This window comes from Ruegeria sp. B11 (assembly GCF_056539785.1).
Genome location: NZ_JBQFVO010000001.1, coordinates 1232766 through 1287240, shown reverse-complemented (window position 1 = coordinate 1287240; position 54475 = coordinate 1232766). Strand labels below are relative to the sequence as shown.

Annotated in this window: 59 protein-coding genes and 1 tRNA gene (2 of these 60 only partly in view); 32 read left to right on the top strand and 28 right to left on the bottom strand. The window is 58.3% G+C overall.

Annotated elements, in window-relative coordinates; all coding sequences use genetic code 11:
* Positions 1 to 304 carry the start of an HdeD family acid-resistance protein gene (locus tag ACR0I1_RS06530; protein ID WP_170397206.1) on the bottom strand. Its footprint begins 305 nt before the window's first position, so 304 of the gene's 609 nt are visible here — the first part of the coding sequence; the start codon lies at positions 302 to 304; the stop codon falls past the left edge of the window.
* Between the two features lie 61 nt (positions 305 to 365).
* Positions 366 to 1064 carry an NAD-dependent deacylase gene (locus ACR0I1_RS06525; RefSeq protein ID WP_480705514.1) on the bottom strand — a complete coding sequence of 233 codons (699 nt, stop codon included), beginning with the start codon at positions 1062 to 1064 and terminating at the stop codon, positions 366 to 368.
* A 27-nt stretch (positions 1065 to 1091) separates the two neighbouring features.
* Here ACR0I1_RS06525 and ACR0I1_RS06520 point away from each other — a divergent pair, with 27 nt between their 5' ends.
* Together ACR0I1_RS06520 and ACR0I1_RS06515 are read left to right on the top strand one after the other, a co-directional pair.
* A complete protein-coding gene (locus ACR0I1_RS06520) occupies positions 1092 to 1541 on the top strand; it encodes a low molecular weight protein-tyrosine-phosphatase (protein WP_480705512.1) in 450 nt (149 codons plus the stop codon).
* Between the two features lie 420 nt (positions 1542 to 1961).
* Positions 1962 to 2765 (top strand): FkbM family methyltransferase, encoded by an 804-nt coding sequence (locus tag ACR0I1_RS06515; protein ID WP_480705510.1) that lies wholly within the window; start codon positions 1962 to 1964, stop codon positions 2763 to 2765.
* A gap of 106 nt (positions 2766 to 2871) precedes the next feature.
* Here ACR0I1_RS06515 and ACR0I1_RS06510 read toward each other — a convergent pair whose 3' ends face one another.
* Together ACR0I1_RS06510 and ACR0I1_RS06505 are read right to left on the bottom strand one after the other, a co-directional pair.
* Positions 2872 to 3813 carry a LysR family transcriptional regulator gene (locus ACR0I1_RS06510; protein WP_170397757.1) on the bottom strand — a complete coding sequence of 314 codons (942 nt, stop codon included), beginning with the start codon at positions 3811 to 3813 and terminating at the stop codon, positions 2872 to 2874.
* A 65-nt stretch (positions 3814 to 3878) separates the two neighbouring features.
* A complete protein-coding gene (locus tag ACR0I1_RS06505) occupies positions 3879 to 4187 on the bottom strand; it encodes a hypothetical protein (protein ID WP_170404173.1) in 309 nt (102 codons plus the stop codon).
* A gap of 125 nt (positions 4188 to 4312) precedes the next feature.
* Here ACR0I1_RS06505 and ACR0I1_RS06500 point away from each other — a divergent pair, with 125 nt between their 5' ends.
* Both ACR0I1_RS06500 and lepA read left to right on the top strand, forming a co-directional pair.
* Entirely contained in the window at positions 4313 to 4987 is a 675-nt protein-coding gene (locus ACR0I1_RS06500) for an RNA ligase family protein (protein WP_480705508.1), read from the top strand.
* An 87-nt stretch (positions 4988 to 5074) separates the two neighbouring features.
* Complete coding sequence (gene lepA, locus ACR0I1_RS06495; protein WP_480705506.1) at positions 5075 to 6874, top strand: translation elongation factor 4; 1800 nt, start codon at positions 5075 to 5077, stop codon at positions 6872 to 6874.
* Positions 6875 to 6902: 28 nt separating this feature from the next.
* Here lepA and ACR0I1_RS06490 read toward each other — a convergent pair whose 3' ends face one another.
* Complete coding sequence (locus tag ACR0I1_RS06490) at positions 6903 to 7850, bottom strand: aldo/keto reductase (protein WP_170397197.1); 948 nt, start codon at positions 7848 to 7850, stop codon at positions 6903 to 6905.
* Positions 7851 to 8037: 187 nt separating this feature from the next.
* Here ACR0I1_RS06490 and ACR0I1_RS06485 point away from each other — a divergent pair, with 187 nt between their 5' ends.
* Together ACR0I1_RS06485 and ACR0I1_RS06480 are read left to right on the top strand one after the other, a co-directional pair.
* Positions 8038 to 8358: a hypothetical protein gene (locus ACR0I1_RS06485; protein WP_170397195.1), complete on the top strand. Its 321-nt coding sequence runs from the start codon at positions 8038 to 8040 to the stop codon at positions 8356 to 8358.
* Between the two features lie 130 nt (positions 8359 to 8488).
* Positions 8489 to 8938: a hypothetical protein gene (locus ACR0I1_RS06480; protein ID WP_170397193.1), complete on the top strand. Its 450-nt coding sequence runs from the start codon at positions 8489 to 8491 to the stop codon at positions 8936 to 8938.
* A gap of 82 nt (positions 8939 to 9020) precedes the next feature.
* Here ACR0I1_RS06480 and ACR0I1_RS06475 read toward each other — a convergent pair whose 3' ends face one another.
* From ACR0I1_RS06475 to ACR0I1_RS06465, 3 genes are all read right to left on the bottom strand, one after another.
* Complete coding sequence (locus tag ACR0I1_RS06475; RefSeq protein WP_480705504.1) at positions 9021 to 9398, bottom strand: hypothetical protein; 378 nt, start codon at positions 9396 to 9398, stop codon at positions 9021 to 9023.
* Positions 9399 to 10277: 879 nt separating this feature from the next.
* Positions 10278 to 10415, bottom strand: a complete 138-nt coding sequence (locus tag ACR0I1_RS06470) for an entericidin A/B family lipoprotein (RefSeq protein ID WP_010443271.1) — start codon at positions 10413 to 10415, stop codon at positions 10278 to 10280.
* Between the two features lie 99 nt (positions 10416 to 10514).
* A complete protein-coding gene (locus tag ACR0I1_RS06465; protein ID WP_480705502.1) occupies positions 10515 to 10856 on the bottom strand; it encodes an ArsR/SmtB family transcription factor in 342 nt (113 codons plus the stop codon).
* Between the two features lie 309 nt (positions 10857 to 11165).
* Between ACR0I1_RS06465 and ACR0I1_RS06460 the strand changes: the two genes are divergently transcribed.
* From ACR0I1_RS06460 to ACR0I1_RS06435, 6 genes are all read left to right on the top strand, one after another.
* Complete coding sequence (locus ACR0I1_RS06460) at positions 11166 to 11798, top strand: ATP-dependent Clp protease proteolytic subunit (protein WP_039970058.1); 633 nt, start codon at positions 11166 to 11168, stop codon at positions 11796 to 11798.
* A 136-nt stretch (positions 11799 to 11934) separates the two neighbouring features.
* Positions 11935 to 13200 carry an ATP-dependent Clp protease ATP-binding subunit ClpX gene (gene clpX / locus ACR0I1_RS06455; protein ID WP_170397188.1) on the top strand — a complete coding sequence of 422 codons (1266 nt, stop codon included), beginning with the start codon at positions 11935 to 11937 and terminating at the stop codon, positions 13198 to 13200.
* Positions 13201 to 13262: 62 nt separating this feature from the next.
* Positions 13263 to 13625 carry a RidA family protein gene (locus ACR0I1_RS06450; protein ID WP_480705501.1) on the top strand — a complete coding sequence of 121 codons (363 nt, stop codon included), beginning with the start codon at positions 13263 to 13265 and terminating at the stop codon, positions 13623 to 13625.
* Between the two features lie 79 nt (positions 13626 to 13704).
* Entirely contained in the window at positions 13705 to 14088 is a 384-nt protein-coding gene (locus tag ACR0I1_RS06445; protein ID WP_480537206.1) for an NADH:ubiquinone oxidoreductase subunit NDUFA12, read from the top strand.
* A gap of 10 nt (positions 14089 to 14098) precedes the next feature.
* A complete protein-coding gene (gene mlaD, locus ACR0I1_RS06440; RefSeq protein ID WP_170466091.1) occupies positions 14099 to 14551 on the top strand; it encodes an outer membrane lipid asymmetry maintenance protein MlaD in 453 nt (150 codons plus the stop codon).
* Positions 14548 to 14907, top strand: a complete 360-nt coding sequence (locus ACR0I1_RS06435) for a DUF2155 domain-containing protein (RefSeq protein ID WP_170799915.1) — start codon at positions 14548 to 14550, stop codon at positions 14905 to 14907. Before mlaD ends, ACR0I1_RS06435 begins: the two co-directional genes overlap by 4 nt.
* Here the strand turns inward: ACR0I1_RS06435 and aat are convergent.
* From aat to ACR0I1_RS06415, 4 genes are all read right to left on the bottom strand, one after another.
* Positions 14871 to 15503, bottom strand: coding sequence for a leucyl/phenylalanyl-tRNA--protein transferase (aat, locus tag ACR0I1_RS06430; protein ID WP_170663837.1), 633 nt, complete (start codon positions 15501 to 15503; stop codon positions 14871 to 14873). The two genes, ACR0I1_RS06435 and aat, sit on opposite strands and share 37 nt — an antisense overlap.
* 51 nt (positions 15504 to 15554) lie before the next feature.
* The gene (accC, locus tag ACR0I1_RS06425) at positions 15555 to 16901 is read right to left on the bottom strand and encodes an acetyl-CoA carboxylase biotin carboxylase subunit (RefSeq protein WP_170397180.1); all 1347 of its coding nucleotides are present in this window, start codon (positions 16899 to 16901) and stop codon (positions 15555 to 15557) included.
* A 9-nt stretch (positions 16902 to 16910) separates the two neighbouring features.
* Entirely contained in the window at positions 16911 to 17405 is a 495-nt protein-coding gene (gene accB / locus ACR0I1_RS06420; protein WP_170397178.1) for an acetyl-CoA carboxylase biotin carboxyl carrier protein, read from the bottom strand.
* A 149-nt stretch (positions 17406 to 17554) separates the two neighbouring features.
* The gene (locus ACR0I1_RS06415) at positions 17555 to 18091 is read right to left on the bottom strand and encodes a helix-turn-helix transcriptional regulator (protein ID WP_480705498.1); all 537 of its coding nucleotides are present in this window, start codon (positions 18089 to 18091) and stop codon (positions 17555 to 17557) included.
* Between the two features lie 176 nt (positions 18092 to 18267).
* Between ACR0I1_RS06415 and ACR0I1_RS06410 the strand changes: the two genes are divergently transcribed.
* The 5 genes from ACR0I1_RS06410 (at position 18268) to ACR0I1_RS06390 (ending at position 24180) form a co-directional block, all read left to right on the top strand.
* On the top strand, positions 18268 to 19563 hold the full coding sequence (locus ACR0I1_RS06410; RefSeq protein ID WP_480705496.1) for a short-chain fatty acyl-CoA regulator family protein: 1296 nt from the start codon (positions 18268 to 18270) through the stop codon (positions 19561 to 19563).
* Positions 19564 to 19641: 78 nt separating this feature from the next.
* Entirely contained in the window at positions 19642 to 20022 is a 381-nt protein-coding gene (locus tag ACR0I1_RS06405; protein ID WP_170397172.1) for a response regulator transcription factor, read from the top strand.
* Positions 20019 to 20339 (top strand): hypothetical protein, encoded by a 321-nt coding sequence (locus tag ACR0I1_RS06400; protein ID WP_170397170.1) that lies wholly within the window; start codon positions 20019 to 20021, stop codon positions 20337 to 20339. The genes ACR0I1_RS06405 and ACR0I1_RS06400 overlap by 4 nt, the downstream gene beginning before the upstream one ends.
* Positions 20327 to 23008: an ATP-binding protein gene (locus ACR0I1_RS06395; RefSeq protein WP_170397168.1), complete on the top strand. Its 2682-nt coding sequence runs from the start codon at positions 20327 to 20329 to the stop codon at positions 23006 to 23008. Before ACR0I1_RS06400 ends, ACR0I1_RS06395 begins: the two co-directional genes overlap by 13 nt.
* 77 nt (positions 23009 to 23085) lie before the next feature.
* Positions 23086 to 24180 (top strand): FliM/FliN family flagellar motor C-terminal domain-containing protein, encoded by a 1095-nt coding sequence (locus ACR0I1_RS06390; RefSeq protein ID WP_480705493.1) that lies wholly within the window; start codon positions 23086 to 23088, stop codon positions 24178 to 24180.
* Positions 24181 to 24185: 5 nt separating this feature from the next.
* Here ACR0I1_RS06390 and ACR0I1_RS06385 read toward each other — a convergent pair whose 3' ends face one another.
* The 4 genes from ACR0I1_RS06385 to ACR0I1_RS06370 are packed head-to-tail and all read right to left on the bottom strand — an operon-like array spanning position 24186 to position 26366.
* Positions 24186 to 24614 (bottom strand): protein tyrosine phosphatase family protein, encoded by a 429-nt coding sequence (locus tag ACR0I1_RS06385; RefSeq protein WP_170397163.1) that lies wholly within the window; start codon positions 24612 to 24614, stop codon positions 24186 to 24188.
* Between the two features lie 9 nt (positions 24615 to 24623).
* Positions 24624 to 25055, bottom strand: coding sequence for a DUF6691 family protein (locus ACR0I1_RS06380; protein WP_480437537.1), 432 nt, complete (start codon positions 25053 to 25055; stop codon positions 24624 to 24626).
* Positions 25055 to 25483, bottom strand: coding sequence for a YeeE/YedE family protein (locus ACR0I1_RS06375; RefSeq protein WP_223117717.1), 429 nt, complete (start codon positions 25481 to 25483; stop codon positions 25055 to 25057). The genes ACR0I1_RS06380 and ACR0I1_RS06375 overlap by 1 nt, the downstream gene beginning before the upstream one ends.
* A 19-nt stretch (positions 25484 to 25502) precedes the next feature.
* Positions 25503 to 26366, bottom strand: a complete 864-nt coding sequence (locus ACR0I1_RS06370) for an MBL fold metallo-hydrolase (RefSeq protein WP_170397158.1) — start codon at positions 26364 to 26366, stop codon at positions 25503 to 25505.
* Between the two features lie 242 nt (positions 26367 to 26608).
* Here ACR0I1_RS06370 and ACR0I1_RS06365 point away from each other — a divergent pair, with 242 nt between their 5' ends.
* Positions 26609 to 26824 carry a hypothetical protein gene (locus ACR0I1_RS06365; protein ID WP_480705490.1) on the top strand — a complete coding sequence of 72 codons (216 nt, stop codon included), beginning with the start codon at positions 26609 to 26611 and terminating at the stop codon, positions 26822 to 26824.
* A gap of 9 nt (positions 26825 to 26833) precedes the next feature.
* On the opposite strand, the gene ACR0I1_RS06360 is transcribed toward ACR0I1_RS06365, so the two are convergent.
* The gene (locus ACR0I1_RS06360) at positions 26834 to 27052 is read right to left on the bottom strand and encodes a hypothetical protein (RefSeq protein ID WP_170397154.1); all 219 of its coding nucleotides are present in this window, start codon (positions 27050 to 27052) and stop codon (positions 26834 to 26836) included.
* Positions 27053 to 27199: 147 nt separating this feature from the next.
* On the opposite strand from ACR0I1_RS06360, the gene ACR0I1_RS06355 reads away from it, so the two are divergent.
* Complete coding sequence (locus tag ACR0I1_RS06355) at positions 27200 to 27466, top strand: DUF2312 domain-containing protein (protein ID WP_170397751.1); 267 nt, start codon at positions 27200 to 27202, stop codon at positions 27464 to 27466.
* A gap of 10 nt (positions 27467 to 27476) precedes the next feature.
* On the opposite strand, the gene ACR0I1_RS06350 is transcribed toward ACR0I1_RS06355, so the two are convergent.
* The gene (locus ACR0I1_RS06350; protein ID WP_170424180.1) at positions 27477 to 28352 is read right to left on the bottom strand and encodes a hypothetical protein; all 876 of its coding nucleotides are present in this window, start codon (positions 28350 to 28352) and stop codon (positions 27477 to 27479) included.
* 179 nt (positions 28353 to 28531) lie between these two features.
* Here ACR0I1_RS06350 and ACR0I1_RS06345 point away from each other — a divergent pair.
* A tRNA-Thr gene (locus tag ACR0I1_RS06345) sits at positions 28532 to 28607 on the top strand.
* A 364-nt stretch (positions 28608 to 28971) separates the two neighbouring features.
* On the top strand, positions 28972 to 29214 hold the full coding sequence (locus ACR0I1_RS06340) for a glycine zipper 2TM domain-containing protein (protein ID WP_170397150.1): 243 nt from the start codon (positions 28972 to 28974) through the stop codon (positions 29212 to 29214).
* Between the two features lie 272 nt (positions 29215 to 29486).
* On the opposite strand, the gene ACR0I1_RS06335 is transcribed toward ACR0I1_RS06340, so the two are convergent.
* The 6 genes from ACR0I1_RS06335 to pepN form a co-directional block, all read right to left on the bottom strand.
* The gene (locus tag ACR0I1_RS06335) at positions 29487 to 29933 is read right to left on the bottom strand and encodes a DUF4177 domain-containing protein (protein WP_480705488.1); all 447 of its coding nucleotides are present in this window, start codon (positions 29931 to 29933) and stop codon (positions 29487 to 29489) included.
* A 98-nt stretch (positions 29934 to 30031) separates the two neighbouring features.
* Entirely contained in the window at positions 30032 to 31270 is a 1239-nt protein-coding gene (gene pepT, locus ACR0I1_RS06330; protein ID WP_480705486.1) for a peptidase T, read from the bottom strand.
* 153 nt (positions 31271 to 31423) lie between these two features.
* Positions 31424 to 32935 (bottom strand): Asp-tRNA(Asn)/Glu-tRNA(Gln) amidotransferase subunit GatB, encoded by a 1512-nt coding sequence (gene gatB, locus ACR0I1_RS06325; RefSeq protein WP_480705484.1) that lies wholly within the window; start codon positions 32933 to 32935, stop codon positions 31424 to 31426.
* A gap of 77 nt (positions 32936 to 33012) precedes the next feature.
* Positions 33013 to 34272 carry a hypothetical protein gene (locus ACR0I1_RS06320; RefSeq protein WP_480570777.1) on the bottom strand — a complete coding sequence of 420 codons (1260 nt, stop codon included), beginning with the start codon at positions 34270 to 34272 and terminating at the stop codon, positions 33013 to 33015.
* 126 nt (positions 34273 to 34398) lie between these two features.
* Positions 34399 to 34827 carry a hypothetical protein gene (locus ACR0I1_RS06315; protein WP_170397141.1) on the bottom strand — a complete coding sequence of 143 codons (429 nt, stop codon included), beginning with the start codon at positions 34825 to 34827 and terminating at the stop codon, positions 34399 to 34401.
* A complete protein-coding gene (gene pepN / locus ACR0I1_RS06310) occupies positions 34824 to 37379 on the bottom strand; it encodes an aminopeptidase N (RefSeq protein ID WP_480705482.1) in 2556 nt (851 codons plus the stop codon). Before pepN ends, ACR0I1_RS06315 begins: the two co-directional genes overlap by 4 nt.
* 204 nt (positions 37380 to 37583) lie before the next feature.
* Between pepN and ACR0I1_RS06305 the strand changes: the two genes are divergently transcribed.
* From ACR0I1_RS06305 to ACR0I1_RS06290, 4 genes are all read left to right on the top strand, one after another.
* On the top strand, positions 37584 to 39719 hold the full coding sequence (locus ACR0I1_RS06305; RefSeq protein ID WP_480705480.1) for a malate synthase G: 2136 nt from the start codon (positions 37584 to 37586) through the stop codon (positions 39717 to 39719).
* Between the two features lie 81 nt (positions 39720 to 39800).
* Positions 39801 to 40226, top strand: coding sequence for a heme-binding protein (locus ACR0I1_RS06300; RefSeq protein WP_170424166.1), 426 nt, complete (start codon positions 39801 to 39803; stop codon positions 40224 to 40226).
* A 134-nt stretch (positions 40227 to 40360) separates the two neighbouring features.
* Positions 40361 to 41140 (top strand): gamma-glutamyl-gamma-aminobutyrate hydrolase family protein, encoded by a 780-nt coding sequence (locus ACR0I1_RS06295; protein WP_170397133.1) that lies wholly within the window; start codon positions 40361 to 40363, stop codon positions 41138 to 41140.
* A 403-nt stretch (positions 41141 to 41543) separates the two neighbouring features.
* Positions 41544 to 42896, top strand: a complete 1353-nt coding sequence (locus tag ACR0I1_RS06290) for an autotransporter outer membrane beta-barrel domain-containing protein (protein ID WP_480705478.1) — start codon at positions 41544 to 41546, stop codon at positions 42894 to 42896.
* A 51-nt stretch (positions 42897 to 42947) separates the two neighbouring features.
* Here ACR0I1_RS06290 and ACR0I1_RS06285 read toward each other — a convergent pair whose 3' ends face one another.
* Entirely contained in the window at positions 42948 to 45188 is a 2241-nt protein-coding gene (locus ACR0I1_RS06285; RefSeq protein WP_480705476.1) for a xanthine dehydrogenase family protein molybdopterin-binding subunit, read from the bottom strand.
* A 3-nt stretch (positions 45189 to 45191) separates the two neighbouring features.
* Positions 45192 to 45656: a (2Fe-2S)-binding protein gene (locus ACR0I1_RS06280; protein WP_170397127.1), complete on the bottom strand. Its 465-nt coding sequence runs from the start codon at positions 45654 to 45656 to the stop codon at positions 45192 to 45194.
* A gap of 99 nt (positions 45657 to 45755) precedes the next feature.
* Here ACR0I1_RS06280 and ACR0I1_RS06275 point away from each other — a divergent pair, with 99 nt between their 5' ends.
* Entirely contained in the window at positions 45756 to 46334 is a 579-nt protein-coding gene (locus tag ACR0I1_RS06275) for a TetR/AcrR family transcriptional regulator (RefSeq protein ID WP_170397125.1), read from the top strand.
* On the opposite strand, the gene kynU is transcribed toward ACR0I1_RS06275, so the two are convergent.
* Positions 46327 to 47520: a kynureninase gene (gene kynU, locus ACR0I1_RS06270; RefSeq protein ID WP_480705474.1), complete on the bottom strand. Its 1194-nt coding sequence runs from the start codon at positions 47518 to 47520 to the stop codon at positions 46327 to 46329. The two genes, ACR0I1_RS06275 and kynU, sit on opposite strands and share 8 nt — an antisense overlap.
* 196 nt (positions 47521 to 47716) lie before the next feature.
* Here kynU and ACR0I1_RS06265 point away from each other — a divergent pair, with 196 nt between their 5' ends.
* The 6 genes from ACR0I1_RS06265 to ACR0I1_RS06240 all read left to right on the top strand — a co-directional run bounded on the left by ACR0I1_RS06265 (position 47717) and on the right by ACR0I1_RS06240 (position 54445).
* Positions 47717 to 48166 (top strand): methyltransferase family protein, encoded by a 450-nt coding sequence (locus ACR0I1_RS06265; protein WP_480705472.1) that lies wholly within the window; start codon positions 47717 to 47719, stop codon positions 48164 to 48166.
* Positions 48167 to 48298: 132 nt separating this feature from the next.
* Positions 48299 to 49870, top strand: a complete 1572-nt coding sequence (locus ACR0I1_RS06260) for a Re/Si-specific NAD(P)(+) transhydrogenase subunit alpha (protein WP_170424155.1) — start codon at positions 48299 to 48301, stop codon at positions 49868 to 49870.
* A gap of 13 nt (positions 49871 to 49883) precedes the next feature.
* Complete coding sequence (locus ACR0I1_RS06255; protein WP_170397117.1) at positions 49884 to 51338, top strand: NAD(P)(+) transhydrogenase (Re/Si-specific) subunit beta; 1455 nt, start codon at positions 49884 to 49886, stop codon at positions 51336 to 51338.
* Between the two features lie 159 nt (positions 51339 to 51497).
* A complete protein-coding gene (locus ACR0I1_RS06250; RefSeq protein ID WP_480705469.1) occupies positions 51498 to 51854 on the top strand; it encodes a VOC family protein in 357 nt (118 codons plus the stop codon).
* 107 nt (positions 51855 to 51961) lie between these two features.
* Positions 51962 to 53239 carry a DUF3422 family protein gene (locus ACR0I1_RS06245; RefSeq protein WP_480705467.1) on the top strand — a complete coding sequence of 426 codons (1278 nt, stop codon included), beginning with the start codon at positions 51962 to 51964 and terminating at the stop codon, positions 53237 to 53239.
* 69 nt (positions 53240 to 53308) lie between these two features.
* Complete coding sequence (locus ACR0I1_RS06240) at positions 53309 to 54445, top strand: MFS transporter (protein WP_170397111.1); 1137 nt, start codon at positions 53309 to 53311, stop codon at positions 54443 to 54445.
* 6 nt (positions 54446 to 54451) lie between these two features.
* Here the strand turns inward: ACR0I1_RS06240 and ACR0I1_RS06235 are convergent, their stop codons facing one another.
* Positions 54452 to 54475, bottom strand: the 3' portion of a protein-coding gene (locus ACR0I1_RS06235; protein WP_170397109.1) for an ABC transporter permease. 957 nt of this gene lie beyond the right edge of the window; only the last 24 of its 981 coding nucleotides appear in the window; the start codon falls outside the window, past its right edge; it ends in the stop codon at positions 54452 to 54454.

Here is a 54475-nt window from a genome sequence, read left to right as displayed (position 1 = left end):
GCCAGATCAGCAACACCAAACCGATCAGCGCGGCACCGATCCCGACGCCTCCGATCAGCCCGCGCCGCCCAAAACCCAGCCAGGTCAGCGCGCCATCCAGAATCAGCAGCGCCCCTACCAATCGCAGCAATAATGAGATGCTGCTGGTCGGCCAGAACAGCGCTGCAATCCCGATCAGACCTGCGAGAATTCCACGCAGCAGAAAGGTCCACCACAGGCTGGCCAGATTGGTACTTAACGTATCGCGCGCGTCGATACTGCTGTCGTCAAGGATTTCTCCGTCTTTGGGCGGTAGATCGGTCATGTCACTCACTCGGGTTTGCGTTTTCTGCACCATAGACGGGAAGACGCGCCGCTGTCTGCCCCTATCGCGTGCTGCCTCGCGCCAACAGCTCATCGACCCAGCGCGGTACTGCCTCTGAGGCTGGCCCCAGCCGGGTTTCATCAAAAATTCCGGCGGATGGCTCAAGGTTCAATTCGATCGTCCGCGCGCCCACGGCCCGCGCCTCTTGTACAAACCCTGCCGCCGGATAAACCTGCCCCGAGGTGCCGATCGAGGCGAACAGCGATGCTTCCATCAGATGGTCGTAGATCTCATCCATGAAATATGGCATCTCGCCGAACCATACCACGTCGGGCCGGGCCGAGGGCTGGTGACAGGACGGGCAGGGCTCACCCACATCCATTTCGGGTGGCGAAGCCCAACGATATCCGCACGCCGCACACAAAGCCCCAGCCAACGTGCCATGCATATGGATCACATGCGCGGCCCCTCCTGCCTCGTGCAGGCTGTCGACATTCTGGGTGACAAGGATCACCTCTCCAGGCCAGCCCTGCTGCAACCGGGCCAGCGCCTGATGCGCCGCGTTGGGTTGCGCCTTGGCGGCCTGTACTCGGCGGGCATTGTAAAACTGATGCACCAGCGACGGATTGCGGGCAAAGCCCTCGGGCGTGGCCACATCCTCGATCCGGTGCTGCGCCCACAGGCCCCCTTCATCGCGGAACGTGCCCAACCCGCTTTCGGCGGAAATCCCGGCCCCGGTCAGAATGACGATCTTTTCCATACCTGCCCCACGCGCTAAACCTCTCTTATGTCACACCGTATCCTTTTCGTCTGCCTGGGCAATATCTGCCGGTCCCCCGCCGCCGAAGGTGCTTTTCGCGCCCGCGCCCCGCAGCACCAGACCGACAGCGCCGGAACCTCGGGCTGGCATATCGGAGACCCGCCCTACGGCCCAATGCAAAAGGCAGCCCGCGCGCGTGATATCGACCTCAGCGACCTACGCGCGCGCCAGTTCGTGGCCGAGGATTTCAACCACTTCGACCTGATCATCGGAATGGACGCAGAAAACATCGCGAACATCGAAGATTTGCGCCCGGACGGCAACGACACCCCGGTCCGCCTGTTGACCGATTTCGCCCCCCATATCGGTGCCGACCATGTGCCTGACCCGTACTACACCCGGGATTTCGACGGCGTTCTGGACCTGATCGAAGAGGCCGTGGCGGGGCTGGATGCGCATGTACGGGCTCAGTGGTAGTTTTGCCTTGCGTATTCAATCAATCCAGAGCGACAGCATGTTTGAGCCCAAAACCAACGTTTATTCGGCCTCCGCAGGCTGCATCGCAATCAGCGACAGGGGTCAAATCATCCGCCCTCTTAGCGCAAACCCTTGTGCCTATGCAGATAGTCGCATTAAGTGGATGGAATACTAGTCCGATCCCCAATGGTCATTTGATGGAATGATACAAATTCCTGATACACGCACGAGGCTGTCATCAGCACACATAAATCTCCAAGCTCCAAGTGAGACTGCAGCCAGTTAATCCAAATGAGTTAGACATATGATCACAGGCACGTTTAACCAGCTGAATACCCCGAAGGGTAGTCACAAAAAATGAACGACGAGCGCGCGCTGTTCCTGCACGAAGTTCTGTCACCGGAAAGACTGACGCGGGTGGTGGATGTGGGTGCCAATCCTCTTGGCGCTACCCCATATTCAACCCTCCTGAAGAACCGCATATGCGATGTCTGGGGTTTCGAACCACAGCAAGATGCATTTGCACGGCTCTCTGAAGAGGGAGGAGAAAATGAAACCTATCTTCCTTATGCGATCGGCAGAGGAGGAAGTGAGCGCCTTCATGTTTGCAAGGGAAGTGGCTTCACTTCGCTATTCGAGCCCAACCCCGACTTCATCAGAGTTATGGGAAGGTGGCCCAGGCAAATGCGGGTCGAAGAAGTTGTACCAATAACCACCCATCGGCTGGACGACCTGAAAGAGCTGCCAGAGTTCGATCTGCTGAAGATTGACGTGCAGGGCGGAGAATTGGACGTATTCAGGAATGCGCGCGAAAAACTCAAGAATGCGGTTGCTCTGATATCCGAAATCGCAATGGTGCCGCTTTACAAAGGTCAGCCACTGCTTGACTCACAAATGAGCGAGTTGTCTGCGCAGGGATTTCATTTCCACAAGTTTCTTTTTCTAAAATCGATGGCGGTCAAGACCCGTGCCTCGTCCCGCCTGAAGATGCGCGCTATGCGCAATCAGGCCATTGATGGCGACGCCGTGTTCCTGAAAAGGTTCTTCGCACTGGAGGACTCACCGACAGAAAGCTTGAAACATCTTGCGATCCTGGCGGACGCAGTGTTTCAAAGCCCCGATGTCGCACTTATGGCTCTGGAAGTGTTGGCTGATCGCGACGTCGTCAAAGAGGCTGAACTGGACGCCTACGAGGCGTTAGTAGAAGCTGAATTCAGCAGGTGAGAACAGCCTTTATTCCGGACATACTAACGCTCAGTAAACGTCTTTTGGTTTGCAGGACGGATGACGCATGGCTCAAACAAAAGAGCCTGGATGCTCACTTTCCGGTTCACCCCACCACCTTCAACTGACCACCTAACCACGGCAATTGCGCAATCGCTGGATCAACGATCTGGCTGCGCATCAGGCGTCGGATCATGTCGGCCACCTCCTGCGGCACCTGATCGGACCAGTCGGTCCGTGTAAACAAGGAAATGGTGCGTGCGAATTCACCGAACGGGGCAGGGTGCGCCTCCATCCCGTCGTGGAAGCGGGCGGCGCGCATATAGCCCAGCGGCGTGGTAATCGCCCAGCCGAGGCCGCGCGCGACCATCGCCATCAGCGCGAGGTGTGAGCCGATTTCGAACCGTTCCTCGAATTCCAGCTGCTGTCGGGCCAGATGGCTTTCGATCTGACGGCTGATCAACTGCTCGCGGGCATAGCGCAGAAAGGGCAGATCCTGCACTGGTTGCGCAACGCCCTTAGGCGCGACCAGAATGAACGGATCCTGCACCAGCGGATATTCGACCACGCCCTCCAGCACCTCGCCAGAATGGGCCGAGACCGCCATGTGCAGGCGCTGCGCTTCCAGCTCGGCAAACAGGTCCAGACTGGGCAGCGTGATCAGCTTGAATTTCGACCGGGTCAGACTGTCGGCCAGCAACGTCGCCAATCGAGGCGTCAGGTCGTTGTCGAAATCGTCGATCAAGCCGATGGACAGGGTGGTCAGATGCCCCAGATCCATCACCGCCAGTTCGCCTTGCGCCATCTGCAACTCGGCCAGCACTGCCTCGGCCCGCGCCAGGAAACTGCGGCCGGCCTGCGTCAGTCGCATCGGTCGCCGCCCGTGATCCACCAGATCGGTGCCCAAAGCCTTTTCCAGATTGCGCAATTGCTGGGAAACCGAGGGCTGGCTGAGCCCCGTGATCTCGGCCGCCTGCGCCACCGATCCCGTCCGTGCCAGCGCCTCGAACACCTCAAGGCCCCGCAGGGTCAGCCCTTTCATCACCATCGCACATACCTTTCGCTGCGCCATTTCTGAGGCGCAGCGGGCATCAGGTCAAGGATTGACAGGGCTCAGTTGCAGATCGCTTGCGCCATCTGGCCAAAGTTCTGATACCGATCCCACAGCGCATCATCGCGCGCGGTCTGCGACATCTTCAACTCCTGCGCCTGATGCGGGTTGGTGAACCACTTGGCGACGGTCTTCTGATCACTACGCGTCAGCGCCTGATCCGCCACGCGCTGAATACACCGGCACCGCGCCCGCGTCGCCGCTTCACGGTCTGATGCTAGACACGCCCGCTTGATCTGCGCCGCGTCCACTGTGTGGGCCACCGACGTCAGCGATGCCGCACAAAATGCGATTAAGAGGAACTGTTTCATACTCGAGCCTCGTTTTTTGCCTGCCCGGACGGGTCTTATGCCCCTCTCGGTCTGCGGCGGAGTATGAATCAAAGTGGATTCGGGATCAATTGGGTGGTTCGAAAAAGTGATTGCACGCGGCTGGGATGTCGCGTTTTCTGGCCAGACATTGTTTAAATCTCTTTCATGAGACCACTATGCTTAAGAAATACGGGCGCACGTTCCATCTGCCGGAGTCTCCCGGGGCCACCAGCGATGATAAGATCATGTCCAGCGTTGATGAACTGGCTTCGGCTGAGGAGGCCGTCTTCACCGAAGAACTGGACGGTGAGAATACAACGATTCATAGTCAGGGCTGCCATCCTCGCAGCATTGACGCGCGACACCACCCGTCCCGAGATTGGATGAAGGCCTTCGCTGCCGGAATTTCGCCACAGCTTGACGAAGATGAGCGCACAGTCGGTGAATATCTGTTTGCTCGCCACTCGATAGCGTACTCGGCGTTGCCGACTTATTTCCTGGGCTTCGCCTGGATCAAGGCAAAGCGCGTGCAATCGTGGGACGCGACGCTTTCACGCTTTCTCGAGCTGGGGATTACTGCCGTTCCCGAACTCTATCGCGGACGGTTCTCTGTTAAGGTTGTGGCAGATGTGATCGCGGGCCTGGAACTGGATACTCAGGAGGGTTTTGTCGTTCGCACAACTGCAGCGTTTAACGATGAAGACATGCCCACTCACCTCGCAAAATACGTGCGCGAGGGTCACGTGCAAAGTGATACGCATTGGATGAACGCGGAGTTGGTCAAAAACAGGTTGCTCTGAACGGTCAGAGGCCTCGCAATCAAAGGGTTTCGCTGGGGCTTCGTCCCACCTTGACCACAGCCCATTTCCGACGCATATCCCCAACCCATGACAGACCTCGCTCATATCCGCAATTTCTCCATCGTCGCGCATATCGACCATGGCAAATCCACCCTTGCTGACCGGCTCATCCAAGAGACCGGAACGGTCAAGGATCGCGACATGAAGGAACAGCTGCTCGACAGCATGGATATCGAGCGTGAACGCGGCATCACCATCAAGGCCAACACGGTTCGCATCGACTATACCGCCGACAATGGCGAGCAATATGTGCTGAACCTGATCGACACCCCCGGCCACGTGGACTTTGCCTATGAGGTCAGCCGCTCCATGCGTGCGGTCGAGGGGTCGCTGTTGGTTGTCGACTCGACCCAGGGGGTTGAGGCGCAGACGCTGGCGAATGTGTATCAGGCCATCGACGCCGACCACGAAATCGTGCCGGTGCTGAACAAGATCGACCTGCCCGCGTCCGATTGTGACCGCGTGGCCGAACAGATCGAGGATGTGATCGGCATCGACGCGACCGACGCCATTCAGGTCAGTGCCAAGACGGGGCAGGGCATCCACGAAACACTTGAGGCCATTGTGCAGCAGCTGCCCGCGCCGCAAGGCAACTTGGACGCGCCGCTCAAGGCGATGCTGGTGGATTCCTGGTACGACGCCTATCTCGGCGTCATCGTTCTGGTCCGCATCATGGACGGCACGCTGAAAAAGGGGATGCGGGTGAAGTTCATGTCGAACAACACCCTGCACCATGTCGACCGCGTCGGCGTCTTCCGGCCTGAGATGGAGATGGTGGATTCGCTGGGCCCCGGTGAGATCGGCTTCCTGACCGCCTCGATCAAACAGGTCCGCGACACCCGCGTCGGCGACACCATCACCAATGACCGCAACGGCACCGAAGCGGCCCTGACGGGATTCAAACCCGCGCAGCCGGTGGTGTTCTGCGGCCTCTTCCCCGTCGACAGTTCCGAATTCGAAGACCTGCGCGATGCGATCGACAAACTGGCCCTGAACGACGCCAGCTTCAGCTTTGAAATGGAAACCTCGGCGGCATTGGGCTTTGGCTTCCGCTGCGGTTTCCTCGGCCTGCTGCACCTAGAGGTCATCCGCGACCGGATCGAACGCGAATACGATATCGAGCTCATCACGACGGCTCCCTCGGTGATCTATCACGTCTACATGAAAGACGGCGAGATGATCGAGCTGCACAACCCCGCCGACATGCCCGATCCGTCCAAGGTCGACCATATCGAGGAGCCGCGCATCAAGGCGACCATTCTGGTGCCGGATGAATACCTCGGCGACGTGCTGAAACTCTGCCAAGACCGCCGTGGCATCCAGCTGGACCTGACATATGCGGGCACCCGCGCCATGGTCGTCTATGACCTGCCGCTGAACGAGGTTGTCTTTGACTTCTACGACCGCCTGAAATCGGTGACCAAGGGCTATGCCTCGTTCGACTACCAGATGACCGGCTACACCGAGGACAATCTGGTCAAGATGTCGGTGCTGGTGAATGACGAACCGGTCGACGCGCTGTCGACCATGGTTCACCGCGACCGGGCCGAGATGCGGGGCCGTGCAATGTGCGAAAAGCTCAAGGACCTGATCCCGCGCCACATGTTCAAAATCCCGATCCAGGCCGCCATCGGAGGCAAGGTCATCGCCCGCGAGACCCTCTCGGCCTTGCGCAAGGACGTGACCGCCAAATGCTACGGAGGCGACGCCACGCGGAAACGCAAACTGCTGGACAAGCAGAAGGCGGGTAAGAAAAAGATGCGTCAGTTCGGGAAGGTGGATATCCCGCAGGAGGCGTTTATTTCAGCGTTGAAGATGGACAGCTAAGGCTGTCCTTCCTCTCCGTTGATCGGTTCTATACGGCCTCAGGATCAGCGTCACTCTGACCAAGTTCCGCGAGTTCACTCCAAACCGCTCTTGGGATATCCCAATCCGCCCATTCGAGTGTTTGTCTCACATGCTGTGGCCAAGTCACTCCACACACCGTTGACGCAATTTTTGCGTCCCGCATCGAGAATTGCAGCGCTAAGGCGCCTAAGGGCACGTCATAGCGGGCACAGATTTCCTCAACCGCGCGCACAGGTGCGAGCGTTTCTTCTGTTGCTGGCCGATAGACGTAGAAATGATGGATTGCGCTGCCTCTGGCCAAGATTCCGCCGGCGTAAGGCGCTGCGTTCAATACCGTAACGTCCTTCGAGTTGGCCAGTTCGATCAGCGGCGCCGCATTCATGTTTACAAGCGTGTGCCGGTTGTGAGTCATCACCACGTCGAAATCCCGTTCGCGCAGCATTGGCATCAACACATCCAACTGCCCGCCCGCCAGACCAACTGCAGTTGCCAATCCTTCCTCTTTAATTTTGAATAATTCGTCCAGCGCACCTCCGCTGCGGGTAATCTCAGTTACGTCACCAGCGTATTCCGGGTCGTGCAGATGAAGGATGTCCACGCGATCTACCTCAAGAGCCTTGAGGCTTTGTTCAAAGGACCGCCGCGCTTGGGCGGCGTCGAAAACATTCGTTTCCATGTCACGGTCTACTTTTGTGGACAGAACGCGGCCTTTCGGCCAGCCACCGAGTTCACGGATGACACTCCCGATGCGCTCCTCGCTACGCCCCAACGCATAGCCTCGGGCGGTGTCGATAAAACCGTCGGGCCGGGCAAGTATGGCACGTATGGTCTCGCGCGCCCTATTCTCATCAACTTCGTAACCGTAAATCTGTGGAATGTTGCCTATACCGGTTGATCCAAAGCCAATTCGTGGGATTCGCACTCCGGTTTGACCTATTTCGCAAAGTGTTGTCATTGCACCCCTCCCCAGTCGCATATGAATAATTGAATTTTGAACAGGTCGACCCATCACTGCAAGTTCGGGGGCAAAAAAACACTAGAAGAAAAGCGAGAATGGAACCTGAAACTGTGACCCACCTCACAGCCCTAAATCAGCCCATCTGCTACAGTTGACCCAACGGCAACCTTTGCAGGAGGCCCTTATGTCTACATCGCTTGTTCCCCTTATCGCTTTTGGATCAGCAGGCCTTTATTCCGTTGCCATGATCGCGATGAAGTTCTGGTGGAAACTCCCCGGCGTGGGTCTTGGTCTACTGATCGTCGCGACCCTGCTGGCCGGGGCCACGCTCGAACTCGCCGCTCTGCGCGAGGAACGGCTGGGCATCATCTATACCGGCATTCTTGGGGCCGAAGTGGTTCTGATCGCCATCGCCTCATTCTTTCTGTTCGGCGAGAACTTCTCGTATCGCGAGGCGGCAGGTATCGGTCTGGTCATCCTCGGCACTGCGCTGGCCTGGGCCTGACGCAAACATTACCGGTTCATGAAGTTTCCCTTAGGTAAGTTGTAACCGGCGCACCTCCGCCCAATCTGTATGCCACAGCAAGGATGTTCGCTTTTGAACTTCAAAGGGTCGCTTTCAGGAGGAGATCCCCATGACCAGATACATGACTGCCGGAGCCGCCGCTCTGGCCACGTCCCTCGCCCTCGGAACCGCAGCACTGGCCGATACCACACCGGATCTGCGCGGCACGTGGGTCGGGTCTTACACGACCGTGCAGCCCAGCCATTATTACAAGGGGGATCAGCCCCGCTTTAATCAGGCCGAATGGATGCTCGACGTCCAGATGCAGGAAGACAATGTCTTCTGGGGCCCCAGCAAGTGGCGCCGCGAGGGTGATACTGAATGGAACGAATACGAAGCCACCGGAACCATCAGCCTCGATGGGTCTGGCGCGATCGGCATCGTTGAAACATCCCCGCTGGTGATTGGCGCCAATGCGTTGATCGATGCGCGGTACGAGGACGGCAAGATCTTTGCCGATTTCCGTAGCCTGCGGAACGGAACGACCTACAGCACAGTTCTGGAACGTCAGGTGAACTGAAGCGTTTCCGGCCCGATCGGATGTTAAAGGGGGTTAATGCCGCTGAGATTTGTGACTGCGGCAGGAGTAGTAGGTACCCCGTTCAGGTCGGAGCGCTTCTCATAAACAACTGTCTCCACAGGGAGGCGACGGGCCGGGCGGCGATCTCGCCGCCCGCGACAGGGTCCAGACCCCCGCGCTTGAGAATGCGGCGTTCCTCGGCACGGGTCATCTGGATCTCGCGGACCTTCAGCGCGGCGTCGCGCGCGGTGAGGTAAGAACCGTCCGGCCCAGGTTCCATCCCCGGAATACCACGCCCCTTCGACCACCACCCGCGCAGCCCGCTGAGCGGGTGTTTGCGTCCGATGGTGTCATCATCCAGTAACTCCCAGATCCGCTGCGCCTCGTTCATCGACACCAGTGCGGCGATCGGTTTGCCATAACGGGTCAGCACGATCACTTGCCGGGGGTCTTGCGACAAGGTGGCCAGTTCGCCCAAACGGGCGCGGGCTTGAGAAATGGTCAGGCGCATAGGCGAATCTCCGGTTGTACGATTCGAAAGATTGGGGGCTTGAGTGTTGTACAACTCGGACAATACCCCCCTAATTCAGCGCGCGGGACCTTCGCAGGTGCAGAAACCAAGCGAATTCTGGCCGGCGATCCATATTTGACTTTTTCCATCCCCAAGCCTGCGCGATGACGCGAATTCTCGGGTTATCCACATGGCTCTCCCGGCGGATATCAACAGCTTATCCCCGTCTAATTTTTATGCTGCAGTGCTATTTTCTTGCCGGATCATGACGCTGATGTAACAGTCTGGTTACTGCTTCTGATCTTCGGAACAGGGGCGGGATGCAAGGGCCAAGGGGGCCACAGCAGCGAAGGCGGATTTTAGGATTTGTTTGTAGTTGCAATGGCTTACCGGTGGTGGAGCAGGTGGTCTGGGCTTCGGTTCGGGTTAAATGCTCAGCCTCTCAGAAGGTCCGCGCGGACTGCGACGCGACATAGCGCGTGTGGCAGTGGCCAATGTCCCTTCGGGGGCCGAGGCAACTGGACCGGGAAGCCCCTCGGGCGGAACGGACCGGCAAGGCGTCAGGAGTGTCCGCAAGGATGCATGCAAAGACCGCGTCTGAGCACCTGACGCCTTTTCCTTTTTGAGAACCCAAGGTTCATACAGGCTACCACGCACCACCCTCCGGACCAGAACGGGGTTCTTTCGCTTGCGCAAAAGAACCCCGTCAAAGTGTCAGAAATGCAATGCCGCGTCTATGCACCTGTACCGGCACACTACTCGGGTTGAGTCGGTGTGGCAACTACATATTGCGGGTAAGCGTTGCCTGAACGCAACATCCCGTCACGATCAGATGTTTTCCTGCACGTCCTCGGCCGCGTTCTGGATGGCATCTCCGGCGTTTTCGATATCTTTGCCAGCGCCCTTTGCGGTTTCGCATGCGGTCAAGGTGAACAGGGCCAGGCCAATCAGAATTGCGCGGATCATCGGTTGCTCCATAAGTGCTTGTTTCGAATTGACTAGCAGCTTTCCCGGGCCATAGCTACAGGTTTTGCATGGCCGATTTCGAAGGGCTAAATACTAGGCTCAGGTCGCATCCTGAGCGCAAAACAGTTCGTACACCACTTCCAGTATTCGGGCTGGTCGATCATCTGCCAGCCGGTAATATATCGCCTTGCCTTCGCGACGAGGAACAACCAGCCCCTCAAGTCTGAGCCGCGACAGTTGCTGAGAAACGGCGGCTTGGCGGGCCGATAGCAATTGTTCCAGTTCAGTAACGGATTTCTCGCCCGAGACGAGGTGACACAGGATCATCAAACGCCCTTCGTGGCTTATGGCTTTCAGAAAGTTCGATGCGCGCGTTGCGTTTTCAACCATCCGGTCAAGCTCGCCGGGTGACATATCCTCGGTCATTTGCGGAAAAGCCATGATCGTATTCCCTCGTTAGTGCCGCCGAATCCCGACGCCTGACCGGCGCCGCATCCGCAGCGAGAACTCTTGGTACAATTTCCAGGCATGTATTTCCATATGCATGGATCAAAATAGCGTGATGTAACCAGCACGTTTCCGCGCAATCCGTCTACCGACCTGTAGCGGCGTGTGCATTCGGGTCGTGCAGGTAGACGGAATTCGTGGGAACGTTCGGCCCCCCTTGCAGCCCCCCTGTGGCGGCACTAAGACTCGGGTAACCCTTCTTCGGGTAAGGTCCCGATCCATATCAAAGCAGGCAGGTTCCCTATGTTCGATCCAGTTGACACATATATGAACACACTCGTCCCCATGGTCGTCGAGCAGACCAGCCGGGGCGAGCGCGCATACGACATCTTCTCGCGCCTTCTGAAAGAGCGGATCATTTTCATCAACGGCCCCATCCATGACGGTATGAGCCATTTGGTGGTCGCTCAGCTGCTGCACCTTGAGGCGGAAAATCCGAACAAGGAAATCTCGATCTACATCAACTCTCCCGGTGGCGTGGTCACAAGTGGTTTGTCGATTTACGACACAATGCAGTATATCAAGCCGAAATGTTCCACATTGGTGATCGGTCAGGCGGCGTCCATGGGTTCGGTTCTGTTAGCCGGGGGCGAGAAGGGAATGCGCTTTTCGCTGCCTAACAGCCGGATCATGGTGCACCAGCCCAGCGGCGGTTATCAGGGCCAGGCGAGCGACATCATGATCCACGCGGCCGAGACGCAAAAGCTGAAAGATCGCCTGTATGACATCTATGTGCGCCATACCGGGCAGACCAAAAAGGCGGTTGAAAAGGCGCTGGATCGTGACAATTTCATGAGCCCGGAAGAGGCCAAGGATTGGGGCCATATCGACGAGATCGTCGAGAACCGCGCCAAGATGGATGGTGACGAGGCCTAGGTTCAAATCCGCGCGCGTCCGGCGTGAGGGATGATTTTGAGATTGTAGCTGCCAGAACGCTGGCCTAAGCTGCAGGCATATACGGCAAGCGCGGCCCTTGAGAGGGGCCGCTGAGACGGAGCCCGAGGGGTAAAGCATGGCGACGAATTCAGGCGGTGACGGCAAGAACACGCTCTATTGCAGCTTTTGCGGCAAAAGCCAGCATGAGGTGCGTAAGCTGATCGCAGGCCCGACCGTGTTCATCTGCGATGAGTGTGTCGAGCTGTGCATGGATATCATTCGCGAGGAAACCAAGGCCAGCGGTCTGAAATCCTCGGACGGTGTGCCAACACCCAAGGATATCTGCGAAGTGCTGGATGACTATGTGATCGGTCAGGCCACCGCCAAGCGGGTGCTGTCGGTTGCGGTACACAACCACTACAAGCGTCTCAATCATGCCCAGAAAGCGGGCAGCGATATAGAACTGGCAAAATCCAACATCTTGCTGATTGGCCCCACCGGCTGCGGCAAAACCCTGCTGGCGCAAACGCTGGCGCGGATTCTTGACGTGCCGTTTACGATGGCGGACGCAACCACGCTTACCGAAGCCGGTTATGTGGGTGAAGATGTTGAAAACATCATCCTCAAACTGCTGCAGGCCAGCGAGTACAATGTCGAACGCGCACAGCGCGGCATCGTCTATATTGACGAGGTCGATAAGATCACCCGCAAGTCTGAAAACCCTTCGATCACCCGCGATGTATCGGGCGAGGGCGTTCAGCAGGCCCTGCTGAAACTGATGGAAGGCACCGTGGCCAGCGTTCCTCCGCAGGGTGGGCGCAAACATCCGCAGCAGGAATTCCTGCAGGTGGATACCACGAACATCCTGTTCATCTGTGGCGGTGCATTCGCTGGACTAGACAAGATCATTGCACAGCGTGGCAAAGGCTCGGCCATGGGCTTTGGTGCCGACGTGCGTGACAATGACGAGCGCGGCGTGGGCGAGATCTTCAAGGATCTGGAACCCGAAGACCTGCTGAAATTTGGCCTGATCCCCGAATTCGTCGGCCGACTGCCGGTTCTGGCGACGCTGGAAGATCTGGACGAAGACGCTTTGGTCACCATCCTGACCAGCCCGAAGAACGCTCTGGTCAAGCAATACCAGCGGTTGTTTGAGTTGGAAGATGCGGAACTGGCCTTTACCGATGATGCGCTGAAGGCGATCGCCAAGAAAGCGATCGAGCGTAAAACCGGTGCGCGCGGTCTGCGTTCTATCCTGGAAGACATCCTGCTGGATACAATGTTCGAACTGCCGGGCATGAAGAACGTGACCGAAGTTGTGGTCAACGAAGAGGCTGTGACGTCGGACTCTCAGCCTTTGATCATCTACGCAGACGCGGCGGAATCGGCTTCGGCGGGTTGAACCGCATAGATTAATGCACACACGGCGCGGCAATGTCCGCGCCGTTTTCGTTTGAGGACACGATGACAGTAAGACGTATCTCTTCGGGTGGTGAGTTTGAAGCTAAGGTTGGCTATTGCCGCGCGGTTGTCGCGGGTGGTTGGGTTCATGTTGCGGGAACTGTTGGGCAAGGTGAAACGGTAGTGGAGCAATGCCGCTCGGCGCTGTCTATCATCGAAAACGCGCTGGCCGAGGCGGGTGCTTCATTCTCTGATATCGTGCGCATCACTTATATGCTGCCGGATCGAACCGAATTTGAACCTTGCTGGCCCATTCTGGCCGAAACCTTTGGTGCGAACCCTCCTGCAGCGACGATGATCGAATGCGGATTGATCGATCCGAAATACCGGATTGAAATTGAAGTCACCGCTATCCTGCCGGAATGACGCAGGTAGCGCTGGCAGTACTGGACCTTAGCGTGCCTTTGGTCCATATCTTCTGGGACAGAAATGCCGGAGGCAGCCGATGGGAATCCTGAACAGTCTTTTGCGGGCCGTGACCTGGTGGAACGGGGCCACCCTGAACACGCAGTTCTACACTGCGCGCAAGGGGATCAAGATCGGTGAGGACGACGAGGGCAACGTGTTCTATCGCAATGCCGACGACAGCAAGCGCTGGGTGATTTTCAATGGCGAAGCCGAGGCCAGCCGGATCGATCCCGATTGGCATGGCTGGCTACACCGCACATGGGATGAACCGCCAACCGATAAACCTCTGGCGCACAAGTCCTGGGAAAAACCGCATCAGGAGAATCTGACTGGCACCGCGCTGGCCTATGCACCTGCCGGTTCTCTGCGTCGTGCCGATCCGGTTGAACGTAGCGATTACGAGGCGTGGAGCCCGGAATAAGCGAGGCCAGATGTCTAATCATACGAAGACCGAAGTTATCGTCGGCGGTGCCGTGCTGGCCTGCGCCATTGCGTTCGGTGTCTACGCCAGCCAATCCACAGGCTTGTCTCAATCCGGCGCAGGATACGAGCTGGGCGCGTCTTTCCGCTCGCTCGAAGGTGTGGGCGTTGGCACGGATGTACGCCTTGCCGGGGTCAAGATTGGGACGGTGACCGGCGTTACGCTAAACTCTGATACGTACCGTGCGGACACCCGATTTTCCGTGGCAGATGGTATTCTTATTCCAGACGATAGCGCCGCTGTGATTTCTTCCGAAGGCTTGCTGGGTGGCAACTTTGTTGAGGTTATGCCGGGCGGTTCCCCGTTCTATTTTGAGGCGGGTGATGAGATTACCGATACGCAAGGCGCGGTCAGCCTGATCTCGTTGCTGGTCAAATTCGTGGCCGGGGACGGAAGCGAATGATCCGCGCTGCACTGGTGGCTCTGATGGTCACCGCAACCGGAGCTGCTGCGCAGCAAAAGGTCGAATCCGGCCCCGGCGCCATGTTGCGCGGGTTGGACAAGGTCAGCGGGCAGACGGTGGACATCGAAATACAGAACGGCGAGACCACGTCGGTCTTTGGTCTGGATGTCGCGCTGGGTGATTGTCGCTATCCAGCCGAAAACCCGACAGGTGACGCCTTTGCCTATCTGACCATCTGGGAACAGGGTAAGGCGCAGCAGCTGTTTGATGGCTGGATGATTGCGACCTCACCCGCGCTGAACGCGTTGGATCACGCCCGCTACGATGTCTGGGTGATACGTTGTATCACACCCTGAGGGGTTTGCTGCAGATCAGCGGTGAAATCTGCTTTCAGGTCAAGCGCTTGTTTCAATTCGCTATGATAAACCGCACGCGGGATCTCGATCGCGCCCAACGAGGCCAGATGCGCCGTCAGAAACTGCGTATCGAACAGCGTGAACCCGGTTTGGCGCAGTCGATCCACCAGATAGGCAAGTGCAATCTTCGATGCGTCCGTGCGACGCGAGAACATGCTTTCGCCAAAAAAGGCCGCGCCGAGGACTACACCGTAAACGCCGCCAATCAGTGAAGCGCCGTCCCAGACTTCGAGGGAATGCGCGCGGCCGGTCCGGTGTAGTTCCTGATAAAGACGGCGTAGTTCGGGATTGATCCAGGTATCCGATCGGTCGGCGCAGCCATCCACGACGCCCGCAAAATCGCGATTGATGCTTACCGAAAACCCACAGGTCCGGATACGCCGCGCTAGGCTGCGGGAGATGTGGAACCCATCCAGAGGGAACACGCCGCGAAACTTCGGGTCGACCCAGAACAACTCGGGGTCGTCGCGATGCTCAGCCATCGGAAAAATGCCGATGGAATAGCCATGGAGCAGAAGTTCAGGGGAAAGGCTCATGCCGGGTGCCTCGGGGCCGAAGGGGGGTTGTCCTTCGGCCCTTTGGTCAGATTAGGCCATGTTCTCCGCAAGCCAGTGCTCCAGCCAGTGGATGTTGTACTCGCCGCTGTGCAGGTCAGGTTCCTGCAGCAGCGCGTGGAACAGCGGCACGGTGGTGTCGATACCGTCGACGATCAACTCGCCCAAAGCACGTTCCAGACGGGCCAAAGCTTCAGCCCGGTCACGGCCCTGAACGATCAGTTTGGCGATCAACGAGTCGTAATATGGCGGGATCGAATAGCCGTCATAGAGCGCGGAATCCATCCGCACGCCCAGACCACCTGGCGCGTGATAGGCCGTAATCTTGCCCGGGCAGGGCGAGAAGTTCGGCAGTTTTTCCGCGTTGATGCGAACCTCGATGGCGTGGCCATTGATCTCAAGATCGTCCTGACCGAACGACATGTCCTCACCAGCGGCGACGCGGATTTGTTCGCGCACCAGATCGACGCCGAAGATGCCTTCGGTCACGGGGTGTTCCACCTGTAGACGCGTGTTCATCTCGATGAAGTAGAACTCGCCATTTTCATAGAGGAACTCGATGGTGCCCGCGCCGATATAGTTGATCTTGGCGACCGCATCGGCACAGATCTTACCGATCTTGGCGCGTTCTTCCGGCGTGATACTGGGGCCGGGGGCTTCTTCGAACACCTTCTGGTGGCGACGCTGCAGCGAACAGTCGCGTTCGCCCAAATGCACTGCCTTTCCCTTGCCATCGCCGAAGACCTGAATCTCGATATGGCGGGGGGTGGTCAGATATTTCTCGATATAGACCTCATCATTGCCAAAGGCGGCCTTGCCTTCGGCGCGTGCGGTCATGAAGGCGCTTTCCATCTCATCGGCGTTTTGTGCCACCTTCATGCCGCGACCGCCGCCGCCGGCGGTGGCCTTGATGATCACGGGATAGCCGAATTCCTCGCCGATACGCTTGGCGTCGGCCAGCGTGGGAACGCCGCCGTCCGAACCGGGAACGCAAGGTACACCCAGTTCCTTCATCGTGTCCTTGGCGGTGATCTTGTCACCCATGACACGAATATGTTCGGCGGTGGGTCCGATGAAGGTAATGCCGTGATCTTCGACGATCTGCACGAACTCGGCATTCTCGGACAGGAAGCCATAGCCGGGATGGATCGCCTGCGCGCCGGTGATTTCACAGGCCGAGATGATCGCGGGCACGGACAGATAGCTTTGCGGGCTGGGCGGGGGGCCGATGCAGACCGATTCGTCCGCCATGCGCACATGCATCGCATCGCTGTCGGCGGTGGAGTGCACGGCAACCGTCTTGATCCCCATCTCGCGCGCAGCACGGATCACACGCAGGGCGATCTCGCCTCGGTTGGCAATCAGGATTTTGTCGAACATGGGCCCGCCTTACTCAACGATGACCAGAGGCGTGCCGAATTCCACAGCATCACCATCGCCGACCAGAATGCGTTTGATGGTGCCCGACTTGGGTGCGTGGATGTGGTTCATTGTCTTCATGGCTTCGACAATCAATAGCGTGTCACCTTCCGAGACCGATGCACCGACCGAGATAAACGCAGGCGCGCCCGGTTCCGGTTGCATGTAAACCGTGCCTACCATGGGCGAGGTCACCGCGCCTGGATGGCTGGCGGGATCATCCACGGCAGCGGGCGCTTCGGCAGCGGCCGGCGCGGCAGCAGGTGCGGCAACCGGTGCAGCCGCAGGAACCGCAACCTGAACCGGAGCGGCCACGGTCTGCGACATGCGGCTGACACGGACATTCAGGCTGTCTTCCTCGCCATATTCGCGCTTGACCTGCAATTCGGTCAGGTCATTCTCGCGCAGCAGTTCGGCCAGTGCCTTGATAAACGCGACATCCGCTTCGTGTTTGGTATCTGTCATGAGTGTCCTCGAAGGTTCCCCTATGCCCGTCTGTTTGCTGCGGGCTTGGTTTGATTACGCAGGGTTATAAGCCATGCAGACGGCCATGAAAAGCGCCGTCTAAGCCTGCCAAATGGGGGTTTTTGCGCGAATTACGAGGGCTGTCGCGATTACAGCGGCGTTCCAGACAATTTTGCGACCAGTTCTGGTAGCTTGCGGGCTCCGTATTTTTCCAAAAGGCGGGCGCGATAGGCCTCGATCGTGCGGTAACTTAGCCCAAGTTCAACGCCAATTTCCTTTGCGGATAAACCCCGGCATGACAGGATGGCCACTTCGCGTTCGCGGGTTGTCAATTGCACCAAGGGGCGCTCTTCCGAGATGTCCGAAAAGCTCCATATCCCGTGCCGGAACGGATCGTCTGGCGTCAGCGAACGCCCCCGCGCGCGGCACCAGAACAGGTCACCGTCGCGTCGCCGCATCACCCGTTCGTCTGTGTAATAGCCTGTATCGCGCATCACCTGCAGACTACGCGCGCCGATCCGTTCCCAATCGGCGACCGAAGGATAAAGATGCAGCAGGGGCATGTTGCGATAGTCAACCTCATTCCCGCCAAAGGTCCGCGCAAATTGCAGATTGCACCGTCGGATGATCCGGTTCTCAAGCTCAACAAGGCCGATGGGGGCGTATTCAAAGGCGGGATCGCTCATGTTCTTATGGTGACGGGTATTGCGTCGAAAGAGAAGGGTGGGCGGCAGGAAAGGGTGGGTTTCTTTCTCTGGCCGTTGTCAAAGTTGTAAATCTTCTTTGAAAATTAGTCGGCAACAGATAATAATTACTTAGTTAATCTGAAAATGCAGCCGCAGTAGCCAAGGACATAAACGCCATGCGCGACACGCTGACCGGCAGCCGGATACGCGAAAGACGGCAAATCTCTGGGCTGCGACAGGCGGAACTGGCGCGGCAGGTGGGGATTTCGGCATCGTATCTGAACCTGATCGAGCACAACCGCCGCCGCATTGGGGGCAAACTGCTTGTCGATATCGCGGCGGCTTTGTCCGTCGAGCCGTCGCTGCTGACTCAAGGGATCGAAGAGACGCTCATCGCCGCTCTGCGCGAGGCCGCGGCGGATGCAGTCGGCCAAAAGGCCGAGGTGGACGGGCTGGAAGAATTCGCCGGCCGCTTTCCCGGTTGGTCGGGTGTTCTGGCGCAGATGCATCGCCGCGTAGTGTCGCTGGAGCGCACTGTCGAAGTTCTTTCCGACCGACTGACCCATGACCCGCATCTGGCGGCCTCAATGCACGAGGTGCTGTCGACCGCCGCCGCCATCCGCTCAACAGCTGCAATCTTGGCTGAACCGGGAGAGATCGAACCGGAATGGCGCGACCGGTTCCATCGCAACTTGCATCAGGATGCCGAACGACTGGCCGAAAGCTCCAAAGCGCTGGTGACCTATCTGGATGACAGTGACGGGCAGCGCGATCTGCGCGGTATCCCACTGGACGCGGTCGAGGCGTTTTTTGCCGAGCAAGGATATCATTTCCCGGAACTCGAAGCCGGCGGGCAATTGACCGAAGTGCCGCTGGATGGGCTCGATTCTGCTGCAGCCAACACTGTGGCCTCGGGGTTGCTGGACCTTTATGCCGCCGACGCGCGCGCTATGCCGCTGGATCAGGTGTGTGCCGCGCTGGATGCAGCAAACCCCGATCCTCTGGCGTTGGCGACGGTGTTTTCAGTGGACCTTGCTACGGCGCTGCGACGGTTGGCCTTTCTGCCTGAAGGCACGCTGGCGCGTCCGGCTGGCTTGGTGATTTGCGACGCCTCCGGCAGCGTTCTGTTTTTTAAACCCGCGCCGGGGTTTGCTCTGCCGCGCCATGGCGAGGCCTGTCCGCTCTGGCCCTTGTTCACCGCCTTGAATCGGCCCTTGGTCCCGATCCGGAAACGGGTCGTTCAGCTTGGTCGAACCGCTGCTGAGTTTGAGTGTTTTGCAATCGCAACCCCTCAGCCAGCTAAGGAATTCGGGGCTGAGCCGGTCTATCGTTCGGTCATGCTGGTGCTGCCGGTCGAAGACACGGTGCAGCCTGCGGAAAACGCGGCGCAAGCCGGAGCCAGTTGTCGGATATGCCCGAAACGCGAATGCAGCGCGCGGCGCGAGCCATCGATCCTGAGCGAAGGGTTTTGACAGTTTCGTGACACAGCGCTTAATCTGGGCTGGACGGGTGGCCGGACGTGCAATCCGTCATGGGGAGGATATGCAAATATGAGCCGCAAGGTTCTGTTGATCGAGGATGAGCCCAACATCACCGAGGCGATCCGGTTTCTGCTGACACGCGAGGGGTGGCAGGTTGAAACCCATGCCGAGGGAACGGATGCGGTGCAGGTGATTCTGTCCGCGCGGCCCAATCTAGTGATTCTGGATGTGATGTTGCCGGGAAAAAGCGGGATGGATGTGCTGCGTGATCTGCGCGAACATGATGATATGAAGGCGTTGCCGGTTTTGATGCTGACCGCGCGCGGGCAATCCCGCGATCGTGAAATGGCCGAGCAGGCAGGGGTCAGCCGATTCATGACCAAGCCGTTTTCGAACACCGAAGTCCTGACAGCGGTGCGCGACCTGCATGCGCAGGCGTCTCAGTTATGAGCTCCGCGGGCGACGGCAAAGATCGGCCCTCGCCAGTTCGTCCGTCCCTGTTTCTGGAACGGCAAAGCTATCGTCGGCGCAGGCTGGCGGATGCAGCGCGGCTGCTGCCGTTTCTAGGTGCCGCAATGCTCGCGCTGCCTCTTCTATGGCCGGATGATAGCGCAGGCGCCGAGGCTCTGTCGCTGTCGACGGCCATGTTCTACATCTTTGCGTGCTGGGGTGTTCTGATCCTGATCAGCGTGATCTTCGGCTTCGTCGCCAAACGCATGACCGCGCGCGAGACTGCCGAGCCCGAGGCCGAGACATGGCAACCCTGAATGTCCTGATTCTGGTCTGTCTGGGCTATGTGGTTCTTCTGTTCGGCGTCGCCTTCGCAGCGGACCGGCTGGCTGCGCGTGGCGGCGGGAAATGGTTGCGTTCCCCGCTGATCTACACCCTGTCACTGTCGATCTATTGCACTGCATGGACGTTTTATGGCGCGGTTGGCAACGCCGCGCGTTCTGGGCTTGAATTCGTAACCATCTATCTGGGTCCTACACTGGTGATGATCAGCTGGTGGTGGGGCCTGCGCAAACTCGTGCGCATCGGACGCAGCCAGCGCGTGACGTCGATCGCTGACCTGATCTCGTCACGATACGGCAAGTCCAACACACTGGCGGTCTGCGTGACCATTCTGGCGGTGTTGGGCGGCACGCCTTATATCGCGCTGCAATTGCAGTCGATCACACTGTCCTTTTCGATCTTTGCCGAGGCCGATCCCTCAGGTCTCTATCGCGAAGGCTCCAGTGTGTTCTGGGTCGCGGCGGGCTTGGCCGTCTTCGCGATCCTCTTCGGGACGCGCAATCTGGATGCCAATGAGCGCCACCACGGCGTTGTTACCGCTATTGCGTTGGAATCTGTGGTGAAACTCTTCGCCCTTCTGGCCGTTGGCATCTTTGTTGTCTGGGGCGTCGCTGGCGGCTTGGGGCCGATGATGGATCAGATCGATGCCTCGGAAATTGGCCAATGGCATGTGGATGCCGGGCGCTGGACCACTTTCATTTTCCTTTCGGCGGCGGCCTTTGTCTGCTTGCCGCGGATGTTTCAGGTCATGGTGGTCGAGAATGACGATGAGAGCCACCTGCGCACCGCCGCCTGGGCCTTTCCGCTCTACCTACTGCTGATGAGCTTGTTTGTCGTGCCCATCGCCGTCGTTGGGTTGGACCTGATGCCCGAAGGCTCGAACCCCGACCTGTTTGTGCTGACCGTGCCGCTGTCGCAGGGCAATGACTGGTTGGCGATGCTGTCGTTCATCGGCGGGTTTTCCTCGGCCACATCAATGGTGATCGTTACCGCGATGGCGCTGTCAACCATGGTCTCGAACCATGTGGTCATGCCGATCTGGCTGAATACGCAGGAAGGCACCGCGTCGGTCTCTGGTGATGTGCGAACAGTCGTGCTGATGGCGCGGCGCGTCTCGATCGCGGCGATCATGGCGTTGGGCTATTTCTACTTCCAGCTTTCGGGGGGCGGGGCTGCCCTGACCTCGATCGGGCTGGTGGCCTTTGCCGGGATTTCCCAGATTCTGCCCGCACTGGTGGGTGGCCTGTTCTGGCGCGGCGCGACCCGAACTGGGGCATTGGTCGGGCTCAGCGTCGGGTTCTTTCTCTGGATTTACACACTGCTGCTGCCTGGCATGGGTGGCGGCATTGTCCCGGCATCGGTGATTGAAAACGGACCCTTCGGCTGGGGCTGGCTGCGCCCGCAGGCGTTGTTCGGGATCGAAGGGATCGACCCGATGGTGCATACGGTCATGTGGTCGCTGTCGCTGAATACAATCGCCTTCTGTGTCGCCTCGATGCTCAGCTTCCCCAGCCCGCTGGAACGCCTTCAGGGTGCGCAATTCGTAAATGTATTTGACCATTCAGTTTCAGCCCGTGGCTGGACCGGTTCGGTTGCGCAAAGCGAAGACTTGATGATCATGACCCAGCGGATTCTGGGCACTATTCCCGCGCAAGAGTTCTTTCAAGCCGAAGCCGAGCGCCAGAATGGTCGCCCCGGACGACTGCCCGAGCCTACGCCGCAGTTTCTGGAACGGCTGGAACGTGAACTCAGCGGCTCGGTCGGGGCCGCGACCGCCCATGCGATGATCGGTCAGATCGTTGGCGGGGCGTCTGTGTCTGTCGAAGACCTGTTGGCCGTTGCCGACGAGTCCGCGCAGATGTTGGAATATTCCAGCCAGCTTGAGGCAAAATCGACTGAGCTTAGCCGCACAGCGCGGCAATTGCGCGAGGCGAATGCCAAGCTTACGCAAGTCTCGAAACAGAAAGACGCGTTTCTTAGCCAGGTCAGCCACGAATTGCGCACGCCCATGACCTCGATTCGGGCGTTTTCTGAAATTATGCGCGACACCGATGGCCTCAGCGCCGAGGAACAAATCCGTTATGCTGCGATCATACATGATGAATCGCTGCGTCTGACCCGGCTACTGGATGATCTGCTCGACCTTAGCGTGCTGGAAAGCGGCCAGGTTAGCCTGAACATGGGCGAAGCCACCCTAAGCGAAGTTCTGGACCGCGCCGTTTCAAGCGCGCTGGCGGGCAGTGATCGAAAGATTGGCGTACGGCGGGTGCGCGCAAGTGAACGTATCCCGTTGCACACGGATCTCGACCGGCTGGGGCAGGTGTTCATTAACCTGATTTCCAACGCCCAGAAATATTGCGACGCCATTGAACCGGTGCTGACCATCTCGGCCCATGATGTCGGCGGGCAGGTGGTAATCGATTTCATCGACAACGGCGGTGGTATCCCGGCCGAGGCGCAATCGATGGTATTCGAGAAATTTGCCCGCGTCGGCTCGGACAAGGCAGGCGGGGCAGGGTTGGGGCTGGCGATCTGCCGAGAGATTATGCAGCGCCTGGGCGGCGAAGTTGCCTATCTGCCGGGGCAGGGAGGGGCGGCATTCCGCGTCAGCCTTCCGCTGGCCTTTCGTCAGGCCGCGCAATGAGGGCGTCATAAAGACATTCGTAACCTCCGCCGGGTTAGACAAATTGTCATCGCATCGACAAACGGCGGAACGGGGCCATGACCACATCAGCACTGGCACGAAAGCTTTCAGCGGGGCAATGCGGTGCCGACACGCCCCGCTCGGTCCTGCGCGCCTTGCGGCTGGGGTTGGCACGCGCCTCCGGCGAAAGCATGGGGCTGGCGCTGTCGGTCATCGGGGCAAAGCAGGCCGTACGTGCGCAGGAAGATATAGCCGACCGGCTGAATGAGGGGTGGTTGATGCTGCTGTTTACCTCGGATCAGGGCGGCCTGGCTGCGGCCTGTCTGGACCCGGGTTGCGTCTCTGCCATCGTCCAGCAGCAAACGATTGCCATGGTCACCTCTGACCCATCACCCGAGCGTGCGTTTACCGACACCGACGCTGCCATGGTCGCCCCTCTGATCGAGGATATGCTGAGCCGGGCTCTGAAACTGGTTGAGTCCCCGGCAGACATGGCCAGCCTGTCCGGGTATGAGTTCACCTCACGCGCCGAAGGTCGGCGCGCACTGAACCTGGCGCTGGTGGATGAGGTCTATCGCATGTTTGATCTGACGGTCGAACTTGCCGGTGGTCCGCGTCAGGGCGAGGTCAGTATCCTGCTGCCCGAGCGCCCGCTCTCGGATCAGGAACAGGTTGCGGATATCACCCAATCGGAGGTGAATCTTGATCAGGCATCCGGGGTAATTCGGGCTGAGCTGAACACCGTGATCTGCCGCCTGTCTTTGCCGCTGACAGCGCTTTCGGAATTGTCCGTCGGGGATGTCCTGCCGCTGCAGGGCGCGCGGGTGGATCGGGTTGAAGTTCTGTCAATCGATCGTGCCCGAACCGCCATCGGACGTCTCGGTCAGTGCGGCGGAATGCGTGCGGTTCGGATCAACGAACAAGGCCCTCCTTCTGCGTTGCCCGCCAAGGACTGCGCCGGATTTCTGGCCAGCAAATCAAGCTTGACGCCCTCGGCCCCGGATGACGAGATGTCGTCCCCGCTTGATGACGATATTGTAGCGCATGATCTGACGACCGAGGATTCCCTCCTGGAACCCGACGACTTGTTGCCTGCCAGTTCCGAACAGCGTGTCACGGAAATCTCGCACCTCGCCGGTCTGCCAGCGCCCAAAGGCAATGGCCGCGATTAAGAGGCTTATCCGCGCCCTCGCAGCTGTTCCAATGCCGGGCGCAACCCGTCGAGCGCATAGCCCGCTTTTCCGGTCGCATCGAGGATTTCATCCGTGCTTAGCCGATCGCACTGTCCCAGCGCCCAGACCACCGAGCATCGTGTGCCAGAGGCGCAATAGGCCAGAACCGGCCCGCTGCAGCTTTCGGCCAGATCGCGTTGCAGCGCCACGTTTTCCGGTGTCATCGTCTGGTGTGTCAACTCCAGAACCTCATATTCCATCCCGGCCTCGCGAACGGCTTGACCGATGGCGTCTGACTGCTGATCCGGCGGAACTTCGGTATTGGGACGGTTGCAGATCACCTTGACGAAACCGGCCTCGGCAATGGCTGGCACGTCCTCCACCGAGATCTGAGGTGAGACGGCGTAGCGGGGGGTTATCGGTCGAATCTCCATGGCAATTGCTTAGGCTGCGTCGGCGATCCTGTCCAGTTGCGCACCCAGCTTTGGTGCCGCAAACATGCCCGCGATCATCGCAATCAGGAACACAATCCCGCCAACGCCTCCATATCCAAGCGAGGCCATCGCCGGGCCCGGGCACAAACCCGCCAATCCCCAACCGACGCCGAACAGGACCGACCCGACGATCAGACGGCGATCCAGTTCAACACGGGGCGGGGCGGGGAACTGTCCGCCCACTACAGGGATCCTGTTCCGTGTCAATCGCCACGCCACCAGCATCGGCAGGATCGCCCCGCCCATGACAAAGGCGAGCGTCGGGTCCCAATTGCCGAACACATCCAGCCACCCCTGCACCTTGGTGGTGTCGGTCATGCCTGAGATCAAAAGCCCGATGCCGAACAGCGATCCGGCGAGAAAAGCAAACACTGAGCGCATTAGATCACCCCCAAAGCATGGCGAAACAGCGCAACCGTCAGACCACCTGCAAGAATGTAGAACACCGTTGCGACGATCCCGCGCAACGAGAAGCGAGAAATCCCACAAACGCCGTGACCCGACGTGCAGCCATTGGCGATCCGTGTTCCAGCCCCCACCAGCAGCCCAGCAAGGATCACGATCGCCAGATCCGGGGTCAAATGGGTCTCGGCCTGCGGCGCAATCAATGGGCGCAGCAATAAGGGCATCCCGACCAAGCCAGCGACGAAAGCCAGGCGTTCCGTTAATACGCTCCGGTCGCTGCGTTCCAGCAGTCCGCCCAATATGCCGCTCGCCCCCATGATCCGCCCATTACACAGCAGATAAACGCTGGCACCCAGCCCGATCAGCAGACCACCAGCCAGACCCGAAATCCATTCGATATTCATTGTCTCGTCTGCCCTCGTATCAAAGCTTATTGACTGGGATTTTCATGAAAACGTCGCCCTGCTCATCCGCTGGTGGCATCTGACCGGCCCGCATATTGACCTGCAGCGAGGGCAAAATAAGGCGCGGCATCGCCAGGGTCGCATCCCGCGCATCGCGCATCTCGACAAATTCTTCGACGCTGCGGCCCTGACCGATATGAACGTTCAGCGCCTTCTGTTCGCCAACCGTGGTCTCCCACGCGTATTCATCGCGACCAGGCGCTTTGTAATCATGGCCTACAAAAATCCGCGTCTCGTCAGGCAGAGACAGGATTTTCTGGATCGAGGCATACAGGTCCGCCGATGACCCGCCGGGAAAATCGCATCGGGCAGTTCCGAAATCTGGCATGAACAGCGTATCGCCCACAAAGGCCGCATCGCCGATCACATAGGTCATGCAGGCTGGCGTATGGCCTGGCGTGTGCAAAACGTCCCCGCGCATCTGGCCGATGTGAAAGCTGGACCCTTCGGCAAACAGTGCATCGAACTGGCTGCCATCACGCTGAAACTCGGTGCCTTCGTTGAAGACCTTGCCGAACGTGTCCTGAACGACCACGATATTCTCGCCAATCCCGATCTGACCACCCAGCTTTTCCTGTAGGTAAGGGGCTGCTGACAGGTGGTCGGCATGGACATGGCTTTCCAGAATCCATTCCACCTTCAGTCCCTGTGCCGTCACATAGTCGACAATCTGGTCGGCCGAGCTGGTGTCGGTCCGCCCCGAGGCGTGATCGAAATCCAATACACTGTCGATGATGGCGCAGGCCTGCCCCTGAGGTTCCTGCACAACGTAAGAGACGGTGAAGGTCTGCGGGTCGAAAAAAGCTTTCACACTTGGCGTCATGGGTTCCTCCGTTCAGCTTGCATACATATAACAATAGTGGAATGTGTTTAAAGCCCCTAATCACGAGTTGATGTCTGTCAAAGCAATCTCCGCAATTTGAGCGTATGCTTTAGGCGACCATGGACATATTGACGGTTTTTTGCCTGACTAGGCAAGAATTCGCGATGTTTTGTTCCGGTCTCGTGCTCGTCTTAAACTCGTTACCTATATCAGGCACATTGGCACCATATGGGAGGAAGGAAATGACTGCTCAGGATCTTTTTACCGAAGCGGAACGGCTTGAACAAAAGCTGAATGGTGCGTGTCTTGAGACCCGGCTAGAGCTTCAGCCACATGTCAGCATGGTTCTGGATAAAATGCGCGCGCAGGGGGTTCATATCCCATCGCGCTTGCGTCGGCTGGATGCTGCGCTATGCGAAGACGTGCTTGAAGCGCGGTTCGACAATCTGCCGATCTGATCGATCTGGTTATCCCAGCGAAATGCCCAGGATAACCATCATCAGCCCAAGTACCGACAGGAAAAGCGACGCCAGATTCCAAGGCAGAACCCCCTGAACTGCAGCGCGCAACTCGTCATCCGTCAGGTTGGCTTTGCGCGCTTTCATCACTTGCAGGATGCACCAGACCAGACCGACCAGCCCGGCCACAGACAGGGCGGCCCCGCCCCAGACGATAATGTCGAACATGGTTGTTTACGCTCACCCTTTGAATCCGTGACCGCGCTTATCGGATCGGCGCAGGTCAGACAAGCCCACCGTGCAGAATGCACGCTTGCGGTCGGGTCGGTGCCGATGTATCCGGCACCTTATTTTCAGCCCTTGGGAGAGACGCAGATGGAAGACATCACCGAAGATCAGGCCGCAGCCAACTACCGAGTGACCGCAGGCGAGCTGCGCCAGTTCGTCGAACGGTTCGAGCGTCTTGAGGCCGAAAAGAAAGATATCGCTGACCAGCAGAAAGAGGTCATGGCCGAGGCCAAGGCCCGCGGCTACGACACCAAGGTCATGCGCAAGGTCGTCGCTCTTCGCAAGCGCGACAAGGACGACATCGCCGAGGAAGAGGCGGTACTGGAAATGTACAAGGAAGCGCTGGGCATGTAGCGCCAGCCGCTTACGGGTTCAGAAAACGTATATCTGGCATGGTCTGAAGCCGTGCCAGATCCTGCTCATAAAGCTCGGTAAAGGCGGTAACGATATCTTCGTTCCAGCCAGGCAGCTCCACCTCTTCTTCGATTTCATCCGTCAGCGCATGCTGCTGAAACACCTGCGCCAGCCTGCCCCTGAGCACGGGATCATTGGGGGCCGCTTGATGCTCTAACAAGCTCTGAATCTCCTGTTTGCCCATGTCTGAGACAAGTGAGGACAGCAGCGCGTATTCCTGTTCCAGCGGCGTGTCCTCGGGTAGCCCCACTAGCGCGCGCGCGATGTCGCCGCAGATCAGCGGCGAATCCTCGTTGCTCCACAAGGTGATTTTGACATCTGGCGCTAGGTCGCGAATGTCTTCGATCATGGCGAGCCAACTCAGGCAACTCAGATCGGTGGTGGCAATGATATGCTCGCGCTCAGGCGCCGACAGCAGCATCAGCACCTTGGGAATAAAGCTGCCGGGATTACGTAGCCCCACGAATAGCTCAACCGTCGAATCGCTGAACAGATTATCCAGATAGGCCAACCTTTGACCGGCATTCGCGTAAAATTGCCCATCCATGATGATGGAAGGCCGTTCCCCCAGGTAAAGCGCGCTCGACAAGATCGCCCGGTCAACCTGCTGCCCGTTGGGGAACAGTTTATGAAATCGCGCCAGTGTATCCTGATGTGATGGCCGGTCGGCAGAGGGTTTCAGCGCAGGTCGAAAGATCTTTCTGAACGGACGAAGCCCCCAGAAGGCAGTATGATTTCCCGCAACCAGATCCGCATTCGCCTGCAGTAGATTGAGCAGGTGATCATGGTCGGTAAAGTGCGCTCCGGCTTGGATGACCATCTGCATATCGGAATTGTCCTTACCTCGGTCGGGATCGCCGCTTGGGTTACAACCTGTCCCCGGTGCAGTCAAATTCGGATGAGGCCTGATATTACTGTTATCCTAAGGCAAACCAGCACAAAGTTAAGATGACCCGAAATTTCGGGCTTGCAGTCCCTGTTCCGAGATATTAATCGACACCCAGTGCCCCTATAGCTCAGCTGGTAGAGCAACTGATTTGTAATCAGTAGGTCCGCGGTTCGAGTCCGTGTGGGGGCACCATCTCTTCAGATATCTATGTATATTTGCTCGATCTGGCTCGCGACCTATGTGGTCATGGGGGCAAATATAGGGGAACAGAAGATTCAGTAGTCGCGCTTTATTGTGCGTCAAATCTTACTGTGATGCTCCGCGCTCATCGCCCGTTTTCTACAATTAAAACACGGCCGTCCAATGTCGGGGTTTACCAGGAACCCGGCACCCGCAACCATCGGAAACCAGCAAATATCGCTTTAAGCGCTCGACCCTTAGTCTTCTTTATTAAGTTTTGATTAATCTCGAATCAAACAGACGCTGATATCTTGTACGCTAGACGCGCCAGAGCCACTTACTCAGATAACTATTTGGTATTTGAGAGGCAATCGAGATGAACAAAGCACTGACAACCTGTGCGCTTGCGACCTCACTGCTCTTGGCTGCTTGCGGGGCTCCGACGACGCCAACTCAGGCGCAGGTACAGCAAGACGCTCGCTGCGCTGCGGGAATCCTTGGTGGCGCTGCCCTTGGGGGAGTGGTTGGAAATCGGTTCGGAGGCGGTACAGGCAAGACACTCGCGACTGCAGCAGGTGCAGGCGCTGGGATGTATGCAGGGCAATCAGCTTGCAATTGACAACCTTGCAATAAACCCTCTTACCCCACGCTCGTTTCTGGCTCCGCAAATATTGGTTTCGCAGGTCATGCAGTTGCCGTGTCTGGCGGTTGCGCGCCTAGCTTTCTGGATGTGCCAAATTCAAGGTCAACTGGCTCAGCAGCAATCCCCTTACTGCGTCGTTTCTCGCCGATGGGGTTCGCGGGTCGGAACTGACAAAGCATAACCGTTATGGGGCAGGGTATAAGGGCCTTGCCCCTTCACGCGGTATCCTTCGATTGATTGTTATCCAATCACGGCTCGGCTGGGCGTGCTTGCTCGGGGCGCACTTCGTCATCCGCCACTTCGTCCGAAGGTTTCAAAGACAAGGGCGGGTCTTCGGGCTCTTCCGAGATTGGGGCAGGGGCGGCAGGAGTTTTGGCCAAAACCTCTTCGGGTCCCGGGACTGCGCGCGCGGTTGGGACGGTGTCCTCTTCGACGAGTTCGGGCTGTTCAGGTTTTTCCAACGCCAGAGCCCGGCGGAAAACCAACACGTTGCGCCAGTTGGTGGTTGACCCGGTCAGCCCCGAACGTTCTTCGCTGGGCAGCAATTCGGCGCGCTGATACTCCCAGCCATCCTGTCCCATCTGGTTCAGCAGTTGCTCGATCGAGGTGGCAAACCGGCCCTCGGGCGTTTTCACGCCCTTCGCCTTGGTGCCCTTTTGCGGAGCGGGGACAACTTTGTATTCGTAGCGCTGCATCAACTGGTCCTGATTGCCGTGTCGGGGCAAATTAACATTTTGACGGGCGGGCGAAAGCCAAGATCGCGCATTGGCGAATTTCGGCCCGCACTGTTGCTTTAGCCTCGCGCTGCTTTGCTGACCAGCGACAGGCAGGTTTCTGTAGCGACTGCCATGTCCTGCACCGAAATCCACTCTAGCGGTCCGTGAATACACTGCATGCCCGTGAAGATATTAGGTGTCGGTGTGCCAAATTCGGTCAGGCGCGAGCCGTCGGTGCCACCCCGGATCGGCACCGAGACCGGCTCGATCCCTTGTTCACGGCAGGCCTCGCGGGCCAGATCAACCGGCGTCATGTCCTTTTCGAGCCAATAGCGCATGTTGCGATACTGATGGGAGATGTCGCAGGTGATGGTCGCACGCGGCTCGGTGGCCTGTACGGCGGCGCAGACTTGTCGGACGATCTCGCGCTGGGCTTCCAGCGCATCCATCTCGAAATCGCGCAGGATCAGTTTTATCTCCATCTCGGACGAGCCGCCGTTCATATCGGTGACATGGATGAACCCCTGGCGCCCATCCGTCACCTCGGGCGTCATCGTTGCCTGAGGTAGGGTCTGCACGATCTTTGCAGCCAGATGTGCCGCGTTTACCATTTTGTCTTTGGCTAGCCCGGGGTGGATCGACACGCCGGTGATCTTGATTACCGCGCGGTCGGCCGAGAAGCTTTCGTATTCGATTTCACCCAGTTCCTGCCCGTCCAGCGTATAGGCGAAATCCGCGCCCAGATCTTTGGGCAGCTGTTCGGTAACACCGCGCCCGATCTCTTCATCCGGGGTAAAGGCGATGCGAATCGGACCGTGCGGCACGTCCTTGTTCTCAAGCAGGTGTCGCGCCATCGTCATCAGGATCGAAACGCCCGCTTTGTCATCGGCCCCCAGCAGAGTTGTTCCCGACGCAGTGATCAAATCATGCCCGATCTTTTCGGCCAGATAAGGGTGCTCTTCAGGCGACAGCACTAGCACGGGATCATCAGGGAAAGTAATCTCGCCGCCATTATACCCTTTGATCACCCGAGGCTTCACGCCGGTTGCATTGAACTGAGGCGCGGTGTCGACATGCGCCAGAAACCCGATGGTCGGTCCTTCGGCCGTACCGGGGATGGTAGCCACCACGACGCTGTCACCAGTCATCTCAACATCCTGCGCACCGATTTCGGTAAGCTCTTGCTTCAGCAGGTTCAGCATGTCGAACTGGATTTCGGTGCTGGGGGTCGATGGCGAGGTCTCATCGCTCTGGCTGTCGATGGCGGCATAGCGCACCAGCCGGGTTTCCAGTTCCTGATCGAAACGATTTTTCATTGATGCTCACCTCTCTGACTTGGCGAGATGAGAATGCGCATTCGGGCAGGGAGTCAAGCCGATGGCTTGCCCGATTTGAGCGCTCTGAAATTAAGTTTTCGTTATGTACAAATCGAACAAACCCCTGTCCGGGGTTTGTACAACTCGGAAGGTTTACGAACCCAGCTTTTTGCTGACCAGTTCGTTAACGGCCTTCGGGTTGGCCTTGCCGCCGGTGGCCTTCATCACCTGACCGACGAACCATCCGGCCAATTTCGGGTTCACCTTGGCCTTCTCAACCTGCGCCGGATTGGCCGAGATGATCTCGTCCAAAGCGGCCTCGATCGCGCCGGTATCTGTCACCTGTTTCATGCCGCGGTCTTCAACGATCTGCGCCGGGTCACCGCCTTCGGTATAGACGATTTCGAACAGATCCTTGGCGATCTTGCCCGAGATCGCATCCGACGAAATCAGATCAATGATACCCGCCAACTGAGCCGGAGACACCGGAGACTCGGTGATGTCGTGGTCTTCTTTTTTTAGGCGACCAAACAGTTCGTTGATGACCCAGTTCGCGGCCAGCTTGCCGCTGCGCCCCTTGGCGACCTTTTCGAAATAAGCCGCTGATTCCACCTCGGCGGTCAGCACCGATGCGTCATAGTCGGTCAGGCCGAACGCACTGATAAAACGAGCTTTTTTATCGTCTGGCAGCTCGGGCAGATTGGCGGCGATGTCATCCACCCATGCCTGTTCGATCTCCAGCGGCAGCAGATCGGGGTCGGGGAAGTAGCGATAATCATGCGCCTCTTCCTTGGACCGCATCGAGCGTGTCTCGCCCTTGTCCGGGTCGTACAGACGGGTTTCCTGATCGATGGTACCGCCGCCTTCGACGATGGCAATCTGACGGCGGGCTTCGACCTCGATCGCTTGCTGGATAAAGCGCATTGAGTTCATGTTCTTGATCTCGCAGCGCGTGCCCAGATGCGAAAAGTCCTGTGTTTCCTGATACTTCTCGTAAGCACCCGGCAGACAGATCGAAACGTTTACGTCCGCCCGCAGGTTGCCGTTTTGCATGTTGCCGTCGCAGGTGCCTAAGTAACGCATGATCTGACGCAGCTTGGCGATATATGCCGCGGCCTCTTCCGGCCCGCGAATATCGGGGCGCGAAACGATCTCCATCAGGCACACACCGGTCCGGTTCAGGTCGACAAAGGACATATGCGGGTCCATGTCGTGGATCGATTTGCCCGCGTCTTGCTCCATGTGGATGCGTTCGATGCGGACCATGCGCGCGGTACCGTCGCCCATCTCGACCAGAACTTCTCCTTCACCTACAATAGGCTGATAAAGCTGGGAAATCTGGTATCCTTGCGGCAGGTCGGGATAGAAGTAGTTCTTGCGGTCAAAGGCCGATTTCAAGTTGATATCCGCTTTCAGACCCAGCCCGGTGCGCACGGCCTGTTCAACGCAATACTCGTTGATCACCGGCAGCATCCCCGGCATTGCGGCGTCCACAAACGCCACGTTCGAATTCGGCTCGGCCCCGAATTGGGTCGACGCGCCCGAGAATAGTTTGGCGTTGGACGAGACCTGAGCGTGCACCTCCATCCCGATCACCAGTTCCCAATCGTGCTTGGCCCCGGCAATGGTTTTGGGTTTGGGCATTTCGTATGTCAGGTCGAGCATGGCGCGCCTCATTTCCGCAGAAGTCTAAGCCTGCGTATTAGGCCCGGCGCGCCAAAGGGGCAAGGGGCAATGGCGCTTTAGTTCCCCGAGAACTGCAGCCCCGACGGTGTAAAGGTCACACTCTGCCCACTGCGCAACTCATCCCGCAACAGATTGGCGATTGCCTTCAGCGCATCGCGGCGACCACGGGCGGCAAAACGCTCGGCCGAGTTGACGCGAAGGCTGTTGTTGAACCCGTTCGCCGCGTGGGCCCAGATCAGCGGATGCAGTTCGGTCATGTGATCGCGGATCAGCCAGTTTGCGGCCTCGCAAATCTGTTTGCGGGCGATATCGGCGCGCGGGTTCTGGCCCATTCTGTTCTGCAATGTGACCGAGCAATAGGCCGCCAGCAGGTTGATTGTCTGCTGATCCGGACGACGTGCAACGATATCGCGCAAACCTTCAAGGAAGTACTCGACATCTACCCGCGCGCAGGCCTCGTCATCCAGCGCGATGGCGTCGAATTGCACCCAGGTATACCCACCCGCACCCCAATTTTTCTGGGTCCGTGCGGCGTTTCGCAAGGCTTGCACCTCAAGCTGTTCATAGCTGCCGAACCAGCGCGGCAGCAGGTGGCTGCCCATCGCACGCATGTGGCGATGGTTCCGGGGATCCAGCGTGATCAGGGCCTCGTATTTATCAGCAACGCGGGTGCGCGGATCAATGTGTCCTGCCAGCAAAGCGCAATCCGCTGCAGCAATCGCCGGACTGTCGGGCAGCGCAGCGCGGCATTTCGGAAGCAGCGCAGCAGCCCGGTCGAAATGCGCGGCACAACGGGATTGGTGCAGCGCCGGCAGCGTGTCCGGGTGCGCCGTCCCGCGCCAGGCCCACGCCAAATCGATATGGGCCAAGGCAACCACAAGCGTGATCATCGGATCATCGGGATGGTTCTGAAACTCGCCTTCCAATTCCGAGATCCCGCCCAGCAGATCATAGTCTGACAGTGCTTTGCCGTCCGACAGCGCGTGCTCGGCCGCCAAAACCACATCGGACCGGGCCCCAAATGCCAACAGCTCGGAGATCGGTTGCCCGCAAGGGGTAGCCTTGCGCCCCTCATCTGCAGTGCGCATCTCCAGCGACAGTTCTGCCCACATATCCTGCCGCGCCAGATGGCGGCCACGTTCGATCACCTGATGCCCGATCGCATCATTTTCATCTGATTCTGCGATTGGGATGTTCAACTGCCCCGAGGCAACAAGCCATGCAGTAGCATCGGCGACGGACGCAGGCAGAGGTGTAGGGGTGGGATCAGAAGAACCGACAATACGGGCGGCAAAAGCCTTCAAAGACCAAAACATGGCAAAACTCGAACTGGAACAAACTTGTAACCCGTCCAGTTTGCCAAAAAAACTGCTCAAATCAAGACTGCGTCGCGGAGAACCCGTGATTCAGGTGCCAATGTGGCCCAGACTCCATGAATCGTTTCAGAAAACTCTAAAATGATGTCGTTCGACCGCGAATCCCGCCTGATTCAGGACCATTTCGAATTGCTTGTGTGGTGGCAGTGATTCATCGGGTAAACGCACGCGTTTGTCGGATTTCAGAACCGCTGAGACGCGCACCGAGAAATCCCACCGCGTGTCAAACCGGAATCGATCCACCTCGGACAGCTTGAGTTGTCCCTGACGTTGGCCGGTGTGCCAACGCAGGGTTTCATCGGTCAGCTCCATACCTGCGCTGGTGTCCTTGATGACATCCCACAGCGCGGGCAGGGTAGTCAGGGCCAGAAGCGCCATCAGCCACCAGACCGCGTTCAGCAGGATCATCAAAGCGATCAACATCGCGTAAACGCCGATCAGGATCAGAACCGTTCGCTGATTTCGGTTCTGTCGAGTGAACGTAAACGCGGTCATGCGCCCAAGATGCGCGTGACCATTTCGGTCGTGTCCCGGGACAGGTTCGGCGTGTCGGCAATGCGATTCAGTTGTGCAAGTATTAAGGCCTGACGGTCGGCGTCATAGCGTTTCCAAGTTTGGAACACGCTGCACATCCTGGCGGTGGTCTGCGGGTTTACTGGATCAAGTCGGATCAACCAGTCTGCCAGCAGCGCGTAACCTGCTCCGTTCGCTTGGTGGAAGCCTGCGTGGTTGCCTGCCAGGGATCCCATTAAGGCGCGGAAACGATTTGGGTTTTTCCAATTAAAATCAGCATGCTCGGTCAACCTGTGCGCGGTCTCAACCGATTTTTCCGGTCCGGTCATCAAGACCTGCATGGCGAACCACTTGTCCATGACCAGCCGGTCATGCTGCCATTGATCATAGAAGGCGGCCAGCTCACGTTCGCCTTTGCCCGCGCGGAGCAGACAAGACAACGCGGCCAACTGCAGGGTCATGTTGTCAGCACCTGCATATTGCTCTGCGGCCTTGGCACCTCCATCCAGTCTCGAGGTCAGCGCAAGCGCCGCGCTGCCCAAGGCGCGTTTGCCTGATTGTTCAGCGTCCGGCTGATAAGGCGCGTCCACCAGAGTTTCACTGTTCAGACGGGGGAGCAGGTCTTGAACGTGTTGCGCCGTGGCTTGACGCAAAGTCTCCACCGCTCGCCAGATCGCCATCGGGTCGGGGGTGATGCCCTTGTCAAATAGTGTTGCGGCCAGTTCCGATTGCGTCGGCAGACCCAGCATCAGTGCCCTGTAGGCCGGGTCCAGCGCCTCATTCCGTAGCACTGCCAGCAAGCCGTCAAGGTAGTCGGTATCAGGCGTTGCCTCATCGGTGATCATGCGCAGCAGGGTGTCCTCGGCTAGCGACCGCCCTGCCTGCCAGCGGTTGAACGGGTCGGTGTCATGAGCCAGAAGGAAGGCGCGTTCGGCATTGCTGATCTCATGTTCAAGGATCACAGGGGCCGAGAAATCGCGCAGGATCGAGGGCACAGGTTTGGCCGCGAGACCGGTAAAGGTAAAACTCTGCTCGGCTTCGGTCAGTTCCAGCACTTCGGTCGTACGTATCTCGTCCCCGTTCGGGCCAAGCAGACCCACAGCGATAGGGATGACCTGAGGTTGCTTGTCTTCTTGCCCCGGCGTCGGCTCGGTCCGTTGGCGCAGCGTCAGGGTATAGGTGCCATCGGTCCAATCGTCGGCAACTGAGACACGGGGTGTACCGGATTGGCTGTACCAACGTTTGAACTGGGTCAGGTCGCGGCCCGTAGTGTCTTCGAATACTTTCAGCCAATCTTCGATCGTGCAGGCCTGCCCGTCGTGGCGATCGAAGTACAGGTCCAGTGCTTTGCTGTAGGCCTCATCCCCGACCAGCCGTTTCAGCATCCCGATCACCTCGGCGCCTTTTTCATAGACGGTTGAGGTGTAGAAGTTGTTGATTTCCTGAAAGCTTTCGGGGCGGACCGGGTGCGAGAGTGGCCCGTTATCTTCGGGGAATTGCCGCGCGCGCAGGTCGATGGCATCGTGGATACGTTTTACAGGGGCCGAGCGCATATCCGAGGTGAACTGCGCATCGCGGAACACGGTCAGCCCCTCCTTCAGACACAGTTGGAACCAGTCGCGGCAGGTGATGCGGTTGCCGGTCCAGTTGTGGAAATACTCATGTGCGATGATCGCCTCGATCCGTTCGAAATTCATATCGGTCGAGGTTTCAGGGCTGGCTAGAACGGCGGAGGAGTTGAAGATGTTCAGCCCCTTGTTCTCCATCGCGCCCATGTTGAAATCGTCAACGGCCACAATGTTGAACACGTCCAGATCGTATTCACGGCCATAGACGTCCTCATCCCATTTCATTGACTTTTTAAGGGCTTCCATGCCAAAGGCGCATTTGCCTTCATCGCCGGGGCGGACCCAGAGATTTAGTTCGACGTCGCGACCGGATTTGGTGGTGAAGTTGTCTGACGTGGCCACCAGATTTCCAGCAACGAGTGCAAAGAGATAGGCTGGTTTTGGCCAAGGATCGTGCCATTCCGCGCTGTTCCAATCAGAAATGACCGGGTTGCCATTGGACAGCATAACCGCCGGTGTGTCGGATACAATGCGTACGGTGAATACACTCATCACATCGGGGCGGTCGGGATAATAGGTAATCTTGCGAAACCCTTCGGCCTCGCATTGGGTGCAATACATGCCGTTCGACATATACAGCCCCTCAAGCGCGGTGTTGTTGCCGGGATCGATCTCGACCACGGCCTCCCACACGAAAGGCGCGTCTGGAACCGTTGCGGTGAGGCCTTCGGTGGTCACCTCAGGCGCGATCACGTCGCCATCAATTGCGGCACGGATCAGCTTTAGCTCTTCGCCATGCAGAAAAAACGTGCGGTCGGTCGCCTCGGGGTTCGGGCGGAAGGCGATGCGGGAAGTGACGCGAGTGGCGTGTGCGGCCAGATCGAAGGTCAGATGCACACTGTCCACTAGAAACCCGAACGGAGTGTAGTCTTTCAGATAAATCGTTGTGGGGGCGGCGTCGCGCATCGGGGGCCTCATCGACTGGGAATCTGGCGAGACGTTATGGGCTTCGCGCGGACGCTGCAACCGATGTGCCATTGCCGCTGTTCATTTGAGACGGTTCGCGCTGGGTCAAATGCCCCTCATGTCGGGACAGAAGTTGCCTATCGGAAACGAACGCCCTAATTGAGGAGCGCATACAATGGCACACAATCGTAGGGGATTCGGAATATGAGCAGCAGAGAGACCCGCAACGGGCTGCAGATTGACCCGGTTCTGGTGGATTTCATCGAACAGAAGGCGCTGCCGGGCACGAAAGTTTCGGCAATTGATTTCTGGGCGGGTCTGGCGCGCTTGGCCAATGAACTTGGGCCGAAAAACCGGGCGCTGCTGGACAAGCGGGCTGACATTCAGGGCCGGATCGATGGCTGGCACGCGGCGCGGCGGGGGTTGCCTATTGACGCGGCTGAATATCAGTCTTTTCTGCGTGAGATTGGGTATCTGGTAGAGGAAGGCGACGATTTCGAGATCGAGACAGCCAGTGTCGACCCTGAAATCGCGCTAATCCCCGGACCGCAATTGGTTGTGCCGATCACCAACGCGCGCTTTGCGTTGAATGCCGCAAATGCGCGCTGGGGCAGTTTATATGATGCGCTTTATGGAACAGATGCGTTAGGCGATCTGCCGACAGGCAAGGCTTATGACGCCGGGCGCGGTGCGCGGGTCATCGCCTGGGCGAAGGCGTTCCTGGATGAGGCTGTGCCGCTATCCGAAGGGTCCTGGGCGGAGGTCTCCGGGTTAAGCGTTAAGGACGGTGCGCTGATGCCGAAGCTCGCCGACCCGTCTCAGTTCGCAGGCTACGCTGGCGCAGCTGAAGCACCGGAGTTTGTATTGCTAAGCAACAACGGGTTGCACATTCAAGTCAGGATTGATGCGCATAGCACAATTGGCGCCACCGATCCTGCAGGTATTTCTGATGTCCGTTTGGAATCCGCGCTTTCGACCATCATGGATTGCGAGGATTCTGTTGCTTGTGTCGACGCGACCGACAAGGTGTTGGCCTATGGAAACTGGCTTGGCTTGATGGCCGGCAACCTGACCGAAGAGGTTACGAAAGGCGGCACAACCTTCACGCGCAAGCTTGCCGGGGATTTGGCCTACATGGCTCCGAATGGCACGCCAGCCACTCTGAAAGGTCGGTCGCTGATGCTGGTGCGAAATGTGGGCCATCTAATGACGAACCCCGCAGTGCTGGATGCCGAAGGGCGCGAGATTGGTGAAGGTTTGATGGACGCGCTCTGCACAACGCTGATCGCCATGCATGACCTGAAGCGCGAGGGCGGGAACTCGGTCAAGGGGTCTGTCTATGTGGTCAAACCCAAGATGCACGGGCCCGAGGAGGTGGCGTTTTCGGTCGAGATTTTCGACATGGTCGAGGATATCCTGGGCCTGCCGCGCAATACGGTGAAGCTGGGCATTATGGATGAAGAGCGGCGCACATCGGCCAACCTCAAGGAATGCATCCGGGCCGCAAAATCGCGCGTGGCCTTTATCAATACCGGATTCCTGGATCGGACGGGGGATGAGATTCATACTTCTATGGAAGCAGGCCCGATGCTGCCGAAGGGCGATATCAAGGATACGCCATGGATTGCGTCTTACGAGGATCGCAATGTGGATATCGGACTGGTCTGCGGCCTGAAAGGCAGAGCGCAAATTGGCAAGGGTATGTGGGCCATGCCCGATCGGATGGCGGACATGCTGGCGACCAAGATCGGCCACCCGCAATCCGGTGCAACCTGCGCCTGGGTGCCGTCACCTACTGCGGCAACGCTTCATGCAACCCACTATCACAAGATCGATGTGTTGGCGCGCCAGGATGAATTGGCTGCTGATGGGGCTCGTGGTACGTTGAATGATCTGCTGACCATACCTCTGCTTGGCGGTCGTAATCTCAGCGCTGGTGAGATCACCCGTGAGATCGAAAACAACGCACAAGGAATCTTGGGCTATGTTGTGCGCTGGATTGATCAGGGAGTTGGCTGTTCGAAAGTTCCGGATATCAACGACATAGGTCTGATGGAGGACCGCGCGACCTGCCGGATTTCTTCGCAGGCGCTGGCCAACTGGTTGCACCACGATGTGGTCAGTCAGGAACAGGTGATGGCGGCGATGCAGAAAATGGCCGCGGTAGTGGACCGTCAGAACGAAGGCGATCCGGCCTACAGGCCCATGGCACCGGGTTTTGACGGGGTGGCGTTTCAGGCGGCTTGTGATCTGGTGTTCCGGGGGCGGGTGCAGCCCTCGGGTTATACCGAGCCTGTGCTGCACGCCCGTCGCCTGGAACTGAAGGCAAGTTTGAGCTAGGGGCAAGGGCAGGAACGAGGGGGCTGTCTGCCCCCTCGTGCTCCCCCGAAGGTATTTTTGGCCAGATGAAAAGGATCGGGCATGAACATTTCATTGCGCAAAGCGCGGACCATCATTCGTAAAGCTCTGGAAAAAGGGCGCGAGATGGAGCTGAAACCGCTCTCGGTTGTTGTCCTGGACGCCGGAGGCCACGTGATCGCGTTCGAACGCGAAGACGGTGCCGCGCCGGGGCGTTTTGCTATCGCACATGGTAAGGCCTACGGATCGGTAATGCTGGGTATGGCGGGGACCGCGCAGATGCAGCGGGCCGAAGGGCAGGCCTATTTCATGGCGGCCGTGAACGGGGTTTATGGCGGTCAGGTTGTTCCGGTTCCTGGCGGTGTGCTGCTGCGTGACCGCAAGGGCGCGGTGATCGGTGCCGTGGGTGTAACCGGCGACACTTCGGATAATGACGCAGCGGCCGCGTTGGCAGGTATCGAAGCCGCTGGGTTGACGGGCGAGATCTGACCCCTACGCCGAACTTCATCGGGGATGTGCGTCGCTGAACACGCGCTTGCGCTACCATGCAGGGTCTGTGCCGTTGCGCGCGGCCAAACCTGCCGATAGGTTTTGCAGGAAATGAGCGATACAAGGGACTTGGAATGGCGCGCCCCGTCGTTGGAATAATCGGCAACTCTTATCTGATGAATGATCAGTATCCGACCCATGCGGGCGGAACGATGAATTCCGAGGCGGTCTCGAACGTGTCTGACTGTCTGCCGCTACTGATCCCCGCCGACCCGCGTTATGTAGCGGTTGATGAGTTGCTCGAGGTTTGCGACGGCTTCCTGCTGACCGGCGGCCGTCCGAACGTTCACCCCGAAGAATATGGCGAGCCCGCGACCGAGGCGCATGGTGAGTTTGACCGCGCGCGGGATGCAATCACGCTGCCTTTAATCCGGGCTTGTGCTGAGCGGGGTCAGCCGTTCTTTGGGATTTGTCGCGGGTTTCAAGAAGTAAACGTCGCCTTGGGTGGTACGCTCTACCCTGAGATTCGTGACCTCCCGGGGCGTCAGAACCACCGGATGCCACCCGACGGCACTTTGGAGGAGAAGTTTGCTCTGCGCCATGTCGTGTCGCTAACCGAAGGTGGTGTGTTCCACCGCCTGCTGGGCGCGGCCGAAGTTATGACCAATACGTTACACGGACAAGGGATCAAGACGCTGGGCGAGAATGTGGTGATCGATGGCCACGCGCCTGATGGCACGCCTGAGGCGATCTATGTCGAGGATGCCCCAGGCTTTACCCTTTCGGTCCAATGGCACCCTGAATGGGACGCGGCGAATGACCCGGTCTCGCGGCCATTGTTCAAGGAATTTGGTCGCGCCGTATACGATTGGAAAAACGCGAAAACGGTCGGGGCGATCCGGCAGTCTGCTTAGTCACGCTAATCTGTCGATGGATCGTTCTAAGGTTTGCCGGCAACATTCGAATAAAAAGATAATTGGATATCTTCCCTGAACCGCGAATTTGCGCCGAGATACCCTTGGCAATATTCAAATCTGACTGGGTTCGGAGCAGTTCATGCACAGCTTTTCAGGAAAGTACCCTCGCGGTTTGAGAGAATTCGTTCCTGCGGCACTTTTTTTGGCGGTCCTGGGAACTGCAGGTCATGCGCAACAATGCAGCTCGGCCGGAGACCTGCTTTACATCGGGCGAACACCTGACTCTTCATCCTCATTGTGGTTATCGCAGACGGAAAGCGGTGCTTTTCGTCTGGAAGCTGCACAGGGCAACACGACCGTTGATACCTGGAGCCGATCTCGGCCTGGAGTTCATCTAAGCTTGTCTCCCTTCGTATCTAATGGATCAGGGGGCGTTCATCGTCTGTTCAAACGCGGAGGGGCACCAAATGGGCGCGACTGTCTGATCGATACGCAAAACCAAAAAAGAGATTGGACGCTGCCGGGTTGGGGTGGTGGCAATGGTGGCGGCGGGGGAGGAAACGGAGGCGGCTCGGGTGGATCCGGCGGCGGTTCCGGGGGTGGCTTCGGCGGTGGCGGCGGCTCGGGTGGATCAGGTGGCGGATTCGGAGGCGGGGGCGGCTTTGGAGGCGGCGGTTCCGGGGGTGGCTTCGGCGGTGGCGGCGGCTCGGGCGGATCCGGTGGTGGCTCTGGTGGTGGATCCGGTGGCGGATCCGGTGGTGGCTCTGGTGGCGGTTCCGGAGGGTCGGGCGGTCGAATTGGCAACATAGGCGAGACAGGTCGACCCGTTAATCCGCTCTACGTAAGTGGGCGACCATCGGGCGATGACCAAGCCTGCGTGGCGGATGCGACGGGTAAGCTTGACCCTGCCTTGTGCGATCCGGTTGTCGGCCCTCCGCTGACGGAGGGGCGCGAGTTTGGGCCAGAATCTGTTTGGAATGTATGGACCAATTTCACCTACACAGACATTGAAGACACCCGTGGAAACAGCGAACTGGATGTGAACGACAGCTTTTTCGAAATTGGGATCGACCGTCTTGTCCAAGAAAACCTCGTGCTTGGTTTGCAGCTTGAATACGAAAACACTCAGCTGGACGGCTTTCAGGGGCAGTTTTCTCAGGATACTTCGGGATTCGCGATCGGACCCTATTTCGCCTGGCGGATGTCTGAGAGGTGGGTTCTAAACGGTCTCGCCACGATCGGTCGCTTCTCCACGGATGTGGATGTGCTGGAGCTGAGCGGTGATTTTGATCGCACCCGTTGGCGCGCGAATCTCGAGGCAATCGGACAATATGAGGCTGGAGCTTACTTAATTCGTCCGTCGATCTCGTTTGATTACTATAATTACAGTGCCGAGGATTACGATCTCACCGGGACGTATCTGGGAAATCCAGCCGAGTTTATTGGTGAAATCCAAGAAGCAAAATACAGTGCCCTAACGCCCGAGGTCGAAGTAAGTCGTCCGTTCTTCAATGGCAGCTCTGTCATTTCACCTTATGCATCGCTCAGCGCGACCTATTGGTTTGAACGCGAGAACTTAGGGGGTGGAACAGTTGCAAACACTGACAATGATGTTGTTTGGTCAACCCGTTTGGGTGTGAGAGGACGCACAAGCAAGACGGTGTTTCTGGAGGCTTCAATCGGATATCTCGACATGTTCGAAAGTGATTTTGAAGCGACGGAAGCTGCAATCTTTCTCTCTGTCAACTTCTAAGGCCATCAGAAAGAGCGAGCGCCGACCCTTAGCCGGGTCGGCGCAAATTGATCATACGAGCAAGTCGAACTGCTTGTTCAGCGGCAAGCTGCGCGCGCGTTGGCCGGTCAGGTCGAACAGCGCGTTGCCCAAAGCGGGCATCGACGGCGGTGTCCCCGGTTCACCGACACCGCCCAGATGTTTGTTGGTCTCGAGTATCCGGACTTCCGTGATCGGTGTGCTTTGCATCCTTAACGCATCATAATCCGGGAAATTATACTGTTCGACCTCACCATCGGCAAAGGTGATCTCTTCTTGAACGGCGGCAGACAATCCGTAGATCATGCCGCCGATCATCTGCGCCTCGACCGTCGCCGGATCCAAAGCCAAGCCGACATCGCAGGCGATCCAGGCCTTGTTGATGCGGATGGTGCCGTCTTCGTCCACCACTTCGATGACCTGTGCGACAGGGGTGCCAAAGCTGTAGGCCATTGCCACGCCACGTCCGACACCATCGGGGGTTTTGCCGGTCCAGCCTGACATCTCTTTCACGGCCTCCAGGCACCCCGCAGCCGGGGCGAACTCGGACCTTGCCAACTCCAGCCGGAACTCCAGCGGGTCGCGCCCGGCGGCATGGGCCATTTCATCCAGGAAGGTCTCGTGGAAGAAGGCATTGTGGCTGTTGCCGACCGAGCGCCAGAAACCAACCGGTACAGCCAAATCGGCAACGTGACCACTCATTCTGTAGTTCGGCACCGCGTAGGGCTGGTTGAAAAAGCCTTCGACCAGAACCTTGTCGGGGCCGCCGCCAGAGAAACCCGTCACACGTTCGACCGCTTGGTGGGTCGGGGATTGCGAAGCAACCTTACCGTCGATCAGAACGGCCTTGCCATCCTTCACTGCCCCCCGCATGCGCGCCATCGCGCCGGGGCGGTAGAAATCGTGACGCATATCCTCTTCGCGGCTCCACGTCGTTTGCACAGGGGTGCCTGGAATGGCCATGGCGACCTTTGTGGCGATCTCGCCGAAATCCAACTCGCCCCGGCGGCCGAAACCGCCGCCCAGATAGGTGGTGTGAATCTCAACCGCTTCGGTATCTAGACCGGCGGTGTTGGCTGCGCGGATCTGGATCAGGGTCGGGGCCTGATTGCCGCACCACAGGTCCAGCTTGTTACTGGTATAGAGCGCCGTGGCGTTCATCGGTTCCATTGTGGCGTGGGCCAGATAGGGCACGGTATATTCTGCCGTAATCTCGGTGGCACCTTCAGGAAGCGTTTCGACATCGCCTTCATCGCGCATGGTCGAGTTCGGGGCGTCATCAAACGCCTTGGCAATTTGCGCGAATACCGCATCAGTATCGGGCGGATAGGGGGCATCGCCCCAATCCACGTCAATCGCCTCGACCGCCTGCATGGCAAGCCAAGTGTTGTTGGCAATCACCGCGACGCCCGTGCCCAGATCGACGATCTTTTCAACGCCGGGCATGGCTTCTGCAGCACTGGCGTCAAAGCCGTTCATTGCCCCGCCCAGCTTGGGGTTCATGCGGACCGAGGCGAATTTCAGGCCCTCGGGGCGCACGTCGATGCCAAAGGTGGCGGTGCCGGTGGATTTGCCCGGAATGTCGACGCGGGGCAGGGATTTGCCGATCAAACGCCATTCGGACGGATCGCGCAGAGTGACTTCGGGCGGTTCGATCTGGCCTGCGGCCTCGGCCAATTCGCTATAGGGAATGCGCGTGCCATCCGGGGCAACCACAGCACCATTTTCGGTCATGAGTTGATCGCGATCGACCCCCAGTTGGTCCGCGGCAGCCTGCTTCAAGGTTTCTCGCGCAGTAGCGCCGGCCATCCGCATCCGTTCGAACCCGTCTTTCATCGAGGTTGAGCCGCCGGTAACCTGCAGGCTTAACGTTTTGCCCAGAACACCCAGTGCCTCACCCAGATTGTGCTGGAAATCCGAGATGTCATAGCCCTTGCCTGGCAGGCTTTCCCCCATAAGAGCATGGTTGTAATAGGCGGCAGCAGCAGGTCCGTGCAGCACACGGATTTCGTCCAGCTCAACATCCAGCTCCTCGGCGATCAGTGCTGCCCAGGTGGTCATAACGCCCTGACCCATTTCAGCGCGGGGGGCGAACAGGGTCACGCCCTGCTGGTCGATCAGAACAAAGGGGCTAAGCGCGGTTTCCCCGTCACGCGGTTTCAGCGGGTTCGCAGCTGGACGCGTGACGTAGTAGGCACCGAAGGCCACTCCACCTACGATGGCGGCAGATCCGATCAGGAATGTGCGGCGAACGATTTTACCGATACGTCCCATGGCTCAAGCCTCCTTCAACTTGGCAGCGGCATCATGGATGGCCGCGCGGATGCGAGGATAGGTGCCACAGCGGCAAAGGTTGCCTTGCATCGCATCGTCGATGTCTTCGTCCGTTGGGGCCGGGTTTTCAGCCAGTAGCGATGCGGCCTGCATGATCTGGCCCGACTGGCAGTAACCACATTGGGCCACTTGGTGGTCAACCCAGGCCTTCTGGATCGTTGCCATGGCGTCAGGCGTGCCAAGCCCCTCGATCGTGGTGACATCACCCCAAACATCCGAGAGCGCTACCTGGCAGGACCGCACGGCCTCACCATCAATATGAACGGTGCAGGCACCGCAGGCAGCCACACCACAGCCGAACTTGGTACCGGTTAGTCCAACCTCATCACGCAGAACCCATAACAAGGGCACATCATCAGGCAGATCAACCTGATGGGTCTTTCCGTTGATCTTAAGGGCCGTCGCCATGGCGCACCTCTCTTAGCTTTGGCTGGTTTCTGACATAATTAATGAAAAGTGTCAGCTTGTCAATTGACAAAATGAACAAGAAGTGTCAGAGGTTCTCGCATGACGAGTGTAAGTGAAGATTCCAAGACAGCGGCCATTCTGAAATCGGCATTTCAGGCCTTTGCGACCTATGGGTTTAAGAAAACTTCGATGGATGACATTGCCAAAGGGGCAGGGATGTCCCGGCCTGCGGTCTATCTGCATTTCAAGAATAAAGAGGCCATCGTTCGCGAACTGACGCAGTTTTATTATGGCGAGAAAGTTACCCTAGTCGCTGAAGCCTTGGCCAGCGAAGGTCCATTGCCTCAGATCCTCGCTCAGGCGATCGAGGCGCAATCAAACGGGATGGCTGAAATTTTGGCCTCACCTCATGGGCTTGAAATGCTGGACGCGACCAAATCCATGTCGACGGATATCGTTCAGGAGGGCGAGGCCAAATTGACGCGACTTTACGCCGAATGGTTACGGCGCGAGGATGCGGCAGGTCGCGCGCATTTGCCTGTCGGCCCGGATGAGGCCGCAAAGACAATCACCACATCGCTGAAGGGCGTCAAGATGACAGCCTCCAGCGCTGAAGAGTTCGAACAAGGCATTTCGCAATTGGCCACGCTTTTGGGCGCGGCGCTTGAGGTCAGGTGACGCGCTGACGGATTTTGTATTCCGGTTTGTCCCACAGCTTGTTGGTTATGATATCGGCCAGAATTTGGGCGGCCTGTTCTACATCCCCTTCATCGACATATAGCGGTGTGAAGCCAAACCGCATGATATCGGGCGCTCGGAAATCGCCGATCACGCCACGCGCGATCAAAGCCTGCATGGCAGCGTATCCTTCATCAAAATGAAACGATACTTGACTTCCGCGCAGGGCTGGATCGCGGGGGCTAGCGAGTGTCAATCCCGGACAGGTGGCCTCAACCCGGGTAATGAACAATTCGGTCAATTCGATAGACTTGGCGCGCACATCGGCCATTTCAGCCATGTCCCAGATATCCATCGCTGCCGACAGCGCTGCCATCTGAATGACCGGAGGGGTTCCGACCCGCATCCTCTCGATTCCCGCGCCGGGGCGATAGTCGAGATCGAAGGCAAAGGGGGCTTCATGCCCCAACCAGCCCGAAAGCGCCGGGCGCACGCGATCCGACAGACGCGGAGCGACATAGACGAACGCTGGCGCGCCGGGACCGCCATTGAGGTACTTATACGTGCAGCCAACAGCGAAATCCGCGTTGCAACCGGACAGATCGACCGGGATTGCCCCCGCAGAATGGGCAAGGTCCCAGACGGTCACGACACCGTTCGCGTGGGCCAGTTCGGTCAAAGCCTTCATGTCATGCATACGGCCGGAGCGATAATCGACCTCGGTCAGCATCAGAACGGCGACCTCTTCGGTGATATGTGCAGCGACGTTTTCGGGATCGACCACGCGCAGTTCGTAATCCGTCCCCAGTGATCGCAACAGCCCATCTGCCATGTAAAGATCCGACGGGAAGTTGCCGTTGTCCGACAGGACCACCTTGCGGGTCGGGTTCAGCTCCAGCGCTGAGGCGACCGCCTGATAAACCTTGATCGACAGAGTATCGCCCACCACGACGCTGCCGGGCTCTGCCCCGATCAGCCGTCCGATCCGATCCCCCAGGCCGGTCGGCATACCCATCCACCCGGCTTTGTTCCAGCCGGTGATCAGCAACTGACCCCATTCGTCCTTCATCATGCTTCCGACACGGTCACCGGCTGATTTCGGCAACGGGCCCAGAGAGTTACCGTCGAGATAAAGAACACCCTCGGGCAGGTGAAACATGGATTTGGTTTTGGCGAAATCGGTCATGGCGAGGCTTTGTCTTTCTGAAACAGTCAGGTTGTAACTGGCTATCTGATACCGTTGTGTCTGTCTATTGGTGCGGGTTGTCCAGCGCCCTGGGTCGATGCGACACCCTGCGCTTTTGCCAATGCGGTCAGAAAACGATAGGAGAGCGATCAGAAGCGACATCTGCCACCATGTGTCGCCGCGTGAAGGGACAGCCATGCGCCTGATCGACATACCACCTGTTTGGCTTGTGGGCTTTGCCTTGCTCGCCTGGGTCCAGGCCCGCGTGTTGCCGCTGGGGTTGTCTCTGGATGGGGCGGTGACAGATCTGCTCAGCGGCATACTAATCGGTGGCGGTATCATTCTGGCCGTGATGGCGGTAATCGAGTTCCGCCGGCACAAAACCACGGTCTTTCCGCACGAAACACCCTCGACCATGGTGCAGACCGGGATTTATAAGCGCTGCCGCAATCCAATCTATGTGGGTGATGTGTTGATCCTGACCGGGCTGATCCTGCGTTTTGACGCGGTGTTGTCGCTGGTGCTGATCCCGGTTTTTGTCTGGGTGCTGGAACGCCGCTTTATCATACCCGAGGAAGACCGTCTGCGCCGCACATTCCGCGCCGATTTCGCCCGGTATGAACGCAAGACCAGACGATGGATATAAGGGTGTGGTCATCATGACACAGCGTCATAATTGCTGCGCTTGCGAAATAATCTTGCGCAGGATACATGTCTGCTTGTCATTCTATGCTGAACACCCACCTGGCCTGAATCAAAAATTAGGGGGAACCGACTGGTGAAAATTGGGACGCCAAAGGAAACGTACAAGGGCGAGAACCGGGTCGCGATGACTCCGGACTCGGCTGTGCAGTTGCAGAAACTGGGCTATGAGTGCCTGATCGAAAAGGGCGCAGGCGCTGCTGCGGGGTTTTCGGACGCCGCTTATGAAGCCGCAGGCGTTGAGGTCATGAAGACCGCTGCCTCGCTTTGGAAGGCTGCGGATATCATTGCCAAGGTGCGTCAGCCCGATGCCACCGAGCTGAAGCGTCTGACCAAGAACAAGACCCTGATTTCATTCTTTAATCCGGCTGGGAATGAAGACGGGATGGAGGCCGCCAAATCCAAGGGCGCGACCGTGATCGCGATGGAGATGGTCCCGCGTATCTCGCGCGCGCAGAAGATGGACGCGCTGTCTTCGATGGCCAATATCGCCGGGTACCGTGCTGTGATCGAGGCAGGCAACAACTTTGGCCGTTTCTTCACAGGTCAGGTGACGGCGGCTGGTAAGGTGCCACCTGCCAAGGTGCTGATCGTCGGTGCCGGTGTGGCCGGACTGGCCGCGATTGGGACCTCGACCTCGCTGGGTGCGATCACCTATGCGTTCGACGTGCGCCCCGAAGTGGCCGAGCAGGTCGAATCCATGGGGGCTGAGTTCGTCTATCTGGATTTTGAGGAAGAACAGCAGGACGGTGCATCGACTGGTGGCTACGCATCGGTCCAGTCGGAAGAATTCCGCAACGCCCAGCTTGCCAAGTTCCGGGAACTGGCACCCGAGATGGACATCGTCATCACCACGGCGCTGATCCCCAACCGTGAGGCACCTGAGCTTTGGACCAAAGATATGGTCGAAAGCATGAAGCCGGGTTCGGTCATCGTTGACCTTGCAGCGGAAAAGGGCGGTAACTGTAAACTGACGGTGCCGGATGAGAAGATCGTGACCGACAATGGCGTGACCATTATCGGCTATACCGACTTCCCCAGCCGGATGGCGGCGCAGTCATCGTCTCTGTACGCGACCAATATCCGTCACATGATGGCTGACCTGACACCCGAGAAGGACGGCAAGGTCAATCACGACATGGAAGATGACGTGATCCGTGGCGCGACCGTGACCCATGAGGGCGAGATCACCTTCCCGCCACCTCCGCCCAAGGTGCAGGCGATTGCGGCACAGCCTAAGGCCGAGGTCAAGGAACTGACACCGGAAGAGAAAAGGGCGCAGGAAATCGCGGCCTTCAAAGCGCAGACCAAGCAACAGTTCACGTTGCTGGGCGTCGGCGGTGCGTTGATGTTGCTGGTGGGGTTGATCGCTCCGGCCAGCTTCATGCAGCATTTCATCGTCTTTGTGCTGGCGATCTTTGTGGGCTTCCAGGTGATCTGGAATGTCAGCCATAGCTTGCACACACCACTGATGGCGATCACCAACGCGATCTCTTCGATCATTATCGTTGGAGCCTTGATGCAGATCGGATCGGGGTCGTTCCTGGTCATTCTGCTGGCGGCGCTGTCAGTCTTCATGGCCGGAATCAACATCTTCGGCGGCTTCCTCGTAACCCGGCGCATGCTCGCCATGTTCCAGAAATCTTAAGGAGGCCGGGCACATGGAATTTGGCTTCACTACTGCCGCCTATGTCGTTGCGGCTGTCCTTTTCATCCTGTCTCTGGGTGGATTGTCGAACCAGGAAAGCGCCAAGAGGGCGGTCTGGTATGGCATTGTTGGTATGGCGCTCGCGGTTTTTGCGACGCTGGTTGGTCCGGGTTCAGGCCTGTGGCTGCTGTCGTTGCTGCTGATCGCGGGCGGTGGTCTGATCGGTCAGTACGTGGCGCAGCGCGTCCAGATGACCGAGATGCCACAGCTTGTGGCCGCGATGCATTCGCTGGTGGGTCTCGCGGCTGTGTTCGTGGGATTCAATGCCCATTTCGAGATCGGCAATGTGGCGCAAGTCATGGCGATTGCTGACAGCGCGTCTCAGGCGGACCTGTCCGATCTGGGGGCGTTCGCCAAGCTGATCGCCAAGAAGACCGCGGCCGAACTGGCGATCCTGCATGTTGAGCTGTTCCTCGGTATCTTCATCGGTGCGATCACCTTTACTGGATCGGTCGTGGCTTATGGCAAGTTGGCGGGCAAGGTGACCTCGGCAGCGACCAAGCTTCCGGGCGGTCATGCTCTGAACGCGGGTGCGGCTGCTTTGTCGTTCATCTGCCTGATCTGGTACACCAATTCGGGCGGTTTCTTCCCGCTGTTCCTGATGACGCTGGCAGCGCTGTTCATCGGCTATCACCTGATCATGGGCATCGGCGGGGCCGACATGCCGGTGGTTGTGTCGATGCTGAACAGCTATTCGGGTTGGGCGGCTGCGGCCATCGGCTTCTCGCTAGGCAACGACCTGCTGATCGTGGTTGGTGCATTGGTGGGCTCGTCTGGTGCGATCCTGTCCTACATCATGTGTAAGGCGATGAACCGTCACTTTGTCAGCGTAATTCTAGGCGGCTTTGGTGGCCCGCAGGGCGAACAGATGGCTGTTGAGGGTGAACAGATCGCCATCGAGGCAGATGGTGTCGCGGCGGCGCTGAATGATGCAGATAGTATCGTCATCATTCCCGGCTATGGCATGGCCGTGGCGCAGGCGCAGCAATCGGTGTCCGAGCTGGTTCGCAAGCTGCGCGCCAAGGGCAAGAACGTGCGCTTTGCGATCCACCCCGTTGCCGGTCGTCTGCCGGGCCACATGAACGTGCTGCTGGCCGAGGCGAAGGTGCCGTATGACATTGTTCTTGAGATGGACGAGATCAACGACGACTTCCCGGATACGGATGTGGCCATCGTGATTGGCTCGAACGATATCGTGAACCCTGCGGCGCAGGAAGACCCGAACAGCCCCATCGCCGGGATGCCGGTGTTGGAATGCTGGAAAGCCAAGCAGGTGTTTGTGTCCAAGCGTGGTCAGGGCACCGGCTATTCGGGCATCGAGAACCCGCTGTTCTTCAAGGAGAACACCCGCATGTTCTATGGCGACGCCAAGGCTTCGCTCGACAAGCTGTTGCCCATGATCGATTGATCAGAAAGGACAATCTGATTGCAAAGGGCGCCTGAGGGCGCCCTTTTCTTTTGTGATGAGATGGGGGCTCGCCTCCAACCCCCTCAAGGTTTTTTAGCCATATGAAGCAAGCGGGCTGTGTTAAACTTGGCGAGTGCTCGGGATAGTAGGAGGCAGACCATGCAGAAGGTAAATGGAATTGGCGGGATATTCTTTCGGTCCCGTGATCCGCAGGCGTTGAGTGCTTGGTATGAGAAGCATTTGGGGGTCAATCACTACGATCCTGTGCCCTGGAAGCAGCGGGAAGGATATACGGTGTTCGCACCCTTTGCGCAGGACACCGAGTATTTCGGCCGCTCCGAGCAGCAATGGATGATCAATTTTCGTGTTGATGACCTGAGCGCGTTGATCGACCAACTACAGAACGCCGGAATCACCGTCGAGACGAACCCGAAGTGGGACAGCGAGGTCGGGAAATTCGCCCGCATCCACGATCCTGAAGGCAATCCCATCGAGCTATGGGAGCCGAATCAATAAGATAGCGGGATAGTATACCGTTGTATCCTTGTAAGTAATTGAAATAAATAAACAATTGATGTTGTGTCGGTCTGCCTTATAGTGCCGGTGATACACCGGAGCCTTACATGACGCCCATAGACAATCATCCGCTTCGCTATACGCTGGCCAATGAACTGCATGCACGCCCATTTCCGGTTGCACCCTTGCCCAGCACGGTTGTGTTTCTGGCGATCAAGAAGCCCAAAGAAGCGGTTACGCGCGATCGTGGCGAGGATATGGCCCACCTGATCAATCTGCTGGATCGCCACGGCGCGCAGCACCCTCAGCCAGAGGCCACTCACTACGCGGGTCAGATCGGGCGTCATTGGCTGAAATGGGAACAACATACCGAGTTTGTGACCTATACCGCGATCACTCCGAATGTCAGTGAACGTGCATTCAATCCGGCAGACTTTGAGGTGTTTCCTCCAGACTGGTTGAAGGCGAGCCCGGGGCAGCGGGTGACATCGGCCTTAATTCGCGTCGTCGAGTACGAGGGAGATGAGGCGGCAAAGGCTTCGCTGGCTCAGTGGTTCGAGCCGGAAAGCCTAGCAGTGGCGCGGGTGCTGGATGATGCTGCGATCTGCGCTTGTGATTTCCGAATTGATCCGGCGGGGCATATGCGGCTTGCGATGTTTGTCAAGAAAGGCACCGGGCGGCGTCGGACCGGGCGGATCGTTCAGCGGCTGTGCGAGATTGAGACCTACAAGGCAATGTCGATGCTGGGATTTGCACGGGTCAAGCAACTGATGCCGCGCATCGGCGAACTGGATGGTCAATTGACCCGCCTGATGGGGCAGATGTCCGATGAAACAGCGCACCCAGACGAATTGTTGCCGGATCTTCTGTCTACCTCGATCGAGCTTGAGACACTTTCGGCACGGTGTTCTTTTCGGTTCGGCGCCACGGGTGCCTATGAGGCGATTGTTAATCAGCGCATCGAAGTGTTGCGTGAACAAAGATTCAATGGACGTCAGAGTTTTGCCGATTTCATGATGCGTCGTTATGACCCCGCGATGCGGACGGTTAAATCAACCGAGCGACGTTTGCAGGCCTTGTCCGACAGGGCTATTCGCGCCGGCGACCTGTTGCGTACCCGTGTCGATGTCGAACGCAGCGCTCAAAATCAGGCTCTGCTGGAAAGCATGGACCGGCGTGCTGATCTGGCCCTTAGATTGCAGCACACAGTCGAGGGATTATCTGTGGTGGCGATCAGCTACTATGCGGTGTCTCTGGTCAGCTACTTGCTCTACCCACTGACGCAGGCCGGGATTAGCAAAGGGATGCTGACGGCAATTGTGACCGTGCCTGTCATCCTTGCCGTTTGGTTCGGGGTGCGCCAGATCCGGAAGCGAATTGAATAAGCGGTCTATGCCGGGCGACGAATGATCTGTAGAACGGGTGGCGTTTGGCAGATTTTATGAGGATTCCCTGTGATCGGTATTGTTGCGGCGTGGCGGGCTGTGGCCGCCATGTTTATCCTGAACGGTGCGCTGTTCGGCATCTGGGCATCGCGCATACCTGCGGTTCGGGACAGGCTGGATCTGACGCACGAGGCGCTAGGGCTTGGTTTGCTGTTCATGGCAGCAGGGGCCGTTTGTTCGTTTCCGATCACGGGCCGTTTGACGGACAAGTTTGGGGCGGTGGCGATCACGCGGGTGATCGCGGTTCTCTACACCTTTTCCCTGATCCTTTTGGCTCTCGCCGGCGGGTTCTGGTCGCTTGCGGCGTTTCTGTTTGTATTCGGAGCCTTCCATGGCTCGATGGATGTTGCGATGAACGCCTGGGCGGCAGAGGTCGAACAGGCCTATGACAAGCCGGTCATGTCGTCCTTTCACGCGATGTGGAGCCTTGGAGCCGGGCTGGGGGCGCTCAGCGGATACGGTGCCGTACAGATGGGGCTGTCGGTGTTGCAACATTTTCTGCTAGCGGGTGGCGTTGTCGTCGCGCTTGCGCTTGTTTTGTCTTGGGTACGCTGGACTTCGAAACGATCGGCTTCGAAACCTGGATCGGTGTTCGCTTTGCCGTCGGGCGCCCTAATTCTTGTGGGTTTCACAGCGCTGTGCGGCGCTTTGGGCGAGGGGGCTGTTGCGGATTGGAGCGCGATTTTCCTGCGTGACGTTACCGGTGCGGCTGAGAGTATCGCGGCGTTAGGCTATGCGGTCTTCTCGGTCACGATGGTTGCGTTCCGGCTTGCGGGCGGGGTGGTGATCGCGCGTTTCGGGCCTGTTGCAACAGCACGATTTGGCGGCGTTTGCGCCGCGCTGGGCGTGTTTGGCGTGGTATCGGCGGGAGGGGCAGGATTGGCTTTGGCAGGTTTTGCTCTGATGGGAGTGGGCTATGCGGTAATCATGCCTCTGGCCTTTAGCCGCGCGGCCAACGACCCGCATGTCCCGCCCGGACAGGCGATCGCAAGCGTCGCGACTTTGGGATACGGAGGTTTATTGATTGGGCCGCCTCTGATCGGATTTCTGGCCGAGTTGATGACGCTGAGATTTGCCTTTGCAGTTCTTTTACCGCTGGCCGTTCTGATCATCGTATTGGCCGGCGCGCTGAAGCGCGCCGACTAAGTTCGCTTAACGTCCGCGAATACGTGGATC

What these genes read in the sequence shown, in the direction of transcription:
- ACR0I1_RS06525 (WP_480705514.1), bottom strand. Translation starts at nt 1,064, where the DNA reads ATGGAAAAGATCGTCATTCTGACCGGGGCCGGGATTTCCGCCGAAAGC.
- ACR0I1_RS06520 (WP_480705512.1), top strand. Translation starts at nt 1,092, where the DNA reads ATGTCACACCGTATCCTTTTCGTCTGCCTGGGCAATATCTGCCGGTCC.
- ACR0I1_RS06510 (WP_170397757.1), bottom strand. Translation starts at nt 3,813, where the DNA reads ATGGTGATGAAAGGGCTGACCCTGCGGGGCCTTGAGGTGTTCGAGGCG.
- ACR0I1_RS06505 (WP_170404173.1), bottom strand. Translation starts at nt 4,187, where the DNA reads ATGAAACAGTTCCTCTTAATCGCATTTTGTGCGGCATCGCTGACGTCG.
- ACR0I1_RS06500 (WP_480705508.1), top strand. Translation starts at nt 4,313, where the DNA reads ATGTCGCGTTTTCTGGCCAGACATTGTTTAAATCTCTTTCATGAGACC.
- lepA (WP_480705506.1), top strand. Translation starts at nt 5,075, where the DNA reads ATGACAGACCTCGCTCATATCCGCAATTTCTCCATCGTCGCGCATATC.
- ACR0I1_RS06490 (WP_170397197.1), bottom strand. Translation starts at nt 7,850, where the DNA reads ATGACAACACTTTGCGAAATAGGTCAAACCGGAGTGCGAATCCCACGA.
- ACR0I1_RS06485 (WP_170397195.1), top strand. Translation starts at nt 8,038, where the DNA reads ATGTCTACATCGCTTGTTCCCCTTATCGCTTTTGGATCAGCAGGCCTT.
- ACR0I1_RS06480 (WP_170397193.1), top strand. Translation starts at nt 8,489, where the DNA reads ATGACCAGATACATGACTGCCGGAGCCGCCGCTCTGGCCACGTCCCTC.
- ACR0I1_RS06470 (WP_010443271.1), bottom strand. Translation starts at nt 10,415, where the DNA reads ATGATCCGCGCAATTCTGATTGGCCTGGCCCTGTTCACCTTGACCGCA.
- ACR0I1_RS06465 (WP_480705502.1), bottom strand. Translation starts at nt 10,856, where the DNA reads ATGGCTTTTCCGCAAATGACCGAGGATATGTCACCCGGCGAGCTTGAC.
- ACR0I1_RS06460 (WP_039970058.1), top strand. Translation starts at nt 11,166, where the DNA reads ATGTTCGATCCAGTTGACACATATATGAACACACTCGTCCCCATGGTC.
- clpX (WP_170397188.1), top strand. Translation starts at nt 11,935, where the DNA reads ATGGCGACGAATTCAGGCGGTGACGGCAAGAACACGCTCTATTGCAGC.
- ACR0I1_RS06450 (WP_480705501.1), top strand. Translation starts at nt 13,263, where the DNA reads ATGACAGTAAGACGTATCTCTTCGGGTGGTGAGTTTGAAGCTAAGGTT.
- ACR0I1_RS06445 (WP_480537206.1), top strand. Translation starts at nt 13,705, where the DNA reads ATGGGAATCCTGAACAGTCTTTTGCGGGCCGTGACCTGGTGGAACGGG.
- mlaD (WP_170466091.1), top strand. Translation starts at nt 14,099, where the DNA reads ATGTCTAATCATACGAAGACCGAAGTTATCGTCGGCGGTGCCGTGCTG.
- ACR0I1_RS06435 (WP_170799915.1), top strand. Translation starts at nt 14,548, where the DNA reads ATGATCCGCGCTGCACTGGTGGCTCTGATGGTCACCGCAACCGGAGCT.
- aat (WP_170663837.1), bottom strand. Translation starts at nt 15,503, where the DNA reads ATGAGCCTTTCCCCTGAACTTCTGCTCCATGGCTATTCCATCGGCATT.
- accC (WP_170397180.1), bottom strand. Translation starts at nt 16,901, where the DNA reads ATGTTCGACAAAATCCTGATTGCCAACCGAGGCGAGATCGCCCTGCGT.
- accB (WP_170397178.1), bottom strand. Translation starts at nt 17,405, where the DNA reads ATGACAGATACCAAACACGAAGCGGATGTCGCGTTTATCAAGGCACTG.
- ACR0I1_RS06415 (WP_480705498.1), bottom strand. Translation starts at nt 18,091, where the DNA reads ATGAGCGATCCCGCCTTTGAATACGCCCCCATCGGCCTTGTTGAGCTT.
- ACR0I1_RS06410 (WP_480705496.1), top strand. Translation starts at nt 18,268, where the DNA reads ATGCGCGACACGCTGACCGGCAGCCGGATACGCGAAAGACGGCAAATC.
- ACR0I1_RS06405 (WP_170397172.1), top strand. Translation starts at nt 19,642, where the DNA reads ATGAGCCGCAAGGTTCTGTTGATCGAGGATGAGCCCAACATCACCGAG.
- ACR0I1_RS06400 (WP_170397170.1), top strand. Translation starts at nt 20,019, where the DNA reads ATGAGCTCCGCGGGCGACGGCAAAGATCGGCCCTCGCCAGTTCGTCCG.
- ACR0I1_RS06395 (WP_170397168.1), top strand. Translation starts at nt 20,327, where the DNA reads ATGGCAACCCTGAATGTCCTGATTCTGGTCTGTCTGGGCTATGTGGTT.
- ACR0I1_RS06390 (WP_480705493.1), top strand. Translation starts at nt 23,086, where the DNA reads ATGACCACATCAGCACTGGCACGAAAGCTTTCAGCGGGGCAATGCGGT.
- ACR0I1_RS06385 (WP_170397163.1), bottom strand. Translation starts at nt 24,614, where the DNA reads ATGGAGATTCGACCGATAACCCCCCGCTACGCCGTCTCACCTCAGATC.
- ACR0I1_RS06380 (WP_480437537.1), bottom strand. Translation starts at nt 25,055, where the DNA reads ATGCGCTCAGTGTTTGCTTTTCTCGCCGGATCGCTGTTCGGCATCGGG.
- ACR0I1_RS06375 (WP_223117717.1), bottom strand. Translation starts at nt 25,483, where the DNA reads ATGAATATCGAATGGATTTCGGGTCTGGCTGGTGGTCTGCTGATCGGG.
- ACR0I1_RS06370 (WP_170397158.1), bottom strand. Translation starts at nt 26,366, where the DNA reads ATGACGCCAAGTGTGAAAGCTTTTTTCGACCCGCAGACCTTCACCGTC.
- ACR0I1_RS06365 (WP_480705490.1), top strand. Translation starts at nt 26,609, where the DNA reads ATGACTGCTCAGGATCTTTTTACCGAAGCGGAACGGCTTGAACAAAAG.
- ACR0I1_RS06360 (WP_170397154.1), bottom strand. Translation starts at nt 27,052, where the DNA reads ATGTTCGACATTATCGTCTGGGGCGGGGCCGCCCTGTCTGTGGCCGGG.
- ACR0I1_RS06355 (WP_170397751.1), top strand. Translation starts at nt 27,200, where the DNA reads ATGGAAGACATCACCGAAGATCAGGCCGCAGCCAACTACCGAGTGACC.
- ACR0I1_RS06350 (WP_170424180.1), bottom strand. Translation starts at nt 28,352, where the DNA reads ATGCAGATGGTCATCCAAGCCGGAGCGCACTTTACCGACCATGATCAC.
- ACR0I1_RS06340 (WP_170397150.1), top strand. Translation starts at nt 28,972, where the DNA reads ATGAACAAAGCACTGACAACCTGTGCGCTTGCGACCTCACTGCTCTTG.
- ACR0I1_RS06335 (WP_480705488.1), bottom strand. Translation starts at nt 29,933, where the DNA reads ATGCAGCGCTACGAATACAAAGTTGTCCCCGCTCCGCAAAAGGGCACC.
- pepT (WP_480705486.1), bottom strand. Translation starts at nt 31,270, where the DNA reads ATGAAAAATCGTTTCGATCAGGAACTGGAAACCCGGCTGGTGCGCTAT.
- gatB (WP_480705484.1), bottom strand. Translation starts at nt 32,935, where the DNA reads ATGCTCGACCTGACATACGAAATGCCCAAACCCAAAACCATTGCCGGG.
- ACR0I1_RS06320 (WP_480570777.1), bottom strand. Translation starts at nt 34,272, where the DNA reads ATGTTTTGGTCTTTGAAGGCTTTTGCCGCCCGTATTGTCGGTTCTTCT.
- ACR0I1_RS06315 (WP_170397141.1), bottom strand. Translation starts at nt 34,827, where the DNA reads ATGACCGCGTTTACGTTCACTCGACAGAACCGAAATCAGCGAACGGTT.
- pepN (WP_480705482.1), bottom strand. Translation starts at nt 37,379, where the DNA reads ATGCGCGACGCCGCCCCCACAACGATTTATCTGAAAGACTACACTCCG.
- ACR0I1_RS06305 (WP_480705480.1), top strand. Translation starts at nt 37,584, where the DNA reads ATGAGCAGCAGAGAGACCCGCAACGGGCTGCAGATTGACCCGGTTCTG.
- ACR0I1_RS06300 (WP_170424166.1), top strand. Translation starts at nt 39,801, where the DNA reads ATGAACATTTCATTGCGCAAAGCGCGGACCATCATTCGTAAAGCTCTG.
- ACR0I1_RS06295 (WP_170397133.1), top strand. Translation starts at nt 40,361, where the DNA reads ATGGCGCGCCCCGTCGTTGGAATAATCGGCAACTCTTATCTGATGAAT.
- ACR0I1_RS06285 (WP_480705476.1), bottom strand. Translation starts at nt 45,188, where the DNA reads ATGGGACGTATCGGTAAAATCGTTCGCCGCACATTCCTGATCGGATCT.
- ACR0I1_RS06280 (WP_170397127.1), bottom strand. Translation starts at nt 45,656, where the DNA reads ATGGCGACGGCCCTTAAGATCAACGGAAAGACCCATCAGGTTGATCTG.
- ACR0I1_RS06275 (WP_170397125.1), top strand. Translation starts at nt 45,756, where the DNA reads ATGACGAGTGTAAGTGAAGATTCCAAGACAGCGGCCATTCTGAAATCG.
- kynU (WP_480705474.1), bottom strand. Translation starts at nt 47,520, where the DNA reads ATGACCGATTTCGCCAAAACCAAATCCATGTTTCACCTGCCCGAGGGT.
- ACR0I1_RS06265 (WP_480705472.1), top strand. Translation starts at nt 47,717, where the DNA reads ATGCGCCTGATCGACATACCACCTGTTTGGCTTGTGGGCTTTGCCTTG.
- ACR0I1_RS06255 (WP_170397117.1), top strand. Translation starts at nt 49,884, where the DNA reads ATGGAATTTGGCTTCACTACTGCCGCCTATGTCGTTGCGGCTGTCCTT.
- ACR0I1_RS06250 (WP_480705469.1), top strand. Translation starts at nt 51,498, where the DNA reads ATGCAGAAGGTAAATGGAATTGGCGGGATATTCTTTCGGTCCCGTGAT.
- ACR0I1_RS06245 (WP_480705467.1), top strand. Translation starts at nt 51,962, where the DNA reads ATGACGCCCATAGACAATCATCCGCTTCGCTATACGCTGGCCAATGAA.